This window comes from Lactiplantibacillus xiangfangensis, from assembly GCF_001438845.1.
Classification (GTDB): Bacteria; Bacillota; Bacilli; order Lactobacillales; family Lactobacillaceae; genus Lactiplantibacillus; species Lactiplantibacillus xiangfangensis.
Window position 1 is genome coordinate 298,253 of record NZ_JQCL01000057.1, and the last position, 57,671, is coordinate 355,923.

The window sequence follows — 57,671 nt, forward strand, 5'->3', positions numbered from 1 at the left end:
CGGTCATTGGTGAAAATGGTGTCGGGAAGACGACTTTGATCCGAGCTTTGCTAGGAATGGTGAAACCAGCGGCGGGCCAGATCAAGTATTATCCGAATAAAAAGGCCATTCGTGTGGGCTACGTGCCACAGTTTCGGAACCTTGACCAGGAATATCCGTTAACCATTGAAGACTTCGTTAGTTTAAACTTACGCGGTTGGCGCCCGTGGTTGTCCAAGGCGGAACGGCGCCAGGTCGAAACGGCCATGGCGGTGACGAACGTAAAAAAAATTCGCCAGCGGCCACTCGGCATGGCTTCGGGTGGCGAAAAGCAGCGTGCTTACTTGGCACAAGCCATCGTCGAACAGCCGCAACTTTTGATCTTAGATGAATCAACGGCCAGTCTGGATAACGAAATGAAGTATGAACTGCTCGATCTCGTGCAGAACCTCAACCAGACGAGTGACATCACGGTTTTCTTTGTGACTCATGACTTACCGTTGGCTAAGCAGTACGCCAAACATTACTTAGCTTTGAAGCCGGGCCAACAACAATTCGGCAACATTGCGGATATGTCGGTCGAAGCGCTGAAGGAGGTTACCAATGTTAGCGATGTTTAGTTTAGCGTTTATGCGTAACGCCTACTTGGCCGGAACGTTTATTGCCATTATCTGTGGCACGATTGGCGTCTTCGTCATTGCCCGGAACCTGTCATTTTTGACCCATACCTTGTCCGAAATCGGCTTTGCCGGTGCGGCGTTTGGGATCTTTATGGGTTGGACCGCGCTGAGTGGGATGTTGATTTTTACCGTAGTGAGCTCGGTCATTGTCGGTCAAATGAGTGTGAAACAGTCACGGCGTGAGGCGTCGATCTCCGCCATTTCCGCCTTGTTTATTGGACTCGGAATCTTATTTCTATCCTTGTCTAATCAAACGTCCAGTTATGCCACCAGTATCTTATTCGGGAGTGTGATTGGGATTGCCAATACCGATGTGTTACGGGTCGCTTTACTCTCCGGGATTGTGTTACTAGCCATGCTAGGACTCTACCGGCCGTTGAAGTTTGATTCGTTTGACGCCATTGGGGCCCGGGTCAGCGGGCTATGGACCACGGCGATTTCCGTGGTATTTCTAGTCCTGGTGGCGATGAGTGTTAGTGTGGCCGCTCAGATCGTGGGATCACTGTTGATTTTTATCTTATTGACGTTACCCGCAGCGGCCGCACGGTACTTTGTCCACACGGTCAGCAAGATGATCTTCTTATCAATTGGTTTTGCCCTCGTTGGGGTGTGGGTCGGGTTGTATCTGAGTTATTTGACCAACCTACCCGTCAGTTTCTTTATCGCTTCAATTGAATGTGTCTTTTACTTCGCTGCGTTGGGGTATCAACGCATTCACGTCGGTAGTTAATCCTTAAAAATAAGCGTCGTTCAGTTTTAGGCTGAACGGCGTTTTTATGTGAGTAAAAGGAAAAACATCCGTTAATTAACAATCGGCTAGTACCTGAGTATCACTTTTTTTATTGTTCCTTTTTTAGGGGCGAAAAAAGTCGTTCGAGCCGAATTAAAACGTAAATCTTAAGAAATTCCGATGGTTCGCTAAAAAGATTGTAAAAAACTACCTTATTCCCGAACGTTTGTGTTATCATTTTGCATAGACTTTAAAAAAGATGATTTAGGTTGAGGTGGAAACATGAAAGTACGTAGAAGCGAACGTTTAATCGATATGACGCGCTATTTATTGGAACGTCCCCATACGTTAGTCTCACTGACGTATTTTGCGGAACGGTATGAATCGGCAAAGTCTTCTATTAGTGAAGATTTGACGATCTTGAAGAAGGTTTTTCAATCCCGCGGAACGGGTATTTTGGAGACCATTCCCGGTGCTGCCGGTGGGGCGCGCTTTATTCCTTACATTTTAAAGGACGAAGCACAAACATTTATCGACGAAATGGCGGATAAAGTTGCTGACAAGAGCCGGGTTTTACCTGGGGGCTACATCTACTTATCCGATATTTTGGGACAACCGAATATTTTACGCCAAGTTGGTCGGGTCATTGCCACGCAATACTTGAATCAAAAAATTGACGCCGTGATGACGGTTGCGACTAAGGGGATTCCGATTGCACAAAGCGTTGCAACGTACCTTAACGTGCCATTTGTCATCGTCCGTAACGATTCTAAGATTACGGAAGGGTCAACGGTCAGTGTGAACTACGTCTCTGGATCATCTGAACGGATTAAGAAAATGGAACTTTCAAAGCGGAGTTTAACGGAAGGGGCTAACGTCTTAATCGTGGATGATTTCATGAAGGGCGGCGGTACCATTAACGGGATGAAGACCTTGATTGAAGAATTCGACGCAAACTTAATCGGCATCACCGTATTTGCGGAAGCCGCCTTTACGGGCAACCGGTTGATTGATGACTATACCTCTTTACTCCAAGTCACTAATGTGAATGATAGTGATAAAGCCATTAAAGTCGAACCAGGTAACTATCTGGAAAAGGTTTTTGGTGCGGAAGCTTAAGCACATGTGTCACCCATACCAATTTTTTGGTATGATGGACTTATCTAAGGACTAAGGAGAAATTTCGAATGACAACCAAAAATGCAATCATCATGGCCGCTGGTAAAGGGACCCGGATGAAATCCAAGTTAGTCAAAGTACTGCATAAAGTTTGCGGTAAATCAATGGTCGACCACGTGCTGACCCAAGTTGAAGCCACCCACATGGACAATATTGTCACCATCGTGGGCCACGGCGCAACCGATGTTGAAGCGGCGCTGGGCGACCGAACCAAGTATGCGGCACAGACCGAACAACTCGGTACTGGCCACGCCGTTTTACAAGCGGAACCTTTATTGAAGAACGCCGATGGGATGACGCTAATCGTTAGCGGTGATACCCCATTGTTCCGCGCGGAAACGTTCCAAGAATTATTTGAATATCATCAAGCGAAGGGTGCCGCAGGGACTGTTTTGACCTCGGAAGCCCCAGACCCACAAGGCTACGGTCGCGTGGTTCGTAATCACTTGGGCATCGTCGAAAAGATCGTGGAACAAAAAGATGCTTCGAAAGAAGAACAAGAAATCCACGAAATCAACACTGGTGTTTATTGCTTTGATAACAAGAAGTTATTCGAAGCCTTGCACAAAGTGACGAACGATAACGCTCAAGGTGAGTACTACTTGACCGATGTGATTCAAATTATGAAGGATCAAGGCGACGTGGTTGCGGCTTACCGGATGTCTGACTTTGACGAATCCATGGGTGTCAATACGCGTTCCGCATTAGCACAAGCAACCAAAGTGATGCAAAAGCGGATCAACGAAGCTCACATGGAAAACGGAGTCTCCATTATCAATCCGGAAGACACGTACATCGATGCTGGTGTTAAAATTGGCGCGGATACGATTATCGAACCCGGTGTTTTAATCAAGGGTCACACGACAATCGGTGAAGATTGCTTTATTGGTGCTCATTCTGAAATCCATGATATGGTCATTGAAGACCGTGTCCGGGTAACGGCTTCCTTCTTAGAAGACTCAATCATGCACGCGGACAGCAACATTGGCCCTTACAGCCACTTACGTCCTCAAGCTGAAATTGGTGAACACGTTCACTTAGGTAACTTTGTGGAAGTGAAGAAAGCCCAAATTGGCGCGCGGACTAAGGTCGGTCATTTAACTTACGTTGGTGACGCAACGCTTGGTAAGGACATTAACGTTGGTTGTGGGGTTGTGTTCATCAATTACGATGGCGTCAACAAACACCATACCAATGTTGGTGACTCTGCCTTTATCGGTAGCAATTCTAATATTATTGCCCCCGTTGAAGTTGCGGACCATTCCTTCATCGCTGCCGGCTCCACGATCACGGATGACGTTGATTTCCACGACATGGCCATTGCCCGTGCCCGTCAAACCAACAAACCTGATTACTGGAAGAAATTACCACACGAACCAGAAAATAAATAAGCTTTCATTTAGCTAAAAGCCTAGGGGTATCTTATCCTAGGCTTTTTTTTGCTTCCGGCGGTTAAACGAATCCGTTTATGATGGCTGGCCGGTCATTAAAGAATGAAAATCAGTGATGGAAAGAATTTAAGGGCGGTCAGTGATTAAAGCTATCTTTTGCATGAAAGTTCGGGTTCATTGCCGTCATTAATTTCATTTAAACCGTTAATTGCACGTCAGATCGGGATTTGCGTCGTGAACTGGCTGGTAGCGCTAACAGTCGGATAAGTCGGTCACGATGCTTAAACCCGAAGTTTTGATTGGTCGGACTCACGAAACTTTAATTTTTAGGCGGTAATGGCCGGCTTAAAGCCGAAAGACGCGCCTCCAGCCCAGTCTAGCGCAATTTATAACCGTCACAGGGCTTGATTTTCCTACCTAAAATGCCTATTATTTAGTAAGTAATAAATTTTCGAATGGAGGAAATTATGTCAGAACAGTATTTTGATCCAAAGTTAAAGATTTTTGCTTTGAATTCAAATAAACCATTGGCAGAAAAGATTGCGGACGCCGTTGGGGTTAAATTAGGTAAGACCTCGGTTGATCGCTTTAGCGACGGCGAAATTCGCATTAACATTGAGGAAAGTATTCGTGGTGACCAAGTGTACATCATTCAATCAACTTCCGCTCCCGTTAATGATAATTTGATGGAATTGTTGATTATGATCGACGCGTTACGGCGTGCCAGTGCCAAGACCATTAACGTGGTTATTCCTTACTATGGTTATGCACGGCAAGATCGTAAAGCCCGTTCTCGCGAACCAATTACCGCTAAGTTAGTTGCTAACATGCTGGAAACCGCTGGTGCAACTCGGATCTTAGCCCTTGATCTTCACGCGGCTCAAATCCAAGGTTTCTTCGATATCCCATTGGACCACTTAATGGGTGCGCCACTGTTGGCTGACTACTTCTTAACTCACCATTTGGCTGAAAACGCAGTTGTCGTTTCACCTGACCATGGTGGTGTGACCCGGGCCCGTAAATTGGCCGAATTCTTAAAGGCACCAATTGCCATCATTGATAAGCGTCGTCCACGGGCGAACGTTGCTGAAGTGATGAACATTATTGGGGACGTTAAGGGTAAACGGGCCATTATGATTGATGATATGATCGATACGGCCGGAACGATTACTTTAGGCGCACAAGCCTTAGTCGATGCCGGTGCAACCGATGTCTACGCTAGCTGTACCCACCCGGTACTTTCTGGTCCAGCCATCGAACGGATCGAAAAGTCACCAATCAAGAAGTTAATTGTAACTGACTCAATCGCTTTACCAGCTGAAAAACAGATCGATAAGATCGAACAAGTTTCCGTTGGTCAATTGATGGGTCAAGCAATTAAATTTATCCATGAAAATAAACCGGTTAGTCCGTTGTTCAAGAATCGTTTCCACAACGAAGAAAACTAACACTGCTTTTAAGGCGTCGGGTTGGATCGTCCAACCGGCGTCTTTTTGTGACCAGTCAAATAAACTGGTCTCATAGGTAAAAATGATTACAATGGAAATTGAAAGGGGGCTCAGCCGTGGATTCATTTTATTGGGGCAGTTTGGCATTGGTTGGTGCCGTGACGTTGCAATTAACAGATCGGCGGCACTGGCTAACGGGTCACTTATTTTTATTTGCCATCGGGGCGTTCATGTTGGCAGCCTATCACCGGTTTAGTGCGCAGGCCAGTCCGCTTTGGCAATTGATCATCGTCGGTCTAAAAATTTTGGCCTATGTTTTACTACCCATCATTATTTTCGTGGTTGCGGTTAGCTTTGTCCGCTACAGCTACCGCTTGATTCGAAAAGAAGGGTGGCATTTCCATTACAGCTTATTAGCGATTGTGGGCACGTTACTCATCTTAATGCTGGGACTATCCGTTGTTAATTATGAACAGTGGCAGAACAAGCCGTTATGGCAATTATTGGGATTAGCATTATTATTGACGGGATTTTTTGCCTTTAGTTTTTTGGCTTACTTGATAGCCTGCTTGACGACCCGACTAGGCCGGCCCCGCAAGATTGATCATATCATTGTCTTAGGAGCTGGTTTGATGCCGGATGGGCGGCCGACGCGAACCCTGAGTTACCGGTTGAAAACCGCTGCAAAGTTTTATCACGCTCAACGGACGAAGTATCATGAACCGGTGACAATCGTCGTTTCTGGTGGCCAGGGCAGTGATGAAGTTGTCGCTGAAAGTACGGCGATGCGGCGGTACTTAGTTGCCATCGGGGTGCCGCGTGACGCGATTCAAGAAGAGAACCAGTCGACGTCGACGCAGGAAAACTTGCGCTATTCCCACGCGCTAATGGTGCGGAAGAATCCGTTCTACCGTGCGGTGATGGTGACGAGTGACTACCACGTCTTGCGCGCCAATATTTTGGCCCGGCAATTATCATTAAACTTAACGGGTATCGGGGCGCGGACGCCGTGGTACTATTTACCATTTGCGATGTTTCGGGAGTACTTAGCGTTGATCTTAATGTATCGTTGGACGAACCTGGTCGCCGTGCTCGGAATCGCGGTCTGGTACGTCACGGTGTTAGTAAGGTTAGTTTAAATAGAAACGGCTACCGATAATTAAAATTAGTTTTTTTGCGGTTAATGTTATAATGGACGGAGTAAAAGGAGGGGTTTGCCGTGGATCATGCCTATCGAGCACCTTGGCGCCTGATTTTGATCGCCCTGATTGGACTAGTGACGTTATCGGGATGTGCAAAAACGACCGGTGGCGCAACTGCAAGTTCAGCGACGACCGCCGACAGTTCCGGCGCCGTTTTAACTAAAGCTGATCAGCAAATTTCACAACAAAAGATTTCCGCCGCACGCCAAACGTTGGAGCGGGCAACCGCCCCAACCAAAGCGGTTAAAAACTTAGCGACTGGACTAAAATATTACCAGGACGCAGAAGAAGCCTTGAAAGATAACCAACTTAGTTTGGCTAAGGGTTATTTTCAAACGTTAAACGATTATCAAGGGACAACGGATGAGACCTTCATTGCAGCCCGCCGCAAACTAGTCCGGCAGTATCAAGCTGTCAAGCTAGCTAATGGTTATTATAATGCAGCGCGTGACGACTTAAGTATGCACGATTTGTCGGAAGCTAAAGCAAATATTGATAAATTGGATCGGTTGGATGCAATTCATCCTATTATTAAGAAGTTACAAGAAAACGCGTTGGATATGAAGCAAGCCATCATGAACTATGAAGCTTCACAATCAACGAGTTCAGGCAGTGCCAGCTCGACCGTGACGAGCAGTAGTAGCAGTACGTCGTCAGCGACGAGTTCTGATAGTCAGTCGAGCGCGACTAGCAGCGATAGCAGTTCTGCTGCGAACGGCTCATCAACGGCGACGAGTTCCGCCGACAGTAGCAGTAGTAACGACAGTGACTTGACGACTGCGGACATTATTAAGCAGTTCCAAGATGCTGCGGGTGGCTCGTTTGCGAACGACACTGAGTTTGATATCACTAAAAAGACAAGTACGTATTACCAGATTGACGTGATTCCCGCTGCGAACGCGAAGGATTCCAGTACTGAAACGTATCGGTACTATCCAGACAGTGGTCAGGTCACGAAGTTAGACGCCTCAACTGGGGAATTTAATTAAGTTTTCAGGCATTAAAAATAGTGCGTTGCTAAATCAATACGATTTAGCAACGCACTATTTTTTTACGGACTAAAGAAGGCTCAGTTATTCAATCAATTTAGATTATCAATAACAGAAAGATCGTGTTTAGCGAAGGCGGTCAGAGTTAGTGTGCAGTGGTGCTGACTGTCGAAGCAAAAAACTTGAAAGGTTAGGCGAGTGCCCAAGTATGGATGGCGTGTGCCACCCCGTCTTCAACGTTAGTTTTAGTTTCGTACTTTGCGATTTGCTTGGCTTCTGGAATAGCATTGCCCATGGCGACACTGTTAGTGGCGTATTTGAGCATGCTGAGGTCGTTACCTTGGTCCCCAATGGCCATGACTTCGTCGGCAGAATAATGGAGGTATTCTGCCAGCATCTTCAACGCGTTGCCTTTACTTGCTTTATTGTTGAGAATTTCTAGGAAGTAAGGCGCGGAGCGAACGATGTGGTAACGGTCGTAAAAATCGGCTGGGATTTTTTTAATCGCGGCTTCTAGCAGAGTTGGATCGTCAACGACCATGGCTTTGACGATTGGCAAGTCTGGGCGCATTTCTTCCGGCGTCCGGTAGCGAATTTGCATGTTGACGAGGGAACTTTCGCCGACCGTGTAAGGACTGATGTCGCGGTTAGCCGTGTAAATGTGGTCTTCACTCTCAACGTGACAATGAACGTTGAGCTTGCGGCTTAAGGCTTCGATGTCGATGTAGTCTTCGTGCGACAGTGTCAGACTGGTAATGATCTTGCCGGTCACGGTTTGTGCCATCGAGCCGTTGAAGGTGATGACGTAATTGTCGTCACCGCTTAAGCCCAACTGTTCTAAGAAGGGGGTCACGCCGCTCAGCGGGCGACCGGTACAGATGACGACCTTTACGCCCTGCGCGTGGGCATCGTGAACCGCTTGGATGGTTGCGGGATTCAATTCGCTGTGTTCATTGAGCAACGTGCCATCCATATCGATGGCGATTAACTTAACTGACATAATAGTTTCCTCCAGGTTAGTTGGGTAAAATTAGGCGATCATTTAAAATATATTTCTGAAACTCTTGATAGATTGGCTTGAACAGGTCGCTTTCGGCGTCCTTACTGAGCATTTCTTTCGGGAAGAAGAAGCGTTGGTCCCCGGATACTTTACCCGTAATGGCCCGCACGAGGTCGCTGACGGTCGACAATTCGAGTAAGGAACCATCTTTTTGCATCAGCTCAATTTGGGTCCGCGGTTTTTTCATCTTGGGATCGTAGGCATCGTACGGCAAGTCGTAACTATCATTAGTATCAGTATAGTAGTGACTGTCGAAACCGGCCTGTTCAATTAATTGCTGTAAATCAGGAATTAACGGCTGTGTCAGGTGGTCAACGCGGGCGGACTTTAACGGACGCCGGTCTAAGAAACGGGTAGCTAGGTCTGCTAGGATGCTGTCCCGGCTGTCACGCCAATGGTTGAAGTACGTGTTGAGGACGCCATCATCCAGCCGCAAATAATCATGTAACGTAAAGTTGTTATTGAAAAACGGCAACAACATGTGCGGCGTTGCTTCGGCATCGCTTGCGTGACTTTGATAAAGGTCGTTAGCGCGTTCTAGGAGGTGATCCAAGATGACTTCCATGGATCGGGAGACTGGATGAAAGTAGACCTGCATGTACATCTGAAACCGGCTGACAATGTAATCTTCCACGGCGTGCATACCTTCCATCATGAAGGTGATGCCACCTTGGTAGGGCCGCATGACCCGCAAGATCCGCGTCAAATCAAAGTTCCCGTAGTTCGTCCCCGTAAAATAGGAGTCCCGTAAGAGGTAGTCCATCCGATCGGCGTCGATTTGACTGGAAATCATCTGCACAACCTGGGGATTGGGATACGTTTTTTGAATCACGGCCGCGACTTGTTCGGGAAAGTCGGGTGCGACTCTGCGTAGTACTTGGTTGACTTCGGTTTCGGGCGACGTAATGATTTGTGCGGTGATGGCCTCGTGGTCGGTGTGGAAAATATGTTCAAACGTGTGCGAATACGGGCCGTGTCCGATGTCATGCAGTAGTGCGGCGCACAAAGCCACTAACCGCTCGTTGTCGTCCCAACCGCCGTCACCGGGGGTCTTCGTGGGATAGTTACGGGCAAAGTTGTCACAGATGCGCCGGGTCACTTCGTAAACGCCCAGGCAGTGCCCGAAGCGGGAATGTTCTGCGCCGTGAAAAGTCAGCGACGTGGTCCCAAGTTGTTTGATCCGGCGGAGCCGTTGAAATTCGGACGTGTTGATCAAGTCTAGGATGACTTGATGTTGAACGTAAACGTAATCGTGGACGGGGTCGCGAAAGACCTTCTCCATGGGTAATAATTGTTGGCGGTAAGTCAAAAAAATTCCTCCGTTCGTTAACGCAAGCGTTGCTGACGGCGTTGCATTTGTTGGTAAGCCTGAGCTAAGTGGGCTTGAAATTCTGGTTCCTCGGTGAGTAACGGTAGGGTCGTCGTGTCAACCGTTCCAAATTGTGCCAGAACGTGGCTGAATTGGTGCTGAGCAGCGGTCACGCTCAACGGTGTGTTAAGCTTTGCACTCACGGTTGTCATGACCGTGGGATCAATATCTGGAAACCGGTCGTCCGTTTTCCCAGCGAGACCGGTCTGATAAAATTGCTGAATCAGTTGGCTACGACTCGTCTGGTCGCCGTTGATACTGACGTACAGCATGATGACCAGTGCGTCGGCGGTGCGCCGTTGTGACATGCCCGCAATTTTTTGACCATCAATGCTCAGGTCATAATCACCGGGACAGTACGAGCGGGTGATCTCACCGGTGGTAATCACGAGGGTGGGCCACACCGCTTGGACGTACTTGGTCATCAGTTGGTAGGCGTCCGTAATGGAATAGTCACTACGGTTAGCGGGCAAGAAGAGCGAGACGTTGAGCACGCCGTCATCCGCGACCACGGCGAGACCACCTGAATTGCGTAGCAAGGTCTGATAACCGGCCTGCTGAAGTCCCGTTAAACTGGTCGCTAGTTGTGGTAACTGCTGATCTAACAGCCCTAAAATAACGGTCTGCGAGAGCTGCCAAAAGTGAACGATTGGTTGTTGGCGTTCCGCAGTCAGCCAGAGTAGCGCGTTCGTATACGCAAAGCTATCAAGCATCGCGGCTGATTCATAATGTTGACTTAAAGTTGCAATGGTTGGTTGCGTCAATGGATTCACCCCGTTTAGACATCAGTTTCACCCTTAATTATACTCGAATTGCCACTACGGCGCAGGTCGAGCTAGACGATAGGTTGATTTTTAGTTATTTTAAGATGAATGGCTTATAATTAAGATGACGTTTGAAGGCGCAAGCGCAGTCGCGTGCAACGCACAACAAACTTGGAGATAATGGACGTATCGAGTCGTGCGGATACGTCCAGTAATTAGGAGGAAAAAGTTATGGATGATTTAACAACCGGAGTACCCGTAGCCATTCATTTAGAGACGCAGGCTCTTCAAGACGGCGATACGGCCAACTATGCGTTAGATGTTGATGGTCAGCTGGTTCAAATGGGCGGGGCATTTTACTTACGCTACAAGGAAGTCAATGATGATGCACCTGAACCCATTCCGGTGACGATCAAACTCGCCAATAATGGTGACGTGGTCTTGACGCGCAGTGCAACGAACCGGTTGCGATTACACTTTGCGAACGGAAAACGGGTGCGCGCACACTACCAAACACCGATGGGGATGCTCCCCGTTGAGACGGTGACGCCGATGTTACAAGTGCGGCTTCGTGAGCGGCCATTTTCCGGTGAAGTCAACGTTAATTACGACTTATATGCGGGTGAACAGCTGGTTGGTAACTACAAGTTGAGATTGCAATTCACGGCCTGATTTGGTATGATGAACTGTAAACTGTGGAAAGGACGTGCACCAGTTTGGAACTTAAACAATTTGATGGACAAAAAAAGTCCGAATTATCTTTAATCGAGGTTGCGCATGCGATCTTATCACAACATGGTGATGCGATGGCGTTTGCCGATTTAACCAATGCTGTGCAATCATATTTAGGTAAAAGCGACGAAGAAATTCGGGAGCGTTTATCACAATTTTATACCGATCTGAACATCGACGGTAGTTTCATTTCCCTCGGTGACAATATGTGGGGCTTGCGTGCATGGTACCCATTTGAATCCATTGACGAAGCCGTTATCCATACCGATGACGACGAAGATGATGATCGGCCAAAGCGTAAGAAGCGTAAGAAAGTTAACGCATTCTTAGCTGACGCTGGGGATGATGACGACGTGATCGATTACGATGACGACGATCCCGAAGACGATGACAATTATGATGATGACGATTCTGAGAGTGACGATGACGACGATTCAGAAGGCAAAGGCAAGTACGATGAATTAGCCGGCGTTGATGATAGTGACGATGACGCTGCTGACGAAACGTTACCCGACGGCATTGAAGGCCAATTATCCGAGTTAAATGACGACGATGATGATGACTTTGATGACGACGATGAAGACGAAAATAAATAAGCTTCTCGAGATTCAACCTTGACGAAAAGGCAATCTCCTTGTATTATCTTAATTGGGCTCTCTGGTAGAAATACCCGAGACAAACGAACGTAATTAGCTCCCTATTTCTTTTGGAATAGGGAGTTTTCTTTATTTAGCCAAACCCCACGAAATAAATCTTTAAGGAGTTATCACATGACCAAATATATTTTTGTAACTGGTGGCGTTGTTTCATCAATTGGTAAAGGGATTGTCGCAGCCTCATTGGGTCGATTATTGAAGAACCGGGGCTTAAAAGTCACCATTCAAAAGTTTGATCCATACATCAACGTTGATCCTGGTACGATGAGTCCTTATCAACACGGTGAAGTTTTTGTGACGGATGATGGTACGGAAACCGACTTGGACTTAGGACACTACGAACGGTTTATCGACATTAACTTAAACAAGTATTCCAACGTTACGACGGGTAAGATTTATTCAGAAGTTCTGCAAAAAGAACGTCGGGGAGATTATTTAGGCGCGACGGTTCAAGTTATTCCACATATTACGAATGCGATCAAAGAAAAAATCATGCGGGCCGGGACCACTACTGATTCCGACATCGTAATCACTGAAATTGGTGGGACCGTTGGGGATATTGAATCCTTACCATTCATTGAAGCCTTACGTCAGATGAAGAGTGATCTGGGTTCTGACAACGTCTTCTACATTCACACGACCTTGATTCCTTACTTGAAGGCCGCTGGTGAAATGAAGACGAAGCCAACCCAACATTCTGTTAAAGAATTGCGGAGTTATGGGATTCAACCGAACATGCTAGTTGTTCGGACTGAAAAGCCAATCACGCGGGAAATGCGGAATAAGATTGCGTCCTTCTGTGACGTTGAACCCGAAGCCGTTATTGAATCCTTAGACGTTAAGACAATTTATTCAATTCCATTGAACGTTAAAAAGCAAAATATGGATTCAATCGTCTTGGACCACTTTGGTATCAAGGCACCAGAAGCTGATATGAGCGAGTGGGAAGACCTTGAACATCACGTGCAACACTTATCACGGACGATCAAGATCGCCTTGGTCGGGAAGTACGTGGCGTTACAAGACGCTTATATTTCTGTGACCGAAGCTTTGAAGCATGCTGGCTACACGGATGATGCTGAAATCGAATTGAACAAGATTTCCGCTGAAGACGTGACACCAGATAACGTTCAGGACTTACTGGGCGATGCTGATGGTATCTTGGTTCCCGGTGGCTTCGGTGACCGTGGGATCGAAGGTAAGATTACGGCCATTCAATACGCGCGTGAAAACGACGTGCCATTCTTAGGGATTTGTTTAGGGATGCAAATGGCCAGTGTTGAATTTGCCCGCAACGTCTTAGGATTAAAGGATGCCAACTCGGCAGAAATCGATCCAAATACGCCAGATAACATTATTGATTTGATGGCGGATCAAGAAGACGTTGAAGACATGGGTGGAACGCAACGTTTAGGTGCTTACCCTTGCAAGTTGAAGCCAGGAACGGTTGCAGCGAAGGCTTACCATAATGAAGAAGTTGTTATGGAACGTCACCGTCACCGTTATGAATTCAACAACGCCTACCGTGAAGCAATGAAAGCAAAGGGCTTAGTCTTCTCTGGGACTTCGCCTGACAATCGTTTGGTGGAAGTGATCGAATTACCTAAGAAACGCTTCTTCGTCGGTTGCCAATATCATCCAGAATTCTTGTCACGGCCAAACCGCCCAGAAGGCTTATTCAAAGCCTTCATCGACGCTGCCAATACGACCGGCAAAGCAAAATAAGTTAGCTTAGTTAGATGAAGCACTCAAGTATATGACTTGGGTGCTTTTTTAGCGATAGCACAAATTTTGTGACTTAAAGTAATCAAGCGTGTCGCTAATTTAGTTGGCAGGCAACAGTAATATAGAAACAATTGATATGCTATCAGGCTATTACCAATTTTGATTAAATAGTAGTGATATTTATTTAAACAAAAAATTTTTCCGAGTGTTACCGCTTGCAAATTGATGATATATGTAGATTCTTGTCCTCTTAGACGCCCCTCAAATAATTAACGGCTTGAATGTTTGCCGTGTCACTCTTATAATATATTTATTAATTCACTTATATAAATAAGTCTGTCCGATAGATGATAAAGATGGTGAAACTTTTTACTTTGATAGAGGTTAAAAGTGTGTAATGGTTTAAAAGGAAACATAGCAAAGATACGGGGAAGAATCCGTTGAAAGCACAACTGGTTTTTAAGGGTGTTGTACCAGCTAATGGCAATACCGATAAGCAAAGCAATCATTGAAAATTAATTGTCCGAACTGGTCTTTTGAAGATTGTCAGCTTGACAATTAAATTGAGCGCGGGGGATTCATCGTCGTTGAAAAAGGAGCGGGAAAATTTGAAACAAAAAATAGCAAATCAATCAATCAAGAAGAATTTCATTTTATACAAGGGCCATACGGGTTGGAAAATCAAGACCCGTTTATTTGGGACGTTATTAGTTGGTCTTTCCGCGATGACTATCGCAGAAAGTGTAGGAACGGTTAACGCCCATGCCGCAACGGAAGCATCACCATCTGAGGATGCTTCTCCGGCACCAGCACCGAAAACGACTGGGACTGCGACACTTAAAGGTAGTAATACTGATGAAACGCCATCAAGCCAAGAATCAAGTAGCCAAGAATCCGGTAGCCAAGCACCAGCAAGCCAAGAATCCGGTAGCCAGGCATCAGGCAGTCAAGTACCCGCAAGTAGCCAGGAATCCGGTAGCCAAGCACCAGCAAGTCAGGAACCGGTAAGTCAAGCACCGACAAACAAAGAATCAGGCAGCCAAGCACCTGCGAACAAGAAATCAGGTAGCCAGGCATCTGCAAGTGAAGAGTTAACGATCCAAGCACCAGCAAGCCGAAGATTAGCAACACGAGCGCTTGCAGCTAACCTATCAATTGCCCCAGCGTCTATGCGGATTGCACCAGAGAGCTTTTCGCTTGATAGTGTGGCAACTGATACAACTAATGATGCTGCGACTTATCAAACGTTAACGCCGGGTCAAACAGTTGAAGTTGGCAAGACGGATGGCTCTGGAGTGACGTTATCTGGTAGTCAAGTGCTGGATCACTTTACGAATACGGTCCAAAACTACAGTAGCGCAACAATCACACCTGAAGTTACTGCAGCGAATACAGTGACGTCCCCGGCTGATGCTAATGGCGTTTGGCAGTTGACGACTAATGGTAAGCATCCTTACATCGATCCAGATCACCCACAGTATCCCACGACGGCTACTGGTCCCCAAGTTGCCCATGTTTCTTTTGAAAACGACATTGATTTTGAACATAATTTTACCATGACTGGTGCGTTAGGTATTGGGACAAAAGCTTTAGGCGGAGCTGATGGTGTTGGTATTGTTTTCGCACCCGGTGACCCGAAACATGCAACGGAAGGCAAGAAAGGTGGCAATTTAGGCTTAGGTGGCTTGGATAACGCATTTGCCTTCGTTTATGATGATCATCATAACGATGGTACAGATGACACCAAAGTTGTTGACCCTGGTTCAGGTGCTTACTTTGGTTGGCGGTCGACTGATGCCAATGGTGCCATTCAAAATGTTACTAACTCAAATGATTGGAAAGCTGCTAACGCACTTAGCTTAAATGATCGGGTAGTCAATCCACTTAATAATTTCACGATGACCTATGACGCAGGGACAAAACTGTTATCAATAACTATTGGTGGTCAAGAATTTACACGAACAATTTCTGACACCTCAACTGGATATTCAATTTCAATTGCTGCTTCAACTGGACAAGATAAGAATGATTACTCCGCCAAAATTGACAGCTTTACCTACACGCCAAAGACAGCTTCAGTGAATGTCACCGTGGCTGATACTACGGTCGGAGATACACAAGTAAGTACTACTACGCCAGTCACTGCAAACATTGGGGATACAATTTATGTATTTTCAACGAAGGCCGCAGCGGAACGAGCAGTAGCCGCAGACTCAAACCTGGATCCTAAATTGGTTACGGTAATTCCTGCAAGTACGACTAACAATGTTTATGTTATCGATGGTGACAAGGCCGCTACCGGCAATGGGGCGGTCCACTATATCAATGACGACTCAAGCATTGCCGATGGGGCGTACTACAGTTACACCGTGACCGGGGATGCTAGCCAAGCCTTGACTGTTCCTATTAGTCAAGCCTTTACAGCCAACGTTACGCCAGTTGATTCAGTGACTGGAGATCCCATTCCTGGCATGGACCCTATTCAAGTGAATTCGGTTGCCGGTAAATCAGTTGTTATTCAAGTGCCTGGTTATACCCCTGTGACCGTTAAGCTGGATGCCCCCGCTGCTGGTGAAACAGTGGTCAATGAGAAAGTGAAGATTAACACGGGTACGACACCATCGACAGCAACTGATGTCGCAAATCCGATTGAACATTATTACACGGCTGCTGGTGAGACAATTGATGGGACACCAGTTACTGCTAATGTGACGGTAGGGACGAATCAATCCGTTACGGATGCCCTCAATGCAACACCAATCGGTGAAGATGGTAAACCTGTCACGGACGGTAGCACGCCAGCCTACACTTGGTCGACGGTTTCTAATGCCAGTGCCACGGACTCTACAGATTCTACGGCACCTCAGGATAGTAAGAGTATCTTGGTCCCAACGAAGGTAACGCTTGATAAATGGTTGCAGAAGGCTAAAGATAACCAAGCCAAGGCGGACGACTACCAAAAGAAAACGCAAGCTGTTTATGATAAATTTGTTGGCTTAACGGGGATTACACAGGAGCAGAAGGCCGCCGCACAGCAACTCTTGGATTCTGTTAATGACATGTATGCTCAACTTTCGACAGATAATGCCACGGCTAAGGATGCCTTGCAGGCCGCCGAAGATGCTACGGACCCAGAGACAATCTTTGAAAAGGGTCAAGCCGGGTATGGTGCTTTAGCTAACATGGATGACACCATGACGACGTTCCAAAATGATCTGGATAACCTGACTGCAACTAATGATGCCACGGTGGCAAGCTTAGCGACCTTTATTTCCTGGTCACGGGATTACGGCCAAACTTTAGGCTTCCCAGATGTGACCGTTGGTGATGGATTTGGCGCAACGTTGACTCAAGCTCAAAAGGATGGTTTTAACAATCCGGATTACTACTACTATGTTAATGCTACAGATTCGGATACCCACGTCACGCCTAAAGATGCCGGGACCTATTACTTCAAGTTGACGGACGATGGACGTACTTATCTTAAGAGCTTGACCACTAATACTAATGCTGGTCTTTACACGTCGGCAGCGCTCACGATTAATCCGGTTGATGTGACGCCAACCCTTACTGATTCTAGTCTGCAATATGGCGGTGTTGCCGGCATATTACCATTAGCCAATATCAACTATCATCTGGGTACGGTGGCTGGTGATGATGATCCGGCGCTTAAAATTACTCAGGACGATTTTGAAATTGACGATGCCAATAACAATAAGGTCGAAATCAACCAGTTGCAAGTCGGTGGCAAGTATACGATTCGTTATACCAATGATGCTCAGGCTACCTTGAAGGCCGATAAGAATTACAATTTCACGTTTGACAAGACCAGCACGGCCACATTGACTGTGACACCACGGGAAGTTTTGATTGTTGCTGCAAATGTCAAGAAGACTTATGGCGACACTGATCCAGCAGCTCTGAGCTTGGACAATGATTCTGCCAAAGCTGCTTTAGTCAACGGTGATGACGTCTCTAGTCTTGGCGCCAATCTGACGCGGGAAACTGGCGAAAATGCTGGTAGCTATAAGATCTCCGGTACCGCCACGGCAAACAAGAACTATGCCGTAACGGTTAGGGATGGGAAATTTACTATTGCTCAAAAGGCAATCACGGTAAAGGCAAATAACGTCAGTGTCGATTATGACGGCACGGCCCATCAAGTTGACCAATTAGGTTTCACGATTCCAGATGGTGCGTTAGTTGGCACCGATACGGCGGCCGATTTGGATGTGACGTTGACACCAAGCGCTGAAACCAACGCTGGCACGTATACCATTTCGGGTACCTCAACAGCAGCGAACTATGCCGTTACTGTCGAAGATGGAACTTTAACCATTGCTCAAAAAGCTGCCACGGTTACTGCCAATGCTGCTACCGTGGGGTATGGTGATGCTTTACCAACGCTTACGGTAACTAACAGCGATACGGGCTTAAAGACCACACTCGATAATACTGATTTTGAAATTTTTGATAACAAGGCAAAAGCAGTTGCTACAGGTCAGTTGCAAGCCGGTGGCGACTACACGATTCGATTGACTCAGGCGGCCCAAGACAGTTTGAATACTGCCAATCCTAACTACAAGCTTAGCTTTGGTACAGATGTATTGACTGTTAACAAGAAGCCAATTACGGTACAAATTAATAATGTCGATGCCACTTACGATGGTGCAGCACATGGTGCAAATGGCTTTAGCATTTCAAAGGACGATAAGTTAGTTGATGGCGACAGCGATGATGCACTCGGTGTAACTCTTGATCCAATTTCTGAGACTGATGCTGGGACGTATACGATTACTGGGAAGACCGATTCAGCGAACTATGACGTTACTGTCAATGATGGAACTTTAACCATTGCTCAAAAAGCTGCCACGATTACTGCCGATGCTGCTACCGTGGGCTATGGTAATGCTTTACCAACGCTTACGGTAACTAACAGCGATACGGGCTTAAAGACCACACTCGATAATACTGATTTTGAAATTTTTGATAACAAGGCAAACGCGGTTGCTACGGGTCAGTTGCAAGCCGGTGGCGACTACACGATTCGATTGACTCAGGCGGCCCAAGGCAGTTTGACCAAAGACAATCCTAACTACAAGCTTAGCTTTGGTGAGAACAAGCTGACCGTTACGCAACGGGCAATTACGGTTCACATTGAAGATGGTGGCAAGGATTATGGTGTTACGACCGATCCAGCCTTGACGTTTACTATTCCAGCAACCACTGCCGCAGGTCAAACTAACGGTACGTTGGTTGATCCAGATACTCAGGATGCACTAGGAGTGACGTTAACTCGGGAAAATGGGAACGACGCCGGTTCTTACAATATTACTGGGACAGCCTCCAATGATGGTAATTACAAGGTCTCCATTGAAAACGATGGGACCTTCACGATTGCACCGATTGCTGGAACTGCCACGGTTGCCGATACTAGTGTGGTTTACGGTGATGCCTTGTCAGATGATAAGGTAACGGTCAACGGAACAGACACTAGTGAACTTAGTGCGGACAATTTTGAGATTGTTGATACAAAGACAAAATCTGTTGTAACTGCTGACAAACTGCAAGTTAACGGAAGCTACACGGTGCAGTTGACACAAAAGGCTCAGGATGCTTTGAGCAAGGCTAACCCTAACTATACTCTCAGCTTTGCTGCGGGTGGATTGACCGTAACAAAGCGGCCAATTACTGTACAGGTTAATAATGTTACTACCACTTATGATGGCAAGGCGCATGGTGCGAATGGTTTCGTCGTTGCAACGGATGTGTCGAATAACGCGTTAGTCGATGGTGACAGTGATAATGCGCTTGGCGTTACTCTGAATCCAATTTCTGAGACTGATGCTGGGACATATACGATTACTGGAAAAGCTGATTCAGCGAACTATGATGTAACGCTTAAAGATGGGGCGCTGAATATTACCCAAGCGGACGGAAACGTGGTCGTAACGGGGACTAGTGTCGTTTATGGTGATTCATTGCCAAGCCTGTTGGTCTCGGTTCATGGGGCGGCTGCTATTGAGATGAGCGCGGACAATTTCGAGATTGTCGATACAAAGACAAAATCTATTGTGACCGCTGATAAACTACAAGTTAACGGAACCTATACGGTGCAGTTGACGAAAGTAGCTCAAAATAAGTTAAGCAAGGATAACAGCAACTACAAACTTAGTTTTGGTACGGATGCTGCTTTGACTGTGACTAAGCGGCCAATTACGGTACAAATTAATAATGTTACTACCACTTACGATGGTGCAGTGCATGGCTCAAATGGCTTCATCGTTGCAACGGATGTGCCGAATAACGCGTTAGTCGATGGCGACAGCAATGGTGCACTTAGTGTTACTCTGAATCCAATTTCTGAGACTAATGTTGGATCATATACGATTTCTGGGAAGGCTGATTCAGCAAACTATGATGTAACGCTTAAAGATGGCGCACTGAATATTACCCAAGCGGACGGAAACGTGGCCGTAACGGGGACTAGTGTCGTTTATGGTGATTCATTGCCAAGCTTGTCAGTCTCAGTTAATGGGGCAGCTGATAGTGAGTTGAGTGCGGACAATTTCGAGATTGTTGATACAAAGACAAACGCTGTTGTGACTGCTGATAAACTACAAGTTAACGGAAGTTACAAGGTGCGGTTGACACAAAAGGCTCAGGATACTTTGAGCGATGCTAATAGCAACTACAAACTCAGCTTTGGTACAGATGCTGCTTTGACCGTAACCAAGCGGCCAATTACGGTGCAAATTAATAATGTCGAGACCACTTACGATGGTACAGCGCATGGCTCAAATGGCTTCAGCATTGCCAAGGACGATAAGCTAGTCGATGGCGACAACGATGATGCGCTCAGTATTACTCTGAATCCAATTTCTGAAACTAATGTTGGGTCGTATACGATTACTGGGAAGAATGATTCAGCAAACTACGATGTAACCCTTAAAGATGGAACGCTGAAGATTGATCAAAAGGCTGGTAACGTAGCCGTAACGGGGACTAGCGTAGTTTATGGTGATTCGTTGCCAAGCTTGTTGGTTTCGGTTAATGGTGCGACGGCTAATAAACTTAGTGCGGACAGTTTCGAGATTGTCGATACCAAGACCAAATCTGTGGTAACTGCCAGTCAATTACAAGCTGGTGGTAGCTACACGGTACAGTTGACACAAAAAGCTCAGGATACTTTGAGCGATGCTAATGGCAACTACAACCTTAGTTTTGGCACAGATGTATTAACCGTAACTAAGCGGCCTGTCACAGTTCAAGTTTCCGACCAACAATCTTATGCAGGTGAAGCTAACCCGCAAAACGATGCGAAATTAACAAGTGGTGCGTTTAAGGATGGCGAAGGGGTAACTGACCTGAACTTAACTTACAGCGAACCAACCAATCCTGCTGTCGGAAGTTACACGATTGATGCAACTAACGGAAATGCTAATTATGATGTGAAGGTTCTTTCTGGTCAGTTAACAGTTTTAGGCAAGGAAAAAGATGCGGCTGGCACTACGACAATCACTGAAAAAGATTCAGCTGGCAACGTGGTCAAGATTGATAAGCAGTGGCCAGATGGTAGCCACACGACGTACACTTATGATCCAGCGACAGATAAGCGGACTGTAAGTGAGCAAAAGGATGGCAAACCAGTTGGCGAACAGGAACTTAACCCTGCGCCAGCTAAGGTAACGCTGTCTGATGATACCAATACAAGCACGACCGTTACGCTTGATCCTGAAACCAAACAGCCAGTGTTTGAACACGACACGACGCAGACGGCTGGCGACACGACCACGACGAAAGACGCCGATGGTAATGTCGTTAAAGTAGTCAAGCAATGGCCAGACGGTAACCAAACGACTTACACTTACGATCCAATTAGTGGGAACCGGGCAGTGACGGAACAAAAGGATGGCAAGCCAGTCGATCAGCAGAAGATTACGTCTGATGATGCAAAGACAACCTTGTCAAGTGGTGATGACGTTAAAACTATCGTTGATACTGGGAAACCAGGGTCGCAACCAACGTTTGAACATGACACAACGCAGACGACGACCGATGATGCTGGCAACGTTACTGCCACGACGAAAGACGATGCTGGCAACGTTATTGATGTCACCAAGCAGTGGACCGATGGAAGTACGACGAAGTACACTTACGATCCAGCTACTGGTAAACAGAATGTGACGGAACAAAAGGATGGTAAGACAGTCGATCAAAAGACCATCATTCCCGATGCGCCGAAAGCAACCTTGTCGACCGGTAACGGTGTTGAAACCATTGTTAATGCGCCGAAACCAGGTGCGGAACCAACGTTTGATCATGAGACGACGCAGACAACGGGTGATACGACCACGACGAAAGACGCCAACGGAAACGTTATCAAAGTAGTTAAGCAGTGGCCCGATGATAGTCAAACGACTTACACCTACGATCCAGCTAGTGGGGATCGGACAGTGACGGAACAAAAGGATGGTAAGACAAACGCTCAGCCAATTGCAAAAGATACTAACAAAGCAACCGTATCTGCTGTAGATGGTGCTAAAACGATTGTTAATGCCGGACAACCAGGGTCACAGCCAACGTTTGAACATGACACAACGCAGACAACGAAAGATGATGCGGGTAACGTTACTGCTACAACGAAAGACGATGCTGGCAACGTCATTGATGTCACGAAGCAGTGGAACGATGGGAGTACAACTAAGTACACTTACGATCCAGCTACTAAGACGCAGACGGTAACGGAACAAAAGGATGGTAAGACGGTCGATAATAAGACCATTACCCCTGATGATCCGACGGCAACGTTGAAGAGTGGTGATGGTGTTAAAACTATCGTTGACGCTACGGAACCAGGTGCAGAACCAACGTTTGATCATGAGACGACGAAGACTGATGGTGATACGACCACGACGAAAGACGCCGATGGCAATGTCATTAAAGTAGTCAAGCAATGGCCAGACGATAGTCAAACGACTTACACTTACGATCCAACCACTGGTAACCGGACTGTGACGGAACAAAGAGACGGTAAGACCGTTGACCAGAAGACATTTGGGACCGACCCTGCGAAGGAAACGTTGGCAAGTGGCGATGGCGTTAAAACTATCGTTAATGCTGGGCAACCAGGGTCACAGCCAACGTTTGAACATGACACAACGCAGACAACGACCGACGATGCTGGTAACGTTACTGCTACAACGAAAGACGATGCTGGTAACGTTATTGATGTCACCAAGCAGTGGACCGATGGGAGTGCAACGACGTACACCTATGATCCAGCTACTAAGACGCAGACGGTAACAGAACAAAAGGATGGTAAGACGGTCGATCAAAAGACCATTACCCCTGATGCACCGAAAGCAACTTTGTCGACTGGTAACGGTGTTGAAACCATCGTTAATGCGCCGAAACCGGGTGCAGAACCAACGTTTGATCATGAGACGACAAAGACAACTGGTGATACGACCACGACGAAAGACGCCGATGGTAATGTCATCAAAGTAGTCAAGCAATGGCCAGACGATAGTCAAACGACCTACACTTACGATCCAACGACTGGTAACCGAACAGTAACGGAGCAAAAAGACGGTAAGACCGTTGATCAGAAGACATTCGGGACCAATCCTGCGACGGAAACGTTAGCAAGTGGTGATGGCGTTAAAACCATCGTTAATGCTGGAAAACCGGGAGCAGAACCAACGTTTGAGCATGATACAACCAAGACCACGACTGATAAGGCTGGTAACATTACGACCACGACGAAGGACGCTGGCGGCAATGTCATCGAGGTTACGAAGCAGTGGACCGATGGGAGTAAGACAATTTACACCTCTGATCCAACGACTGGTAAACAGACGGTGACTGAGCAAAAAGATGGTAAGACGGTCGATGAGAAGACCATTACACCTAATGCGAAAGCCACATTGGCAAGTGGTAATGGTGCTGAAACCATCGTGACTGCTGGGGAACCAGGCACAGAACCAACGTTTGAACATGATGCAACCAAGACCACGACAGATAAGTCCGGTAACGTTACGACCACGACCAAAGACGCCAATGGGAATGTTATCAAGGTTACTGAGCAGTGGACTGATGGGAGTGTGACGACTTACACTTACGATCCAGTCACCGGTAAACGAGTGGTTACGGAACAAAGAGATGGTAAGGTAGTTGATCAACAAACCATTGATCCTGATGCGACGAAAGCCACATTATCGAGCGGTGTTGGTGTTGAAACGATTGTGAACGCTGGGCAACCAGGGTCACAACCAACGTTTGAACATGAGACCATCAAGACCACAACTGATAAGTCTGGTAACGTTACTGCAACGACAACGGATGCCAATGGCAATGCTGTTAAAGTAGCAAAGCAGTGGACCGATGGGAGTAAGACGATTTACACTTACGATCCAGCTACTGGTAAGCGAACTGTTACGGAACAAAGAGACGGTAAGACGGTTGATCAACAAACGATCGATCCTAATGCCTCGCAAGCAACGTTAGTAGATGGTGCTGGTGGTAAAGTCATCGTCAACTTTGGTAAAGCTGGGGCAGAACCTTCCTTTACACGTCAACTTGCTGCTCAAACGGGTCGTCGCCAGGTAACGGTACAAAAAGCTGGTATCAACCAAGGCAAGCGTGCAAATAAGCAAGCGAAACCAGCGGATCAAGGTAAAAAGAATGTGCAGTCAGCAACTGCCAATGAAGTAGCGGGTGACGTTGCTGTAACTGGACGTGTGCGGTCGCAACAAAAGGCGAAGTCCAATCAGAAGCAAACAGAATTACCACAAACGGGTCAAAAGAATGAGAATGTATTGGCCGAAATAGGGGTAGTCTTGTTAGCACTGTTGGCAGTACCATTTATTCGTCGGCGCTCACATTAATTCGATTCATTAAAGGTTTTAGATAGATCCAAAAACCGTCCTGAGATTAAGGGCGGCTTTTGGGGTTCTACGATAAAGCGCATCTTGTTAATCAGGATGCGCTTTTCTTATACTGAATTTTAAGGAAGTTGTTTTTAATAATAAATATTTAAAACGATAATAAAAAACTATTGACTTTGATTGGCGAGTAGTTTAGATTAGAAGGCGTAATGAAAGCGCAACCATAATGGCTAGTAAACGAACGGCTTATTTAGAGAGCTAACGGTTAGTGGAAGTTAGTTAAGCTGGTTGGTTGAATCCACCATTTAGCGCTTGGTTTCGAAATAAGAAACCACGGTGAGGCGTTATACTCATTAGAGAATGCCGATGCATTAAATTGGGTGGTACCACGTTGATAATCAACGTCCCATAGTCTTAGTAACTAATTAAGACTATGGGACGTTTTACTTTTTTTAGGAGGTTTTATTATGTTAAATCCCAAATATATTCGTAACAATCCAGAACTGGTCAAGACTAAGTTACAAACGCGGAAGGTTGATCCCGCTGAAGTTGAAGAATACTTACAGTTAGATCGTCAAAACCGCGATGCGATTACCAAGGTCGAGGGGCTTAAACGTGAAAAGAATCAATTGACTCAGCAAGTTAGCCAAAGTGATCCTAAAACGGAAGCAGGACAAGCCCTGATTCAACAAATTAAAACCATTAACGGGGACATTAAGAGTACCGAAGCGGCCCAAACGGAAGTTAGTGAGCGCTTGAATTATTTGGCGATTCGCTTCCCGAACTTACCAGCCGATGACGTTCCCGTTGGCCCTGATGAAGATAGCAACGTTGAACAACGCAAGCATGGCGACATTCCCACTTTTGACTTCCAACCTAAAGCCCACTGGGAATTAGGTGAAAGCTTGGGCATTCTCGATTTTGATCGGGCGGCTAAAGTTTCTGGGGCACGCTTTGTTTATTATAAGGATGCCGGGGCGTTGCTAGAACGGGCCGTTTACAGCTTCATGCTTGACCTGCATACCCAGAAGCAGGGCTACCACGAAATTATTCCGCCATACTTGGTCAACGCGCAGACGATGTACGGAACGGGACAATTTCCTAAGTTCAAGGAAGACGTCTACACGGTTGAATCTTCGGGGATGACGTTGATTCCAACGGCGGAAGTTCCATTGACGAACTACTACGCCAATGAAATTTTAAGTGAGAATCAATTACCAACTTACTTCACCGCGATGACGCCGTGCTACCGCTCAGAAGCGGGGAGTGCTGGTCGGGATACGCGGGGCTTGATCCGGATGCACCAGTTCCACAAAGTTGAAATGGTGAAGTACTGTAAGCCGGAAGACTCATACGCAGAATTGGAAAAATTGACGGATAATGCGGAAGAAGTCTTACGTGAACTGGGCTTGGCCTACCACGTGATTGAGCTATCAACGGGTGATACGGGTTTCTCATCAGCTAAAACGTATGACGTTGAAGTGTGGATGCCAGAACAGGGTGTTTACCGTGAGATCAGCTCGTGTTCAAATTGCTTGGACTTCCAAGCACGACGGGCCATGATTCGTTACCGTAAAGCGGATGGCACGGTTGACTATGTCCACACCTTGAATGGCTCAGGCTTAGCCGTTGGTCGGACGGTTGCTGCGATATTGGAAAATTTCCAACAAGCGGATGGCTCGGTTAAAATCCCGGCAGTACTCCAACCTTACATGCATGGCATGACTGAAATAAAATAAAATTATTATGAGAATAAATTATTATTCTCATAATTAACATAACTAATAAATCCATTTATATCAATAGATTGACGTTTAGATAAATTATCATTTTAATCTAAATGCCAATCTATTTTAATTTGTGCAATTAATTTATTAGGGCTTGCAATTGAATTCACACGCGAAAATTCTCTATTGATGATAATCTTTTATCGTAAATGAAAGGGCTTCCAAAGATGAGAAAGTGATGCAGCTCACAATCCGGATATTGCGAATTTCATCTTTGAGACGACCCTTACGGAAAAAGTTAGGAGGAAATTAATCATGCAGATAATTTTGGGCGTACTAGTATTACTTAGTGTGATTGCGGTGATGACACTGTTCACCTTTAAAGCACCGCAAGGCCAAAAAGCAGTTAGTGCACTTTCGGGGGCTGCTTGCGCAACATTTTTACCACAAGCATTTTTAAGTTATGCCATTGGGGGCGTATTCCATATTGATTTTATTAAACAAATTGGGGACACCATGGGATCGTTAGGCGGATTGGCTGCAGGGGCGTTAGTCCCATTAGCCTTTGGGATCAATCCAGTATTTGCAGTTTTATTGGGGGTTTCCTTACTTAAAGTTAAATTGTTACCAGCATTTATTGCCGCTTACATTGTGTCATTCTTAATTAAAGAAATTCAGAAGCGGGTTACGGATGGTTTAGACCTTATTATTATCGTGTTAGTCGGCCCCGTCTTAGTTAATTTCATCGCAGGGTTAATTTCACCCGTAGTTTTAATGATTTTGAACACGATTGGTGGGACAATTGTGACAGCTACTAAGGGGAACCCATACGTTATGGGCGCGGTCTTAGGTGCAATTATTCCATTAGTCGGGATGACGCCATTATCATCAATGGTTTTGACCAGTTTGATTGGGTTGACCGGCGTGCCAATGGCAATCGGAGCGCTCGGTTGTACTGGAAACTCCTTCCTGAACTTTAGCTTCTTCCGGAAGTTGAAATTCGGTGACAACTCCACGACTTTAGCGGTGGCAATTGAACCGTTAACACAAATAGATATTATTGCAGCTAATCCAGTCCCAATCTTTGCTACCAACGCGGTGGCCGGGGCCATCAACGGAATCATCGTAACGGCCTTTGGATTGGTTATTAATGTGACCGGGATGGCGACCCCTTGGGCAGGCTTAATTGTCACCTTTGGGATGAATCCAGTTATGAAAGTTTTACTTGCGGTAGTCTTAATCTTTATTAACAGTACGATTTGGGCTTACGTTGGTGCCTGGGTATTTAAGAACTTCAAGATTCACACGGTTTCTGAAATTCGGGCTGACGATCAAACGGATGACTATCAAGCTGGTGTCGAAGCGAAAGCTTAAGCATCACGGTGATGATTTAGTAGGAGGATGACGACGATGACGGTTAACTATAAAAGTGTATTTGATATCATTGGTCCGATTATGATTGGACCATCTAGCTCACATACGGCTGGCGCCTGTGCGATTGGCCGCGCTGCCAACAGTATTTTTAAGGATAAGCCAATGGATATTGTTATTCATTATTACGAATCCTTTGCTCAGACGCATAAGGGGCACGGAACGGATTACGCCATTATCAGCGGTATCTTAGGTTTCGACCCGGATGACAGTCGGGTGCCATACGCGATTGGGTTGGCACGGGACCAAGGCATTAACATCACGTTCATCGAAGAACCTGGTGATAGTCCAATCAATCATCCTAACACCGCAATTATCGATTTGAAGAATGAGCATAAACAAGTGTCAGTCTCCGGTTGCTCCATCGGTGGTGGGACAATTGAAATTCGCGAGATTCATATGGATGGGTTTGACATTAAACCAAAGGGGCCACTTCCAATCCTGTTAGTTCAGGGGGGCGAAGATGACCATCAAAACGTCACTAAGCAATTAGCAGATTTAACTAAAGTGAATGCGCATCAACGTTATCAAACGACCAAGGGGAATATGTACGAATACGATTTGGATCGGCGTTTGAAACATGATGAGATTGAAAAGATGGCCAAAGATTATTCCAAGTTAGTTTACTTATAGGGGGTACGAAAGCATGTATATGAGTGTAGCGGATTTAGTCGCAGATTCAGTTGCGAAAAGTAAACCAGTCTATGAATTAATGATCGAACAAGAAATGGCCACTTCGAATTGTACGCGTGAAGAAGTTTGGCATACAATGAGCCGAAACTTGGACGTCATGGAAGCCGCCGTTAAAAAGGGCGCAACGGGTGATGGGGTTTACTCGACGACCGGTTTGACCGGGGGCGAAGCCGTCCTGCTTAAAAAGTACCGTCAAAAGGGAAAAACCTTATCTGGCGATACGATGATGCAAGCCGTTCAAAATGCCATTTCAACTAACGAAGTTAACGCTGCAATGGGGGTTGTCTGTGCGACACCGACGGCCGGATCAACGGGGACCTTGCCAGGTGTGATTTTCACCTTGAAAGACCGTTTGGATTTGAGCCGGGACCAAATGATTCAATTCCTATTTACAGCGGGCGCATATGGCATGGTCATCGCTAATAATGCCAGCATCGCTGGAGCCACTGGCGGCTGTCAGGCCGAAGTTGGGAGTGCCTCCGCAATGGGAGCCGCTGCCGCGGTTGAAATCGCTGGTGGGACTGCTGAACAGAGCTCTGAAGCCTTAGCCATGGCAATCAGTAACTTATTAGGGTTAGTTTGTGACCCCGTTGCGGGCTTGGTTGAATTACCTTGTGTTAAGCGGAACGCCATTGGGGTCGGTAACGCATTGATTGCAGCCGACATGGCTTTGGCTGGCTGTACGAATAAGATCCCCGCTGACGAGGTTATCGGCGCGATGGACCGGGTTGGTAAGGGACTACCGAAGGCGTTACGGGAAACTGGTTTGGGTGGCTTAGCGGCTACGCCAACTGGGATTCGGATGAAGATGAAGATCTTCGGTAAGACCCAAACGAAAGCTTAAAAAGTTTCTCAGGCAAGATGACGGCCACTAAAGCGGCCGTCATCTTTTTTATCAGGAAGCAGTGGAATTAATGCGAGCGGTTTTATTATTGTGATAAAATAGTATTAAATATCGTGATAATAAAATTTTAGCGTAGCAATAGTGAAAGACCTAGTGAGGTGACGGTCCATGGAAAAGACATTATCAATGAAACAGGCCTATGTCCGAGAGTTCATTCCCTTTGTTGATTTCTTAGCGGATATTTTAGGCCCCAATAGTGAAGTTGTATTAAATGATTTATTAGACTTGAACCATTCCGTAGTGGCCATTCGGAATTCACATATTTCGCATCGCAAAGTTGGCGATCCAGCTACCGACTTAGCCTTACGAACGATGAAGGCTGGTAAAACTGAAAAGCGCGATTACTTAGCAAACTACAAGGGTGTGACCCATGGAAAATATCCGATGCGGTCGTCAACTTACTTCTTGCGCTTAGATGGTGAAATCGTTGGGATGATTTGTATTAACACCGACGAGAGTGATCTGGATGAACTCCAACAGCAGGTCATTAAGATTATGCGCGATTACAAGCATTTAAACGCGCCAAATATTCATACGCCCAAAGCTGCCCCGGTCCAAGAAGAAGTCCACGACTCACCGGTCGCACCAGAACATTTGACCACGTCGATTACCGACTTAGCGCGTGAAGTCACCCAGACGGTCTGTGCGGAATACGGTGTGTCAGTTGAATACTTAAAACAAAACGAAAAGTTAGAAATTGTGCGGAACTTGTACCACCAAGGTTATTTCCTGTTGAAGGATTCGGTGAATGAAGTCGCGAAAGTGATCAAGGTTTCTGACCCGAGTGTTTACCGTTACTTACAGACGGTTAAGGATGAGGATAAAAACATTAATACTGACTAATGAAAAGACACCCTGCAGAATGGCTGCAGGGTGTCTTTTACGTTAGTGTTATTGTTTGAAGAACTACGACCGCTTTTTGAGGCTTAAGGTCATTGATGATGTTTCTGATTTTTTGGAGGGACGCACCTGTTGCGGATGTTTGGTACCCCATTCGTAGAGCCAGAAAAGCCAATAGGCAACGATCAATTGACCAACGATTAGAAGCGCACTGTTGGCCGTGATACCAGCGACGGCTACGATTAGTAACGGCATGACGATGGCATAACTAATAGGTAGGATACGTGCTGTGCGGACTGAAGCTTTCATCACTCCCAAGGCATACTGCAAATAGACGTTTAAAATAATGACCGCAACTAAGCAAAAGACAACGATATAATTACTTATCAGCATAATTCCCACCTCCGATATCTAAATTAGTTGCAGTATATCATAGATTTAAATGGGAAACAGGTATGAAAGAAAGCAGTGTTTATGAAAATATGATTAGACCGGCCTTTGGCGCTGGTTGCTGCAAAAACTTTCTATCAATTATTAAATATTATCATGTCAGCGTTAGGCGCACCCGTTTGAATTTCAGTTATCGATTGATTATTACCGTGATAAATCTCATTCATTTTTAACTTGCTCAAAGTAGTTGAAAGCCTTTACAGTCAACCGTTTAGCACGTGAATTCATGATTATTAGAAATTATCAAATTGGTTGCACGGTCTAAACGGAGCATTTTATATGATATGATATTGAGTAATCAATGGAGGTGAGGAATATGTTAACTGCCAAGCAAGTCAGACGCCGATTGCAATGTGAGTTAGTCACGATTGCCGACGATTACCAAGTTGATATTGAGGATCGGATGTATACCGAAGCCGAATATCAGGGATTGATGCACCTACTGTTAAATCTCCGCGAGTTGAATATGGACCCGGACAACGTGGGCCAGCTACTAGCGATTAATTAAAGAACTACCACAACAATATAATAAGGAAGTGATTATGATGACAGCCGATAGTCCGTCAGGCTCAATTCAGTCCAGAGAGTGCTAATGCCCAAATAACCTTTGCGCATTAGCACTTTTTGAATACATAAAATTCGGTTAGCTAGTCCGGTTGTCGCTGATAACATGCGGTCGTGGGACCGGGTCAAGCCTGAGAAACGTCTTGCCCCTCGCCCGGAGCGATTGCAAAATGCGCAATTGTCCCGGACCGTCCGTAGCCTAAGACCGAAAAATCATCGGTCAAAGGCTACCTTCACGACCGATGCTATCAGTGACAACCTCCGAGTAACCGACAGTGATAGCAATAGTAAGACTGTTTTGAGCGGGGTCGGTAATTTCAAATTAATTAACTTTTACTTCTTCACCTGAAAGTTAATTAATGCGCACAAATGTTAGGGGAGGAAGCATTTTATTGTGGGTTAACGGGGCCAAAAAAATGTGGAATCTTAATGAAAACGGTTAAATGGGAACAGTACAAGAATTTCTTGTTTAAAAAGATTACAGTTTCCTGATATTGGTTGTTTTTTCGGGCGACATTCTTTATTATGGTTAATGATTGTATGATACAGTGTGACACTTATTTAGCGAGGAAAGTTATGTTATGAAAAAAATGATTATCCATGGCGGAAAACGACTTTCTGGGGAATTAACGATCGGTGGCGCAAAAAATAGTACCGTCGCACTGATTCCTGCTGCGATTCTCGCAGATACTCCGGTCCGATTTGACACGGTTCCGCACATCCTTGACGTTCACAACTTAAAGATTATTCTAGAATCGATGAACGTCCATTCCACATTTGAAAATGATGTTTTAACCATTGATCCAACCCACATTGAAGAATCCGAATTACCAAGCCACGCAATTAAAAGTTTGCGGGCTTCATATTACTTTATGGGTGCCTTACTTGGGCGTTTTAACCGTGCTACGGTGACGTTCCCAGGTGGGGACAACATTGGGCCACGGCCCATTGACCAACACATTAAGGGCTTCAAAGCACTTGGTGCCAATGTCGTTGAAGAAAACGACTCTGTGTTTATCTCAACTGGTACGGAAGGCCTGCACGGTGCCCGCATCTTTTTAGACGTGGTTTCCGTTGGTGCCACGATTAATATTATCTTAGCGGCTGTTAAAGCCCATGGGACAACCACAATTGAAAACGCTGCAAAAGAACCCGAAATTATCGATTTAGCGACCTTTTTAAACAACATGGGTGCTAAGGTTCGGGGCGCTGGTACGGATGTTATCCGGATCGAAGGCGTTGATTCCTTGCGTTCACGGGCGACCCATACGATTATCCCTGATCGAATTGAAACGGGGACTTATTTATCGCTAGCGGCTGCGTTAGGTGACGGTATTTTGCTGAAGAATGTCATTCCAGAACATATGGAGTCCTTTACGGCTAAGATGATCGAGATGGGCGTTGACCTGCAGATCAATGAAGATAGCATTTACGTTCCACGCACGACTAATCTCGGACCAGTCCGGATTAAGACGGCGACCTATCCAGGTTTTGCAACCGACTTACAGCAACCCATTACGCCGCTATTATTACGGGCGACGGGCAACAGTGTTGTGATCGATACGATTTACCCACAACGAACCCAGCACATTGCGCAGTTGCGTAAAATGGGTGCGGACATTCACGTCCAGGACAACTTGATCGTGGTGGGACATTCTTCCCACTTACAAGGTGCTCACGTTGAGGCGGGCGAAATCCGCTCGGGAGCTGCATTAATGATTGCTGGCTTAGCGGCCAGTGGCACGACTGAAATCTCACGTGCTGACAATATTTTACGGGGTTACGATCGGGTAATCGAAAAGCTGCACACTTTAGGTGCGGACGTAGAAATTGCGGCGGATGAACAAATTTCTGAAGGCTAGACCGCGGTTACAAGCTAAAGAGAGCTGTGCTTATGGAAAAAATTTTAACGATGCACGACCTTGAGCAGAAAACGCTGAAGGAAATTTATACCTATGCACGCGACTATAAAATTCAGTATTATTCACAGATGAATAAGAAGGAATTATCGTTAGCCGTATTGCGAGAACAGGATAAAAAGCGTGGGTTTGTGCAAATGGAAGGCGTCTTGGAAATTATTGGCCAAGAGGGCTATGGTTTTTTGCGGCCAATTAACTACGGGCCGTCGCAAGAAGACATCTACATTTCACAATCTCAGATTCACCGGTTTGGATTACGGAACGGTGATTACGTTGCTGGCCAAGCACGTCCACCCAAGCCGAACGAGCGTTATTACGGGTTGATGCGTGTTGGAACGGTCAATGGTAAAAATCCCAATGACGCTAAGCAGCGGCCGCATTTTCCGGCGTTAACGCCGTTATATCCAGATCGACAGATTAAATTAACAACAACTAAGTCAATATTAGCCACCCGGTTAATTGATACGTTTGTTCCGATTGGGTTCGGACAACGGGGCTTGATTGTGGCGCCCCCTAAGGCCGGGAAAACGACGCTATTAAAAAATATCGCCAACGGAATTATGACTAATTATCCGGACGCTAAGTTAATTATGTTATTGATTGATGAACGTCCAGAAGAAGTGACCGACCTTGAACGCTCAATTAAGGGTGAAGTGGTCAGTTCAACTTTTGACCAGCAACCACAAAATCACGTGCGAGTTGCTGAGTTAGTCTTAGAACGGGCACGCCGGTTAGTTGAAGATAAGCAGGATGTGATTATTTTGTTGGATTCAATTACCCGTTTGACCCGGGCCTATAACTTAGTGATCCCATCAAGTGGTCGGACGCTTTCTGGTGGGTTAGATCCCACGGCCTTTTATAAGCCGAAGCGGTTCTTTGGTTCCGCACGGAATATCGAAGAGGGCGGAAGCCTGACGATTCTAGGGACGGCCTTAGTGGATACGGGCAGTCGTATGGACGATATGATTTATGAAGAGTTTAAGGGAACCGGGAATTCGGAATTGCAACTTTCACGAGAACTGGCAGAACGCCGGGTCTTCCCCGCGTTGGATTTGAAACAATCCAGCACGCGGAAGGAAGAGTTGTTGATTACGAAGCAGAAACTCGAACCGATTTGGCAGATTCGCCGGTCGATGAACGGGAATGCGTTAGAGTATACGGAGCAGTTACTACAATTCCTCCGGCATACGAAAACCAACGCCGAGTTTTTGCGTGATCTGGCGAGTTTAAAGTTTAGTGGTCAGTCATCGCGGCGACCGCGCCGCTCGTAAATCAACTTGACGATTATAGCGGGTTCATGATAAGATGTTACCCGTTGATTAAAACAATGATAATCTCTGTTTCAGCAAATGATTCAGGGCAAAGGAGCGTAATATTATGCAAAAAGGAATCCATCCAGATTACCACGCCGTTGTCTTCCAAGATTCAACGACTGGTTTCAAATTCATCTCTGGTTCAACAGCAACGTCAAGCGAAACTGTTGAATGGGAAGATGGTAACACTTACCCATTGATCCGTGTTGAAATTACTTCAGATTCACACCCATTCTACACTGGGAAACAAAAGTTCAACAAGGCCGATGGTGCTGTCGATCGTTTCAACAAGAAATACGGTCTCAAATAAGCATTCAATTAATGGACGTTCTAGCTTTGGCTGGGCGTCTTTTTTTGTGGTGTCACGCATTAACTTGGATAAGATTGAAATGATTATTGACGTAGAAAAATGATGACCGTTCAGAAATGTTTAATGCTGCTGAACGGTCATTTGAGTTTTCCACTAGCCCTTTTTGAATCAAATATTACCCGTTCATAATAACCGAAGATTAAAACTTTTCCATTTTCTGAAAAGTCGCGTGATGGAATCTTTTCCATTCTTAACCACGAATCCTATAATGAATTTGAAACGTTAGGTTAACTTACAAATCACACAGCTATTTTAGGGGGATTATGAATGTTAATGGGTAACGATCAAAAGGTTCATTTTAAAATGTACAAAAGTGGTAAGACTTGGTTAGTGGCAGGAGTCATTGCATTGGCGTGGCCAGTTGTGGGGCTAACGGGCCATGCCGCGACAGCCGCTTCTAAGCCGGATACCACGCAGGCAGCGAAGGTCGCTAGTAGACAGGTGACGGCTGAAAAGGTAGTCACTTTGCAGGGGGTGGGTAGTCAGGCACCAGCAAAGGCAGCCAGTCCGAAGGTGACAGTGCCATCTGATGTTAAACCGGAAGCAACAACTGCTGATAAGCCAGTGGTTAAAGTCGCGTCTAAGGAAAGTGAACAGCCGACAGCGCCACTGGCAACGCCCAAAGCGCAACCCCAAGATCAACTAAGCGACAGTCAGCCAATCGCTTCTAAGTCGGACGATTCGGTATCAAAGACTAGCGAGTCGAAACCAGTGCTACCAGCTGCGCCGATTAAATCAACGGTACCAGCAGAGTTGGACACGAGTAAGGTAACGGTCACCCCAAAACCAGATACTCCGGCGCCCACCGCTCCCGTAGTCAAGACGCCAGAAACGCAACCGGATGCAGTCGTTACGCCTGAGAAGGTAGCACCTAAAACACCCGTAAGTACGAGTGAAGTACCTGCCACCAAGCCAGCACCACGGGCGGTGACCACCAAATCGGAACAACCTGATGTTGATCCGAACCAGGCAGATCAGCAAGTGCGCACCGCAGTGGATTACCTTGCTTATCATCAAACTGATAATGTAGATAATGGGCAGTTTGGGACTAGTGAATATTGGATTGACGCTAATAATGTATTACATATTGGGGCTGGTCAACTCGATAACACTGGGGTTTATGCAGTTGATGACCCAGATTATCCGAATCAAGCTAATCAGTGGGGTTACCAAATTCGCGATGTGACAAAGATCAAGTTTGAGGGCAAAGTAGTGGCTAATGCGGATGCGTCAGGACTGTTTATGGATATGGGTTCGTTGGAATCAATCGATGGCCTTGATCAGCTGGATACTAGTCAAGTAACAAATATGGCGTATATGTTTGCTAACGATACTAGTTTGCAAATGTTAGATTTAGCGGGTAAAGACACGAGCAAAGTGACGAATATGGCATCTATGTTTGCCGGTGATAGCAGCTTGAAAACTTTGAATCTGACGGGGATGAATACAAGCAAAGTCACTGACATGCGAAATACCTTTTATGGACTGGACACGCTAAAAAGTTTAGATTTAAGTTCATTTGATACGGGGCAGGTTACTTCGATGGCGGGAATGTTAGGCTCTGATTCGGATTTGATTAACCTTAATATATCAAGTTTAAATACCAGTAAAGTTACAGATATGTCTGGAATGTTTGCATTGGATCATAATATTGTGACACTTGACTTATCAAACTTTAATACGAGTAAAGTAACAACGATGGCATCCATGTTTCAGGAAATGTCGGCTCTGAAAGACTTAAATATATCAAGATTTGATACAAGTCAAGTCCAAGATATGTCATACATGTTCAGTAAAATGCCGGCCCTAAGAGATTTAAACTTGGTAAACTTTGATACGAGTCGAGTTCAAGATATGTCATCTATGTTTGATGGAGCTGGTTCTAACACAATGATTACAATTAATCTTGCAAGCTTTGACATGAAGAACGTAGACCAATTACCTTATATGTTAAATGCGACGCCATTGAGAATTACGCTAGGGGCTAATACGGTGTTATCGTTGGACGGATATTATCCTGTAAATGGATATCATTCTGCATATGAGAAGTATCTTGCAAATGAATATTATGATCTGGATGATAGCAATTCAAAGCGTCCTCAGCCATCTGGATTGCAATCATTCTCGCCGAAGGTTCCCCACGACGGAGACTGGTACACAGGCAAGTGGTTCGATGTAAAAGACCATAAAATTTATACTACTGATCAGCTGATTGCACTGTACGCTACTATTGGGCATAATCCAACTGCAACTTATCAACAACAAACTAATTTAGAAGTTCAGGATAGCGTTATCCATTTAGGGGAAAACTGGCAAGCAGGTGATAACTTTGTTAGTGCTACTGACAAAGATGGCAGTGATGTGAAAGTCGATAATCCAATGATTACGATCAAGAGGCAGCCTGATACGCAACAATTAGGAAAACAGATTGTTGTTTATACTTTTGTAAATACGGATGGAAATGTCGCTACCCGGCAAGCGCAAGTGTTGGTTACGGGAATTGCTCTCCATGACTCAAGTAAACGGATTAGTACGACCACAGCCTGGTCCCCTCGTGATAACGTCAAATTAGCAGTTGATGCGCAAGGAAATCTAGTCGATGCCAGTGCAATTGTTATGACCATTGTTAATAGCCAAGGCCAAACGGTGACTAATTTTCAAACACCCGGATCTTATCTAATTCATTACCAGATTGGTGACGATTTGGCTAGTCGGGTCACGATTCCGTTAACGGTCTATAGCCTTGCAGCCCTCACTGGTAAGAATAGTGCAATTAACTTAGGGGCAACGTGGCATCCTAGCGATAATTTCAGTGCTGTTGATGAAAACGGTCACCCACTAACGGTCACTTCACCTGGTGTTAGCGTTAAGGGTCAACCTAACATTAACGTTCCTGGCAATTACCAAGTCACGTACAACTATGTTGATGCGTCTGGCTATGCCGTTAGCCAAGTTCTCACCGTAACGGTGGCAGGTATCCAATTAAAGCAGCAAAATGTAGAAGCCACAACAACTGACCATTGGCAACCGGCAACCAACTTGCAGCGCGCCGTTAACGCTGAGGGTAAAAGCTTAAGTGCAGCGGACTTACAAATCGTGACGACCGCGCTAGCTCAGGGACGTACGGCTGGCAATGCGTTGTTAACGGTGCCGGGCACCTACTTGGTCACTTATCGGTTTGATGATCGGTTAGGCACCCATCAAGTGCAAACCCAAGTAAAAATCATTAGTAAAGCAAGCGTGGTTGCACACGATCAAAAGATTCAAGTTGGCGCAACTTGGCAACCACAGGCTGGGTTCGTCAGTGCGACTGATGAGCATGGGCGGACGTTGTCGTGGGATAAAATCAAGGTCACGGGTGATGTCGATACGCACCGTGCTGGTCGTTATTTAGTCCAGTATTTGTATACGGACGCCGCCGGTAATCAAACGAGTCAAACCACGGTTGTGACGGTATTCGATCCGAATACTGGCGGCGATTTAGGTGGTGGTGACCATAACATCGATGGTGGCAACGGTAATCAAGGTGGTAATAATTCAGGCGGTGACCATAATTTAGGTAGTGGTAATAGCAACCAGGGTGAGCCTGATGGCAACCAGGATTGGAATGGTGGTTACCGGCCACAACAACCAGACTTGAATCAGAATGATAATCAACTGACAACCCCTGTTTTGACCCGACCGAAACCAAGTCAGCCTACTTTGGCATCTAAACCAGCTAGTCTGCCCCAAACCAGCGAGACTGATAGCCATGAGGTGGGTGCGCTCATTGGCTTAACTGGATTAGTTGTTAGTGGTTACTTAGCGCTAGTTGGTCGTTTAAAGCGATACTAATCATACTAGCTATTTAGTTAATCGTTAATCAAATAGCACGCCATAAGTAGTCCTACAAGTAGTAGGTGACTTATGACGTGCTATTAATTAGTTGTAATAAGATGGTTTCAGACGGCCGTTTAGTAGCGCAGTAACGCTAAGGCACCAGTGTCAGTTGGCATCTTGTCAGCGGGGATGATCCGGACCTGCCCGTTTTTAGCCATCACAACGTCGACTAAATCGTCGATGAGGTTATCGGGTTGTGCAATGGGGTCGTCTAGTAGAACTTCGGTTGACGGCAAGGTCCCGGCAACGTTGGCGGAACTCGCCACGATCAACATTTCAATACGACCGCTTAAGGCGGGCTTGATCATACCAAACGGATCGCTGAGTGCTAGTTGCTTAGATTGGGCCTTGTCGTAACGGTCTAGCATGATATCCGCTAGCTGCGTATGCCACTTAGTTTGGATGGCTTCGGTGGCTGTCTGGATTGCACCTAATGATAAGTTCTTAGGCGACTTTGGAATGCTGAGGTATTCAGACAAGTACGGATTTTTATTAATTTGACGGAAGAGTGACTGGTTATGCGGTAAGCCCATCAAAATTAACGGTCGTTGCGTTGTCTGAGAATAATCTTGCATGTACTGCGCAACTTGTTGGTAGTAGTTTTTTTGATCGATTTCACGTTCTTCGGCCTTAGCGTTGTGGCCGTGGTAGTTTACACCATGAACGGGACTGGAGTTAAAGTTTAAGTCACCACCGCGTTTTTCGGTACCCAGCGTAGCTTGTAACGTTGTGGGTGCTTCTGATGGTAAGTCTACGATGGTAAAGTTGCCCTGACGCTGTTGATACATCATCAGTGAATCTTCATTTAAGGCTAATAAGTCAAAGTCAAATTCGTGTTGCCGGTCGGCTAAGATGGGCCGAATGGCGGGCATGCTGTTGACAATGACTTGGTTATCAGTCGGGTATTGCAGGTCGAAAATCATAACTTGTTGCTCGTTAGCAATTAAGCTTGTTTGCGGCCCGGTATGTTGTAGCCAAAAGTCATTATCACCGATGAGACGCTCAAATTGTTCGCGGAACGGCTGAAAACTGACACTAGGAAAGCGTTGGGCCAACTGGGTGCGTGCGTCGTTAACCAGCTGCTTAAATTCCAAGCGCTGCCGGTTTAAATCATTCAGTACTGCCGCGGTATTCAGATAGATGGCGATGAATGGGCCAGCATCACGCTGTGCCATTAATTGTGTGAGATCGTTTTTTACCATGGTATCCATAGGTCCAACCTACTTTCTTTATTTGATAAATCTAGCATAACAAAAATTATATCGATTACGCAAGTGTTATGACTACGATAAGATAAAAATAATTAATCTAGCTTTTTAGAATTCGGTGCTTTCTTCTAGCGACTAATTAAGGTATATTTACGGTAGACGTCTTAAATAGTTGACGTTAAACATATGGGAGGCACGGTTATGCAATCAAAAAAGCATCCCGCTTTAAAGTGGTTAGGTCGGGGATTGTTCGTTGTATTAATTGCAATATCATTAGCACTGATTTTTAATGAACAGATTAAAAGCTGGTTAGTTAGTTCCTATTCACCAACGGTTACGGCTAAGACAGTTAAACAAAACGCTAAGAAGAAGAGTAACTTTGATTTCTCAAAAGTGAAGTCGCTAGATTTTCAGACGGTCGCTAAGGCTCGGATGAATAAGAATGCGATTCACGTGATTGGCTCGATTGCGATTCCATCAGTTGATCTGTACTTGCCAATTGGAAACGGCGTCAGTAACGAAACTTTGGCACTGGCAGCCGGAACGATGAAGGCTGATCAGGAGATGGGGAAGGGCAACTACGCACTAGCGGGTCACCACATGATCAAGCACGGCGCGCTCTTTAGCCCACTCTATTACAAGAGTAAGGTGGGTCAGATGATCTATCTGTCCGATGCCAAAAACATTTATGCTTATAAGACGAGTAAGCGGACCTTTATTAAGGCAACCGACGTGCAGGTTATTGATGACGTGCCGGGCAAAAATTTAGTCACGTTGATTACTTGTGATAAGACGGGTGCGGGGCGCTTAATGATTCAAGGGACCTATGTTCAGAAATGGGCCTTTAAGCAGGCGCCGGATAGTGTTCAAAAATCGTTTGCAAGTCATTTCAATAACAAATATTAACAATATTACATTTAATCTGAATGGTGTTCTCGGCTTAGGTTTCAAGGTACAATGTAAGTAATTGATGTACTGTGTTAGTAGAATTTTTTAGAGGAGGCCTCACTTGATGGTAGGTTTAATTATTATTGCTGTTATCCTAGTCCTGATTGCGATCTATGTCGTTATCTATAACGGTTTGGTCAAGTCCCGGATGTATACCCAGGAAGCATGGAGTCAGATCGATGTCCAACTTAAACGGCGGACGGATTTAATTCCTAACTTGGTTAATACCGTAAAGGGCTATGCGAAGCACGAAAAAAGCACGTTAGAACAAGTGGTGGCCTTACGGAACCAGTTAACGCAAGTTCCTAGTGGTGACCATGAACAAGCAATGAAGGTTTCAGACCAATTAACGAATTCATTGAAGAGCATCTTTGCGTTAGCTGAAAGCTATCCTGATTTAAAAGCTAACCAAGAATTTGGTAAGTTGATGGAAGAATTAACCAATACGGAAAATAAGATTGCTTATTCCCGTCAGTTATTCAACTCCAGTGCGGCTAGTTACAACATGAAGTTGCAACAATTTCCGTCTAACTTGGTCGCGGGAATTCACCATTTCCAGAAGGTCGACTTCTTAAGCGTTCCGGAAGTGGAAAAGGAAGCACCTAAAGTTTCTTTTGAAGATTAGAGGTTATGCCCATGTTATTTGAGCAAATTGCCCGCAATAAGCGGCACACGGTTTACGTGATGGCCGCTTTTGTCGTGTTAGTGGCCATAATTGGGATGGCTGTCGGGTATGTCTTTTTTGACAGCACGGTCGCCGGTCTAATTATGGCAATCGTTGTCGCGGCTATCTACATGATGATCATGATTGGTCAATCGACCGATGTCGTGATGGGGATGAACCACGCCCGGGAACTGCACGGCGAAGATGATGATCCGGAGTTGTGGCACATGGTTGAAGATATGGCCATGGTGGCTAAGGTACCGATGCCGCGGGTTTTTATTATTGATGATGACAGTCCCAACGCATTTGCGACCGGGAATAATCCTGAACACGCCGCCGTTGCGGTAACGACTGGAATTCAAGCCCGCTTGAACCGTGAAGAAATGGAAGGCGTCATCGGACATGAGATGACCCACGTGCGCAATTACGATATTCGTCTACAGACAATTGCGTTAGCGCTAACCGCAGCAATCAGTTTGCTGGTCAACTGGGGGATGAACGCTTTTTGGTGGGGCGGTGGTCGCCGTCGCCGAGATGATGACCGGGATGGCAACGGTGCGCAACTGTTGATCATGCTTTTGGCGGTCGTGGTGATTATTTTGGCACCGTTGGCTGCGAGCCTTGTGCAAATGGCACTCTCTCGTAATCGGGAATACTTAGCTGACGCCGGAAGTGTTGAATTGACCAGAAATCCGTTAGGCCTAATTAACGCCTTAGAAAAAATTGACGATAGCCAGCCCATGCAACAGGCGGATCCAAGCAGCGCTGCTTTATATATTTCGGACCCGTTTAAGGCTAAAAAGTCGTGGGCGCACTTGTTTGATACCCACCCACCGATGGCTGATCGGATTGCCCGGTTAAAAAATATGTAATAAAAGACTGTGATTACTGTAATAACGGATTATAATAAAACTAAATAGACAGTTGAAAGAGTGAGACGGTTGCAACGCAGATATATTTACGCCAATTTAGAAAAACTTGATAATTTAGTCTTTGCCTATGGAATTGACCAAAGCGATTTTGTGCATGGTATTAAACGTTTACCCGCGAATATAGTCTCGCTAGTCGGGCTTGACGATGACGAGCACGCCGTTAATGCCCATACTGGATTAAACGTGATCAATGATGAAAACGAAATTCGGCGGTATCTGTTACAAAGCCATTCGTTGCCAGTTAAGTGGTTGGATTACGATGAAGTGGGAGACCTAGACTTTTTGACCGCAACTGAAATTGCGGAATTATTATACCTGGGTCACATGGATCGTCCGATTCGTTCACCTTTTAATTATAAGTTACGTAACCACTACGTCTTTTTGGAACAGCGTAATGGTGGCATTAAGGTCTATTTCTACTACATTTCGTCCTTTAGTCACATCTTGAGTGCGGCCATCGTGCGCCATACGTTGGCTGCCTACCGCGGTCGGCGGATGTTTATGCGCTCACTCAGTATTCCTAGGGTACCGGAAGTCATTTTAAAGCAATTAGTGAAGTTGATGCCAGATGGCTTGTTCCTGTACTTTGATCAAGCGATGGTTCGGCAGCGCCAATTACTAGTGCCGGTGCATACGGAGATGGCTAATAACGATATTGAAGTGTTTGATCCAGCGCGCAGTGAAGATAAGTTGCACACGCATAACGTGGCAACGTTAGCTTTCAACTTGGTCTCAGGTGAGTGGGAGCTACAAGTCCATGATCAGACAGCTTTTGAAGATCATTTATAGTGAAACGGATTAGCGGATGTGACAATCGTCACGTCCGCTATTTATATGGTTAGCTGATGGAAATGGCGCATCTACGGGAACCTCACATTCTTTGGCGCTAAAGTGGTATAATTTTTATGCGCGTAGCTAATTTCAATTTAACTGCGATTCGAGAAAGTGGAGCCTTAGTCAAAATTGGGTTACCCATTATGGGAACCACGAATGGAGAGTTTAATCTATATGAAGATGCAAGTTACCGAAATTGCCAAGGCCGTTCAAGCGGTCAATGCCGAACAGGCTTGGCCCGACGTCAACGTGACGGGGGTGGCCTTTGATAGTCGACGGTTACAAGCGGGTGACCTGTTTATTCCGCTAGTCGGTGAGAATGATGGGCATCAATTTATCCAAAGCGCAGTCGATAATGGCGCAGTTGCCACACTCTGGGCTAGTGATCACGCGGACAGCGCACCAAAAAACTTGCCCGTCATTATGGTGGCAGATACCTTGAGTGCGTTACAACAACTTGGCCAATATTATTTGCAAAAAATCAACCCGAAAGTTGTTGCGGTTACTGGTAGTAACGGTAAAACGACCACGAAGGATATGATTGCAAGTTTGCTTGGGACGCAGTACAACGTGACTAAAACACACGCAAACTTCAATAACCAGATTGGGGTTCCAATTACGCTACTGAGCATGGAACCTAACACTGAAGTGGTCGTTGTCGAAATGGGCATGGATCATTTTGGCGAATTAGATTTCTTGAGTCGATTAGTTCAACCAGACGTGGCAGTGATAACCATGATTGGTGAAGCACACATTGAATTCTTTGGGACCCGTGATAAAATTGCGGACGCTAAGATGGAAATTGTTCACGGCTTAAAGGCGGACGGGACGTTCATCTTCAATGGTGATGAACCACTGTTACGGGAACGTGCAAAAGAAGTTACCCAGCACCAACGGACGTTTGGGTTAGATGAAACCAACACGTTAGCGGGAAGCGACGTCGCAACGAGTCGGGCGCAAACCCAGTTCAAAGCCAGTTTGTGGCCAGATGAAACGTACACGATCCCGATGATGGGGGCGTATAACGTCAATAACGCGTTAGCGGCACTGTTAGTTGCCGATACGTTCCACGTTCGGTCCAATGCGGCCCAACAAGCGCTTGCTAGTTTCGTTCCAACGGAAAACCGGACGGAATGGTTAACGGGGAGTAAGGGCGAAGCAATTTTAAGTGATGTCTACAATTCTAATCCGACTGCGGCACGGCGGGTATTAGCAGCGTTTGCTGCTGTACCAGCCAAGGGCAAGCGGATTGCAGTCTTGGGTGACATGCTGGAATTGGGTGAACAATCCGATACGCTCCATGTCAGCTTGGCAAGTGAGCTGAATCCTGAAACGATTCCAAGCGTTTACCTGAATGGTCAACACATGCAGGCGCTGGCGGCCACGTTAACTAACAAGTATCCAGAAGGTGCGGTGCACTATTATCCAACTGAGGATCAGGATCAGTTAATTACCGCTCTTGAAAACGAAGTACAGGCGGATGACCAAGTCCTACTGAAAGGTAGTCACGGCATTCACTTGGAAAACGTTTTAACGGCGCTTGAAACGGCGGATCAGGCGTAATTATAAAAATAATATCAAAGTAAGAGGGCTTAAGATTGTCAATCGCAATCTGAGCCCTTTTTTAGTCCGGTTGCCACTGATGACATGCGGTCGTGGGACCGAAACGGTTGTCCAGAAAAATAAAAGTTGACCACAACGATGCAATGATTGCATCATTGTGGCCAACTTGGGTAACGAATTTGGGGGCGGTTATTAATTCGCTACGATTTGAAAACTTTAATCTTTACGACGTTTCAAAGCGACTTTGCCTAAGCCGAAGAGTAATCCGCCTAGTGCTAAGAGAACGACACCCGACGTAACCGCTGCTTTGCGCGCAGTGGTTTCACCAGTTTGTGGTAAGTTGTTTTGGTTACTTGCGGCCTGCTTAGTAGCTGACTTTAAGCTGACTTGAGCAGCAGCTGGTGTGACTGTCTTGGATTTAGCAGTCGTTGCATCATCGTGACTCGTCGTGGTATTGCTGTGATTCTTATCTTTAGCAACGCCGTTACCATTATTGACGGTATCGCCATCACTAGTTTCGTCAGTCGTGTTACCACTGCCGTTACTGTTGCCGGTATTGTGATCACCGCTACCGTTGTTATTGTTCCCGGTGCCATTGTTGTTGTCGCCGGTATCAGTGTCACCGCCACCGTTGTTGTTATCGCCGGTATCGGTATCACCACCACCGTTATTATTATCGCCAGTGTCAGTGTCACCGCCACCATTGTTGTTATCGCCGTCACCATTGTCACCATCACCATCGCCCGTATCCTTAGCCGTAACCGTTACGGTAATGTTCTTGGTCAATTCATGGCCACTAGCATCTTTGTAGCTGTAAGTGACTTGATACGTTCCAGGAGTCTTTGTATCAACGGTGCCGTCAACGGTCACGTGGCTAAAGTCTAGCGCGTCTCCGTTTTCATCCGTTCCACTGACAAAGTTGTCTTTAGGATTCCAATTGTCGCCAACGGTGAGGTTAGAATCATTAACGTCAAGACTAGCTTTGCTGGAAACGACTACCGTTGCCGTAGTCGTATAGCTTTCACCCGTACGAGTGAGGAAACTGTAAGTGACGGTGTAGGTTCCGGGCTGTTTCAGTGATGTAACAGCGTTGCCGTTTTGATCCGTGATGGTAATTGAGAGGTCGCCACCGGTCAATTCCGTCCCGTTACCGTCCGTTGCCTTTTGAACGTTGGTTGCTGGATCCCAATCACTGGTGGTTGAAATCTCTTTGTTAGTTTCATTCAAGACGATTCCGTAAACCACCACTTTAACCGTTTGGGTGACAACTTTGCCGGTACTGTCAGTAAAACTGTAAGTGACGTTGTAAATTCCAGGAACCTTCGTATTTACGGTATCTCCGGAAACGGTCACGTCCTTGAAGTTAACGGCCGTGCCGTCAGCATCGGTGGCGCCGTTAAAGTTTGCTTCCGGATCCCAATTATCGCCAAGTTGAATCGTGCCATCGTTGACGTCAAGGTTGGCTTGGTTAGCAGCCACCGTCACGGTCAACGTCTTGGAGACTTCATTCCCGGCGCCATCACGATAAGTGTAAATAACGTTGTAAGTGCCTGGCTTGCTAGTGTCTACCTTATCGCCACTGATGGTGATTTGATCGTAATTGAGTGCCTCACCATTTTCGTCGGTCCCGCTCTTGAAATAGTCCTTAGCATCAAAGCTTCCGCCGTCAATGACGTTGACTTGGTTCGTGGTTAGGTCAAGGTTAGCTTTGCTAGTCACCGTAATCGTTGCGGTGACGGTGTAAGTTTCAGCGGAACGTGACCGGCTGATAAACGTATAAGTGACGGTGTAAGTGCCTGGTTTGTTCAGATTTGCGACCGTATTGCCATTGGCGTCTTTAATGGTGATGATCAAGTCATTTCCAGTTAAGGAGTCACCGGCTTGGTTGATTGCGGTATTAACGTTTGCGGCTGGGTTCCAAGTGCTGGTCGTTGAGATTTCCTTGTTAGTTTCTTTTAAGATAATCCCGTAAACAACAATTTGAACGTTCTTGGTAATCACGTTACCGGCACTGTCAGTAAAGCTATAGGTAACAGTGTAAGTGCCCGGTGTCTTGGTATCCACCTTGTCACCGCTGACGGTCACGCGACTAAAGTCAACGGCTGAGCCATCTGTATCGACCCCGTCAAAGTGATCCGCTGCGTTCCAAGTATCGCCCAGCTCAACGGTTTGGTCAGGCGTTTCAACGGCGGCCGTTGTCTTAGTGACCGTGATGGTGGCCGTCTTAGTGAACGTTTGACCAGCAGCGTCCTTGTAAGTGTAGGTGACTTTGTAGACGCCAGCTTTAGTCAGGTCAACGGTATCGCCACTGACTGTAACGTCATCGAGTGTTAATTGGTTGCCGTCGTAATCGGTCCCACTGAAACCGTCACTGACGTCCCAAGTCGTATTTGGTCCGATGACTAAGTTACTGTCATTAGTTTCTAAGGAACTCTGACTGTTAACTTTTTCGTGGATGTAAATGCCCGCGACATTATTAGTCAACAGGTCGCTAGAAGAAGCGGTATTCCCATTGTTGCTGACCCAGTTTCCGGTATAGGTGTCATCCGCGGTAAGGTCTGGCAAACCAGTATCGGCAGTCCATTTATTTTTAGCGCCTAAGATAATCTTAGATAAGTTGGTATTAACGAGCATACTTTCCGTCGTAGTGACGTTACTCATGTCCCAGTTAGAAAAATCAAGGGTGTCTAAGCTCTTGTTTCCCCAGAACATGAATCCCATGTTGGTGACTTTGCCAGTGTCCCATTTGGAAACGTCGAGCTTAGTTAATGCGGAGGCGCCGTCGAACATATTGTACATGGTTGTCACGTTGGCGGTGTTCCAGTTAGAAACGTCCAGGGTCTTTAGGTTAAAGTCGCCGAGGAACATGGCACTCATATTGGTGACGTTGCTGGTGTCCCATTTGCTAGTATCTAAGGTGGTCAGCGCTTCATTATAAGCGAACATGTTTTGCATGTTGGTGACTTTACTGGTATTCCAGTTGGCAACGTCCAGGCCATTTAAGAGCCAGGAACTGTTGAACATGAAACTCATATCAGTAACGTTGCTCGTGTCCCAGTTAGAAACGTTTAAGGACGTTAAAGCGTTTGTCACGTAGAACATGTAGCTCATGTTAGTGACCTTACTAGTATCCCACTTGGAGACATCCACGGTAGTTAACGCGGCGTCGCCATTGAACATCGAGAGCATGGTCGTCACGTTGGAAGTATCCCAGTTAGAAACGTCTAGGGTCTTTAGGTTAAAGTCGCCGATAAACATGCCGCTCATATTAGTGACTTTGCTGGTGTCCCATTTGCTAGTATCTAAGGTGGTCAGTGCTTCGTTGTAAGCAAACATGTTTTGCATGTTGGTGACGTTACCAGTGTTCCAGTTAGAAACGTTTAGGCCGGATAACGCCCACGCACTGTTGAACATGTAGCTCATATCGGTAACCTGACTGGTGTCCCAGTTAGAAACGTCTAGGGTTTTCAAAACGTTGGTGCCGTAAAACATGTAGCTCATATTAGTGACTTTGCTGGTGTCCCATTTGCTGGTATCTAAGTTAGTCAGCGCTTCATCACAGTTAAACATCGTTTGCATGGTGGTGACGTTAGAAGTGTCCCAGTTGGAAACATCTAGTCCGTTTAATACCCATGCGTTGTTGAACATATAGCTCATGTCAGTGACCTTACTGGTATCCCAGTTGGCAACGTTTAACGTTTTCAAAGCGTTTGCATTGTTGAACATAGCGCGCATGGTGGTGACGTTGCCGGTCTTCCACTTGGATACGTCTAAAGTGGCCAGCTTAGTTGCACCGTAAAACATGAAACTCATGTTAGTGACTTTACTGGTATCCCAGTTGGCAACGGCTAACGATGTTAACTTGGAATTGCCGTAGAACATGTCTACCATCGTCGTCACTTTGCTGGTATCCCATTTGGAGACGTCTAACTGGGTGAACTGGGTATTGTAAAAGGCGAATCCCATGTTAGTCACGTTACCAGTGTTCCAACCACTGACATCGATGTTGGCGAGTGCTTTATCACCGGCAAAGAGGTTATTCATGTTGGTGACTTTACCAGTATTCCAACCACTGACGTTGAGGTTGACCAGACTAGTTGTGTTTGCAAACATAAAGGCAATGTCGGTGACGTTGCTCATGTTCCAGTTGCTGACGTCAATGGTCTTGAGGGCCGTATTACCAGAAAAGACGCTACGCATACTAGTGACGTTGCCCGTGTTCCAATTTGCAAAGCTAATCGAGACTAATCCAGTGTCATGGTAAAACAGGCTGTCCATGTTGGTGACCTTGCTGGTGTCCCATTTGCTTAGATCGAGAGTCGTCAGTGAAGACGTCGAATCAAACAGCGATCCCATGTTAGTGACGTTTCCGGTTTGCCAATTGCTGACATCAAGGGTTTTAAGCGATGAAGCGTTCCAGAACAGGGCCCCCATGTTGGTGACGTTGCTCGTGTCCCATTGAGAGACGTCAAGCGTGGTCAACGCGGAATCATTGGCAAACATTGACAGCATGTTTTTGACTTGGGTCGTCTTAAAGTTATTGGCATTAGTGACGGTTGTTAAACTACCTAAATCACGGAATAGTCCGGATGAATCGGAGGCACCGTTGACCGTGTCTTCAAAAACAATCTCCTTGATATCCTTGGCGTAAGCAGCCCATGGATTTTTACCAGCGGTGTTAGCGAACGTTCCGCCACTGATGTGCAAGACGCCGTTACTATCGATTCGCCAGGCACTGTTACCGTAATTTCCAGTAGCAATATCCGCCTTTACGGCAGCTCTAGCAAGGGTTGCGGCCTTTTTCTTTGCAGTTGGTGCGGGAGTCGTTGTTTTGCTGGTTAACGCATCAGTTGTCGCATCGGCGACTGGTGACTCCTCAATCAGATCCGGTGCAACTGGATCGTCAACGGTCGTTGAGTCCGTTACGGTCTGATTGGCGTCAGTGGTTGTGTCAGTTTCCGTGGAACCGGTAACATTATTATCGGTTCCAAATTGATTATCAGAGACTGTATTTTCAGATTGGCCTTGATTGGTCGTGTCAGTAGTAGTGTTGGTAGTTGTGTCGTCAACGGGTTGGTCGGTTTCTGTTGAGGTGTTGTTTTCACCATTAGAAGCAGGTGTTTCCGTAGTAGTAGAAACATCCGTAGTAGTAGGAGCCTCCGTTGTGGTCTGCTTGACGTCACCAGTCGTACCTTGATCGTCTTTTTTCACGGCTGGATCAGTGGGTTGTTCAGTCTTAGTATCGGTGCTTGGTGTAGTGATTTTGTCGTCAGTTTTAGTTGTGACTTGATCACCGCTGACGCCATCGTCAGTCTTGACCGTCACCGGTTCAGTCTTAGTATCCTCAGACTTAGTAGCTGCCTGGTCAGTCTTTGTTTCAGCGGTTTTCTCAGTCGTGGTTGCGGATGAAATCGTAGCTTCACTACTAATAGCTGCGGGAGTCACCTGATTAGTGGTTACCGTGGCAGGCGTAACGGTATCTGCGTGAACGTTGATCGCATTTAGTTGCCAAGTAAAGGCGGTAATACCGGCAAAGACCCAGAAACGGCCTTTCTTGTACATCTTGTAATGCGTTTTTTGATCTGTAGAATGAGCCATGATTATAAACATTCCTTTCGCACGCCACTCACAGCGGTTTTAGATGGGGTGAGTAGTATTAGTCGATTGTGTTTTTAGCTAAGCACGGTCGGTTAAGCGATACGGTAAGTGTGTTAATAAACTGATTAAGACAGTTTGTTGCAATAGATCGACTTTGTCAGTTTACTAAGCGTGTGAGCCGTAACGCTAAACGTCATGTTATATTTTGGTGCTTAACTATCGATAAGTTGTATTCTATATCAATAAATTTATTTGTAAATAGTTAATCTAGTCCGTGTAATCACTGATACATCAATGAATTGAAGGCAATATAAAAAATTATTATTAACGATTTTGATAACACCTGATTGTTATATTTTTCGGACAATTAATTAATTATACTGATTTTAATTAATTAAAATGATTGTATCGGTGGCTTGTAGACAAACTGATTGCATCAGAATATAGCGTGGCGGAGTTCCTAAAAGTCAATAGAAAACGCTTTCATAAACTTCTAATTTTCTAAACATTTAGTTATCATATAAAACCGAGTTAGTCGGATGAACAAATTGGGGATATTTTGGCTGACTAACTAATGTTTTGCTTATGCCAATTATTTTGAACGCAAGCAAATTTTTTTTATTTTTTAGCCTTGTTAATAAAGGTCACTAACGTTAAACGATGATTTATTCAGATTAGAGCCAAATCGACAATCGAAATTTTAGTGATAGTGGTGATAAATTTAAGATTTTAAAGGGGAGGTCATTATAATAGGTAGTTTTGGATCGGCCCAACTAGTTAGTCGTAAAATTAGTGCATGACTAACTAGTTGGTTATGTGTCGGAATGCAATGGCGATATTCAGGGATGACAGCCTGTAAATGAATTTGCTCGCAATTCAAAATGAAAGAATAGCATCAATTTTCAATATTTATTTTCATTTAGAATCCTAGTAGTGGCGGGGAAGTTGATGACTGTGCGGGATTTGTGCCAAGTGTCTTTCTTGCTTATTCATAGTAACCGGTGTATGATAATTCAGTTGTACCATTTGAAAGTCAGACCGTTGGCTTGCATGATAGCGCCTTACGGGGAACGGATTTTTTCCTAGCTGTCAGTAATCCCATGGTGTCATCCTTAGGAGGAAACATATTTGAAGTTTAAAGAACTAGGCTTATCCGATAGCCTACTTAAAGCAGTTACTCGAGCAGGCTACGAAGAAGCCACCCCAATCCAAGCAGAAACCATTCCAATGGTGCTTGATGGGAAAGACGTGATTGGCCAAGCACAAACCGGTACTGGTAAAACCGCCGCGTTTGCATTGCCAATCTTACAACGTTTGGATTTTGACAATCCTAACATTCAAGCCTTAGTTATTTCACCAACGCGTGAATTAGCGATTCAAACCCAAGAAGAAGTCTTTCGTTTGGGTAAAGACGAACGGGCAAAAGTTCAAGTCGTCTACGGCGGTTCTGACATCCGTCGTCAAATCAGAAACCTGAAGCAACACCCACAAGTTATTGTTGGGACGCCAGGTCGTTTATTAGATCACATTCGTCGCGGCACGGTCAAGTTGGACCATGTTAAGATGTTGGTCTTAGATGAAGCCGATGAAATGTTAGACATGGGATTCTTGGATGATATTGAATCAATTATCAAACAAGTCCCTTCAGAACGGCAAACAATGCTCTTCTCAGCAACGATGCCGCCTGAAATCAAACGCATCGGTGTTCAGTTCATGCACGAACCACACCATGTAAAAATTAAAGCAAAAGAATTGACCGCTGATACAGTTGATCAATACTACGTTAAAGCAAAAGAATTTGAAAAGTTCGATATCATGACACGGCTATTCGATGTTCAGGCACCTGAATTAACCATTGTCTTTGGTCGGACGAAGCGCCGGGTTGACGAATTGTCAAAAGGCCTTGAAGCTCGTGGCTACAACGCCGCTGGGATTCATGGTGACTTGAGCCAACAACGACGGACGCAAATCATGCGTCAATTCAAAGCTGGTAAATTGGATATCTTAGTTGCAACCGATGTGGCTGCCCGGGGACTTGATGTTTCTGGTGTGACCCACGTTTACAACTATGATATTCCACAGGATCCAGACAGTTATGTTCATCGTGTTGGCCGTACTGGCCGTGCCGGACATAAAGGGGTTTCCTTAACCTTTGTAACGCCAAACGAAATGGAATACCTCCGGGTCATCGAAAAGTTGACCAAGAAGCGGATGTTACCATTGAAGCCACCAACAGAAGAAGAGGCTTTCTCTGGCCAATTAGCAGCTGCTGAAGCTAGTGTTGGGGCGTTGGTTGCAAAGACTTCTACTGATAAGTATGCGGAACAAGCCGCAGAACTATTAAAGAAGTACGATGCAACTGACTTGGTTGCGGCATTATTAAATGACTTAACCAAGGATGACTCCACTGCAGTACCAGTTAAGATTACGCCAGAACGGCCATTACCTCGTCATAAGGGTGGTGGCAACAACCGTCGTGGTGGCGGTGGTTACCGTGGTAACCGTAATCGTAACAGCAACCGTGGTGGTGGCCGTGGCGGCTACTCACATAATGGTCGGAACAGTGATCGTGATCGTGGCGGTCATGGTCGTGGTGATCATAAGAGTGGCGGCTACAAGGGTCGTTCACGCGATGATAACCGAAGCAACAACCGTAATCATGATGACGGTCGTAGGCAAAGCAGCAAGCGGAGCTACACGATTCGAACGAACGATTAGGTTTAAGCATTCAAATAACAAATTAACGTCGTTACTGACGGATGATTTAAAAAAAGTCGAGCGTTTGCTCGGCTTTTTTGTTTGGCTATGATGATAGAATCAAGTTGTATCAGTCTAAGCAGAAGAACCTTCATGACAACGTGAAAAGATTGCGTGCGGTTTAACCTTTTATCGTTCCCGTAGCTGTGGTAAATTGGAAACATCAAGCGTAATTGTTGGTTTTGAAAGGCGGCAGCGGAGATGATTTACGGAACCGGAATTGATCTGACGGAGATTGGACGTATTCAAAAAATCGTGGATGCGGGACTTAAACTTCCTGAAAAAGTCCTGACTCCAGCGGAATTGGTGGTTTATAACCGCTATGGGTCAAAACGACGAATTGAATTTTTAGCGGGCCGTTTTTCCGCCAAGGAATCTTATAGTAAAGCTTTTGGAACTGGAATTGGTGCCGCGGTCGGTTTTCAAGATATTGAAATTTTGGATAATGAAGCGGGCAAACCGGAAATTACGCGTCATCCCTTTACCGGTCCGGCGTGGGTATCGATTTCCCATACGGACCAGCTCGTGATGACACAAGTTATATTGGAAAGAGGCAAAATGTGATGGTTGTAATTGGGGAACACCGCCACACACAAGTTAAAGTTGACTTGCAGGCAATCAAAAATAATATTAAAGCGGAGATGGATCGTAAAGATCCGTTGACTGAACTTTGGGCCGTTGTAAAGGCTAACGGGTATGGTCACGGCATTATCCAGGTCGCACAAGCAGCAAAACAAGCGGGTGCAACTGGGTTTTGCGTGGCAATTTTAGATGAAGCGTTAGCTTTACGGGCAGCTGGCATAACGGAACCAATTTTAGTACTTGGCATAACGGAACCAGAATACGCGCCTTTAATTGCCGAAAAAGATATTTCGGTAGCGGTTGGGACGCAAGACTGGCTGGACACCGCTACAACAATTTTGGCAGCCAATGACGTTACCACACCACTGCATGTCCACTTGGCGCTTGATACGGGTATGGGCCGAATCGGGTTCCAGACACCTACTGAATTAGCTGCGGCAGTGACGACGTTAAACCAAACTAACACACCGTTTGATTTTGAAGGCATCTTTACGCACTTTGCGACTGCGGATCAAGCCGACGACACCTACTTTACGCACCAGTTGAACAACTGGAAGACGTTAATTGCAGCGGTCGATGAGCTTCCCCGGTACGTCCACGTGTCAAACTCGGCGACTAGCTTGTGGCACCAAGCCTGCAACGGAAACGTGGTGCGGTTTGGCGTCGCGCTGTACGGCTTAAATCCGTCGGGGCAGGAACTTAGTGCGCCGTACGACTTACAGCCAGCACTATCTTTGACGGCGCAACTTTCTTTCGTTAAGAAACTAGCTAAGGGCAAGTCGATTAGCTACGGTGCCACTTATACTGCGGCGGAAGATGAGTGGATTGGAACTGTCCCAATTGGTTATGCGGACGGCTATGAACGACGCTTACAAGGCTTTCACGTGTTAGTTGACGGTCAGGTTTGTGAGATCGTCGGCCGGGTCTGCATGGATCAAATGATGGTGCGCTTGCCGCACGAAGTTCCGGTTGGGACGCAAGTAACGTTGGTCGGCACGGATGGTGACCAGACCATTACGTTACAAGATATTGCGGATTATTGTGGTACGATCCACTATGAAATTGCGTGTGGATTAGCACCGCGGTTGCCACGAGTATACGTAGATTAATTTTGATGAAAAGTAACGTTGAGGTATTATGATGATTAAATGGTCCCGCAAATCACATCATGTGATGAGCGGGACTATTTTATGCAGATGGCGCTAAACTGAACTGGGTTAATAATCAACTGATTAGCCAAAGTTAGTAAACGGTTGCTAAAAGTGAAGAATTCATGCTATCATGAGTAGCAAGAATAGTCATAATCAAAGTTACAATGGGGTACTGTGAGTAACTATGGGTGTCAGTATAAAGGGAGATGAGGCGATGGCCGCAGCTGATATTAAGCGGGGTGATATTTTCTATGCAGATTTGTCACCCGTTGTGGGGTCCGAACAGGGCGGCATGCGTCCGGTGTTAATCGTGCAAAACAACGTGGGGAACCATTATAGCCCGACCGTCATTGTTGCCGCGATTACTGCCAAGGTCCAAAAGGCTAAGATGCCGACACATGTGAACATCAACGCTGCTCATACAGGAATTGAAAAGAATTCAGTGGTGCTGTTAGAACAAGTTCGTACCATTGATAAACAGCGGTTGAAGGATCGCGTGACGCACTTAGATGATCAGACGATGCGGCGGGTTGATAACGCGCTACAGATTAGTATTGGACTTGCTGATCGGACAAAACGTCATTCACAACGCACCTTACAACCATAGTTGATTGACGGGAATTAGTCAGTTTACATAATTGACCCAGCGCGGTGTGAACCGTGATGGGTAAGCAATGCAAAAGAACGTGTGCCTTTATAATAAGGGCGCACGTTCTTTTTTAGCGGCTAAGTAATCTGAAATCAAGCTTGCGGTCCCGTGACTCCCGTGCTACGATGAAACCCGTTTTGCATTTTTAATACGTGGTTCGTAACCATCCCACGTAAAAAAACTAGGAGGAATTATTAACATGACTCAATCGAAGATTCGACCGTGGATCATTAACGCCCTGGTGGCTGCGATGTACGTTGTTTTATGTCTCGGCCCGGCGGCGTTCAGTTTAGCTTCGGGTGCGATTCAGTTTCGGGTATCTGAAGGCTTGAACCACTTGGCCGTCTTTAATCGCAAATATATCTGGGGTATTGTCGCTGGTGTAATTTTATTCGACGCGTTTGGCCCGGGTGCCAGTTTACTTAACGTCTTGTTTGGTGGGGGTCAGTCCTTACTTGCTTTGCTCGTTTTGACTTGGCTTGCGCCTAAGCTGAAAACCGTCTGGCAACGGATGGTCTTAAACGTGCTTCTGTTCACAGTCTCCATGTTCATGATTGCGCTCATGATTACAATGATGAGTAGCGGCGTGGCATTCTGGCCGACCTACTTGACCACGGCAATTTCAGAACTGATCATTATGACGGTGACCGCACCGATTATGTACGGTCTTGACCGGGTACTCCACTTTAGTGATCGCATTAGTTAATAGTAAATTTTAGAAATTAAGTTTAAAAAAGGCAGTCCCTTGATGGAAAAATCCATTTCAGGGACTGCCTTTTTAACTGTTATTCAGCTTGGAGATCTTCAACTTCGATGACTTTAAACTGTTTACGGTTTAAGTTATCCGTGATGCGCTTGAGTTTCTCGGTGTCCACGTTTTCTGGTAAGGTGAACAGCGTCCGGTGGCCCAGCGTGCCGTTTTGAACGTCAAGAGTCAAACAACCGGCAATTGACGTGTACTTCGTGATGATCTTAGCCATGGCGGCCAAGTCACCACGTTCGCCGATTGAAACGACGGTCAAAACGTAACTGCCGACGTTCACGTTCCAAGATTGTGACAACATGTCCAGTAAGCGGGTATGTGTCAAAATACCATAGAAGTAGCCATGTTCGTCTAAAACAGCGATGTAAGGTAAATCCTTGATCGAGAAGAAGACGTTATAAAAAGCAGAGTCGACTTGAATCGTTTTAGTCGCGTTCTTTAACAGTGAAGTTACTGGTAAAGACATGTCGCCACCACGCGACTTGTGACGGTAGATGTGCATTTTATAGATGTTACCGCGGAAAATATGGCCGGTTTCATCGAGGATCGGTACACAGCGGAAACCGGAATCTTCGAGAACTTGTAAGGCTTCTTCCAAGGTCGAATCGGCAGTGACCGTAGTTAAACGTTCTTTAGGTTTAACGAGAGTTTTTAATAACATAACGGATGATCCCCCAGATTTATTAGTTTGTTTTAATAAATGATACCATAAAACCCGTTCTAAGTTGTATCAATCCACGCTGATTTGACGTCGATTATCAGCAAAAAAGCCAGCCCAATGGACTTGGGCTGACTTTTGTTAAATTAAATTTAAATTAGAAAACGACGACGGGGGTACCGGTTGGCACTGCCGCGAAGACTTTGGCCATGACGGTCGGTGGGGTATTCACACAACCGTGAGAACCGTGCGTCTTGTACCAGGTGCCACCGTAACGGGGTTGCCATGGTGAGTCATGAATCCCTTCGCCAGTGTCGTCAAATGGCATCCAGTAAGAAACTGGTTGGGTGTAGCTGGAACCATTGTCATTGTCGCCTCGCAGCGTGGCGTTGTGTTGTTTGCTCCAGACGTCCCAGACCCCGGTAGTGGTTTCGTGCTTGCCGGGTTTCCCAGTAACGACGTCGGTTGAAACTTTCACTTT

39 protein-coding genes, 1 riboswitch and 1 other annotated feature (2 of these 41 running past the window's edge) are annotated in these 57,671 nt (G+C 45.9%); of the genes, 31 read left to right on the forward strand and 8 right to left on the reverse strand.

From position 1 onward, the window contains the following. The 7 genes from IV64_RS06965 to IV64_RS06995 all read left to right on the forward strand — a co-directional run. Positions 1-599 carry the 3' portion of a metal ABC transporter ATP-binding protein gene (locus tag IV64_RS06965; RefSeq protein WP_057706539.1) on the forward strand. 103 nt of this gene lie to the left of the window's left edge, so only the last 599 of its 702 coding nucleotides appear in the window; its start codon lies off the left edge, out of view; it ends in the stop codon at positions 597-599. Beyond that, positions 592-1,389, forward strand: coding sequence for a metal ABC transporter permease (locus IV64_RS06970; protein ID WP_057706604.1), 798 nt, complete (start codon positions 592-594; stop codon positions 1,387-1,389). The genes IV64_RS06965 and IV64_RS06970 overlap by 8 nt, the downstream gene beginning before the upstream one ends. A gap of 282 nt (positions 1,390-1,671) precedes the next feature. Further along, positions 1,672-2,508 (forward strand): pur operon repressor, encoded by an 837-nt coding sequence (gene purR, locus IV64_RS06975; protein ID WP_057706540.1) that lies wholly within the window; start codon positions 1,672-1,674, stop codon positions 2,506-2,508. Positions 2,509-2,576: 68 nt separating this feature from the next. Beyond that, entirely contained in the window at positions 2,577-3,959 is a 1,383-nt protein-coding gene (gene glmU / locus IV64_RS06980) for a bifunctional UDP-N-acetylglucosamine diphosphorylase/glucosamine-1-phosphate N-acetyltransferase GlmU (RefSeq protein ID WP_057706541.1), read from the forward strand. Between the two features lie 467 nt (positions 3,960-4,426). Then, a complete protein-coding gene (locus tag IV64_RS06985) occupies positions 4,427-5,407 on the forward strand; it encodes a ribose-phosphate diphosphokinase (RefSeq protein ID WP_057706542.1) in 981 nt (326 codons plus the stop codon). A 116-nt stretch (positions 5,408-5,523) separates the two neighbouring features. Next, the gene (locus IV64_RS06990) at positions 5,524-6,546 is read left to right on the forward strand and encodes a YdcF family protein (protein WP_057706543.1); all 1,023 of its coding nucleotides are present in this window, start codon (positions 5,524-5,526) and stop codon (positions 6,544-6,546) included. Between the two features lie 80 nt (positions 6,547-6,626). Continuing rightward, positions 6,627-7,598 (forward strand): hypothetical protein, encoded by a 972-nt coding sequence (locus tag IV64_RS06995; RefSeq protein ID WP_057706544.1) that lies wholly within the window; start codon positions 6,627-6,629, stop codon positions 7,596-7,598. A 190-nt stretch (positions 7,599-7,788) separates the two neighbouring features. Here IV64_RS06995 and yidA read toward each other — a convergent pair whose 3' ends face one another. Genes yidA through IV64_RS07010 form a run of 3 tightly spaced genes read right to left on the reverse strand, consistent with a single transcriptional unit; the run spans position 7,789 to position 10,791 of the window. Continuing rightward, a complete protein-coding gene (gene yidA, locus IV64_RS07000) occupies positions 7,789-8,598 on the reverse strand; it encodes a sugar-phosphatase (RefSeq protein WP_057706545.1) in 810 nt (269 codons plus the stop codon). 16 nt (positions 8,599-8,614) lie between these two features. Further along, entirely contained in the window at positions 8,615-9,967 is a 1,353-nt protein-coding gene (locus IV64_RS07005) for an HD domain-containing protein (RefSeq protein ID WP_057706546.1), read from the reverse strand. Positions 9,968-9,984: 17 nt separating this feature from the next. Continuing rightward, positions 9,985-10,791 carry a lipoate--protein ligase family protein gene (locus IV64_RS07010; protein ID WP_057706547.1) on the reverse strand — a complete coding sequence of 269 codons (807 nt, stop codon included), beginning with the start codon at positions 10,789-10,791 and terminating at the stop codon, positions 9,985-9,987. Between the two features lie 231 nt (positions 10,792-11,022). Here IV64_RS07010 and IV64_RS07015 point away from each other — a divergent pair, with 231 nt between their 5' ends. From IV64_RS07015 to IV64_RS07055, 9 genes are all read left to right on the forward strand, one after another. Further along, positions 11,023-11,463: a YwiB family protein gene (locus IV64_RS07015; protein ID WP_057706548.1), complete on the forward strand. Its 441-nt coding sequence runs from the start codon at positions 11,023-11,025 to the stop codon at positions 11,461-11,463. A gap of 44 nt (positions 11,464-11,507) precedes the next feature. Further along, positions 11,508-12,119, forward strand: a complete 612-nt coding sequence (gene rpoE / locus IV64_RS07020) for a DNA-directed RNA polymerase subunit delta (RefSeq protein WP_057706549.1) — start codon at positions 11,508-11,510, stop codon at positions 12,117-12,119. Positions 12,120-12,293: 174 nt separating this feature from the next. Beyond that, positions 12,294-13,904, forward strand: a complete 1,611-nt coding sequence (locus tag IV64_RS07025; protein ID WP_057706550.1) for a CTP synthase — start codon at positions 12,294-12,296, stop codon at positions 13,902-13,904. Between the two features lie 608 nt (positions 13,905-14,512). Continuing rightward, complete coding sequence (locus tag IV64_RS07030; RefSeq protein ID WP_057706551.1) at positions 14,513-24,793, forward strand: MBG domain-containing protein; 10,281 nt, start codon at positions 14,513-14,515, stop codon at positions 24,791-24,793. Between the two features lie 211 nt (positions 24,794-25,004). Further along, positions 25,005-25,205: a binding site (T-box leader), on the forward strand. A 55-nt stretch (positions 25,206-25,260) separates the two neighbouring features. Further along, positions 25,261-26,532, forward strand: a complete 1,272-nt coding sequence (gene serS, locus IV64_RS07035) for a serine--tRNA ligase (protein WP_057706552.1) — start codon at positions 25,261-25,263, stop codon at positions 26,530-26,532. Positions 26,533-26,835: 303 nt separating this feature from the next. After that, a complete protein-coding gene (locus IV64_RS07040; RefSeq protein ID WP_057706553.1) occupies positions 26,836-27,894 on the forward strand; it encodes a PTS sugar transporter subunit IIC in 1,059 nt (352 codons plus the stop codon). Positions 27,895-27,930: 36 nt separating this feature from the next. Then, positions 27,931-28,584, forward strand: coding sequence for an L-serine ammonia-lyase, iron-sulfur-dependent subunit beta (gene sdaAB, locus IV64_RS07045; protein ID WP_057706554.1), 654 nt, complete (start codon positions 27,931-27,933; stop codon positions 28,582-28,584). Positions 28,585-28,597: 13 nt separating this feature from the next. Continuing rightward, positions 28,598-29,488, forward strand: coding sequence for an L-serine ammonia-lyase, iron-sulfur-dependent, subunit alpha (gene sdaAA, locus IV64_RS07050; protein ID WP_057706555.1), 891 nt, complete (start codon positions 28,598-28,600; stop codon positions 29,486-29,488). 168 nt (positions 29,489-29,656) lie between these two features. Continuing rightward, on the forward strand, positions 29,657-30,391 hold the full coding sequence (locus tag IV64_RS07055) for a helix-turn-helix transcriptional regulator (protein ID WP_057706556.1): 735 nt from the start codon (positions 29,657-29,659) through the stop codon (positions 30,389-30,391). A 63-nt stretch (positions 30,392-30,454) separates the two neighbouring features. Here IV64_RS07055 and IV64_RS07060 read toward each other — a convergent pair whose 3' ends face one another. Further along, complete coding sequence (locus IV64_RS07060) at positions 30,455-30,781, reverse strand: hypothetical protein (RefSeq protein WP_057706557.1); 327 nt, start codon at positions 30,779-30,781, stop codon at positions 30,455-30,457. Positions 30,782-31,154: 373 nt separating this feature from the next. Here IV64_RS07060 and IV64_RS07065 point away from each other — a divergent pair, with 373 nt between their 5' ends. From IV64_RS07065 to IV64_RS07085, 5 genes are all read left to right on the forward strand, one after another. Then, a complete protein-coding gene (locus tag IV64_RS07065; RefSeq protein ID WP_057706558.1) occupies positions 31,155-31,346 on the forward strand; it encodes a hypothetical protein in 192 nt (63 codons plus the stop codon). Positions 31,347-31,983: 637 nt separating this feature from the next. Then, positions 31,984-33,264: a UDP-N-acetylglucosamine 1-carboxyvinyltransferase gene (locus tag IV64_RS07070; RefSeq protein ID WP_057706559.1), complete on the forward strand. Its 1,281-nt coding sequence runs from the start codon at positions 31,984-31,986 to the stop codon at positions 33,262-33,264. 32 nt (positions 33,265-33,296) lie between these two features. Next, entirely contained in the window at positions 33,297-34,592 is a 1,296-nt protein-coding gene (gene rho / locus IV64_RS07075) for a transcription termination factor Rho (protein ID WP_057706560.1), read from the forward strand. A gap of 106 nt (positions 34,593-34,698) precedes the next feature. After that, positions 34,699-34,944 carry a type B 50S ribosomal protein L31 gene (locus IV64_RS07080; RefSeq protein ID WP_057706561.1) on the forward strand — a complete coding sequence of 82 codons (246 nt, stop codon included), beginning with the start codon at positions 34,699-34,701 and terminating at the stop codon, positions 34,942-34,944. Positions 34,945-35,271: 327 nt separating this feature from the next. Then, positions 35,272-38,838: a BspA family leucine-rich repeat surface protein gene (locus tag IV64_RS07085; protein WP_057706562.1), complete on the forward strand. Its 3,567-nt coding sequence runs from the start codon at positions 35,272-35,274 to the stop codon at positions 38,836-38,838. A gap of 119 nt (positions 38,839-38,957) precedes the next feature. On the opposite strand, the gene IV64_RS07090 is transcribed toward IV64_RS07085, so the two are convergent. Beyond that, positions 38,958-40,094 (reverse strand): baeRF6 domain-containing protein, encoded by a 1,137-nt coding sequence (locus IV64_RS07090; protein WP_057706563.1) that lies wholly within the window; start codon positions 40,092-40,094, stop codon positions 38,958-38,960. A gap of 198 nt (positions 40,095-40,292) precedes the next feature. Between IV64_RS07090 and IV64_RS07095 the strand changes: the two genes are divergently transcribed. The 5 genes from IV64_RS07095 (at position 40,293) to IV64_RS07115 (ending at position 45,032) form a co-directional block, all read left to right on the forward strand. Beyond that, positions 40,293-40,997, forward strand: coding sequence for a class A sortase (locus tag IV64_RS07095; protein ID WP_057706564.1), 705 nt, complete (start codon positions 40,293-40,295; stop codon positions 40,995-40,997). A gap of 106 nt (positions 40,998-41,103) precedes the next feature. Continuing rightward, a complete protein-coding gene (locus tag IV64_RS07100; protein WP_057706565.1) occupies positions 41,104-41,664 on the forward strand; it encodes a LemA family protein in 561 nt (186 codons plus the stop codon). A gap of 11 nt (positions 41,665-41,675) precedes the next feature. After that, on the forward strand, positions 41,676-42,575 hold the full coding sequence (gene htpX / locus IV64_RS07105; protein ID WP_057706566.1) for a zinc metalloprotease HtpX: 900 nt from the start codon (positions 41,676-41,678) through the stop codon (positions 42,573-42,575). A gap of 60 nt (positions 42,576-42,635) precedes the next feature. Next, complete coding sequence (locus IV64_RS07110; protein ID WP_057706567.1) at positions 42,636-43,424, forward strand: hypothetical protein; 789 nt, start codon at positions 42,636-42,638, stop codon at positions 43,422-43,424. A gap of 219 nt (positions 43,425-43,643) precedes the next feature. Next, positions 43,644-45,032 (forward strand): UDP-N-acetylmuramoyl-tripeptide--D-alanyl-D-alanine ligase, encoded by a 1,389-nt coding sequence (locus IV64_RS07115; protein WP_057706568.1) that lies wholly within the window; start codon positions 43,644-43,646, stop codon positions 45,030-45,032. A 216-nt stretch (positions 45,033-45,248) separates the two neighbouring features. Here IV64_RS07115 and IV64_RS07120 read toward each other — a convergent pair whose 3' ends face one another. Next, a complete protein-coding gene (locus tag IV64_RS07120) occupies positions 45,249-50,630 on the reverse strand; it encodes a BspA family leucine-rich repeat surface protein (RefSeq protein ID WP_057706569.1) in 5,382 nt (1,793 codons plus the stop codon). Between the two features lie 1,128 nt (positions 50,631-51,758). On the opposite strand from IV64_RS07120, the gene cshA reads away from it, so the two are divergent. The 5 genes from cshA (at position 51,759) to IV64_RS07145 (ending at position 56,475) form a co-directional block, all read left to right on the forward strand. Further along, on the forward strand, positions 51,759-53,348 hold the full coding sequence (cshA, locus tag IV64_RS07125; RefSeq protein WP_057706570.1) for a degradosome RNA helicase CshA: 1,590 nt from the start codon (positions 51,759-51,761) through the stop codon (positions 53,346-53,348). A 240-nt stretch (positions 53,349-53,588) separates the two neighbouring features. After that, positions 53,589-53,951, forward strand: a complete 363-nt coding sequence (acpS, locus tag IV64_RS07130; RefSeq protein WP_057706571.1) for a holo-ACP synthase — start codon at positions 53,589-53,591, stop codon at positions 53,949-53,951. Next, positions 53,951-55,078, forward strand: a complete 1,128-nt coding sequence (gene alr / locus IV64_RS07135; protein ID WP_057706572.1) for an alanine racemase — start codon at positions 53,951-53,953, stop codon at positions 55,076-55,078. The genes acpS and alr overlap by 1 nt, the downstream gene beginning before the upstream one ends. A 256-nt stretch (positions 55,079-55,334) precedes the next feature. Beyond that, complete coding sequence (locus tag IV64_RS07140; RefSeq protein ID WP_057706573.1) at positions 55,335-55,727, forward strand: type II toxin-antitoxin system PemK/MazF family toxin; 393 nt, start codon at positions 55,335-55,337, stop codon at positions 55,725-55,727. A gap of 188 nt (positions 55,728-55,915) precedes the next feature. Beyond that, positions 55,916-55,960, forward strand: a riboswitch (PreQ1 riboswitch). A gap of 8 nt (positions 55,961-55,968) precedes the next feature. Continuing rightward, positions 55,969-56,475: a QueT transporter family protein gene (locus IV64_RS07145; RefSeq protein ID WP_057706574.1), complete on the forward strand. Its 507-nt coding sequence runs from the start codon at positions 55,969-55,971 to the stop codon at positions 56,473-56,475. Positions 56,476-56,554: 79 nt separating this feature from the next. On the opposite strand, the gene cbpA is transcribed toward IV64_RS07145, so the two are convergent. Both cbpA and IV64_RS07155 read right to left on the reverse strand, forming a co-directional pair. After that, entirely contained in the window at positions 56,555-57,193 is a 639-nt protein-coding gene (cbpA, locus tag IV64_RS07150) for a cyclic di-AMP binding protein CbpA (RefSeq protein ID WP_057706575.1), read from the reverse strand. Between the two features lie 154 nt (positions 57,194-57,347). Then, positions 57,348-57,671, reverse strand: partial view of a L,D-transpeptidase family protein gene (locus IV64_RS07155; RefSeq protein ID WP_057706576.1) — the end only. The gene runs 1,071 nt beyond the window's last position; the window shows 324 of its 1,395 coding nt (coding positions 1,072-1,395); the start codon falls outside the window, past its right edge; its stop codon occupies positions 57,348-57,350.

Coding starts and splice junctions, on each gene's coding strand:
- IV64_RS06970 (WP_057706604.1), top strand. CDS start 592: ATGTTTAGTTTAGCGTTTATGCGTAACGCCTACTTGGCCGGAACGTTT.
- purR (WP_057706540.1), top strand. CDS start 1,672: ATGAAAGTACGTAGAAGCGAACGTTTAATCGATATGACGCGCTATTTA.
- glmU (WP_057706541.1), top strand. CDS start 2,577: ATGACAACCAAAAATGCAATCATCATGGCCGCTGGTAAAGGGACCCGG.
- IV64_RS06985 (WP_057706542.1), top strand. CDS start 4,427: ATGTCAGAACAGTATTTTGATCCAAAGTTAAAGATTTTTGCTTTGAAT.
- yidA (WP_057706545.1), bottom strand. CDS start 8,598: ATGTCAGTTAAGTTAATCGCCATCGATATGGATGGCACGTTGCTCAAT.
- IV64_RS07015 (WP_057706548.1), top strand. CDS start 11,023: ATGGATGATTTAACAACCGGAGTACCCGTAGCCATTCATTTAGAGACG.
- IV64_RS07025 (WP_057706550.1), top strand. CDS start 12,294: ATGACCAAATATATTTTTGTAACTGGTGGCGTTGTTTCATCAATTGGT.
- serS (WP_057706552.1), top strand. CDS start 25,261: ATGTTAAATCCCAAATATATTCGTAACAATCCAGAACTGGTCAAGACT.
- IV64_RS07040 (WP_057706553.1), top strand. CDS start 26,836: ATGCAGATAATTTTGGGCGTACTAGTATTACTTAGTGTGATTGCGGTG.
- sdaAB (WP_057706554.1), top strand. CDS start 27,931: ATGACGGTTAACTATAAAAGTGTATTTGATATCATTGGTCCGATTATG.
- sdaAA (WP_057706555.1), top strand. CDS start 28,598: ATGTATATGAGTGTAGCGGATTTAGTCGCAGATTCAGTTGCGAAAAGT.
- IV64_RS07055 (WP_057706556.1), top strand. CDS start 29,657: ATGGAAAAGACATTATCAATGAAACAGGCCTATGTCCGAGAGTTCATT.
- IV64_RS07060 (WP_057706557.1), bottom strand. CDS start 30,781: ATGCTGATAAGTAATTATATCGTTGTCTTTTGCTTAGTTGCGGTCATT.
- IV64_RS07065 (WP_057706558.1), top strand. CDS start 31,155: ATGTTAACTGCCAAGCAAGTCAGACGCCGATTGCAATGTGAGTTAGTC.
- IV64_RS07070 (WP_057706559.1), top strand. CDS start 31,984: ATGAAAAAAATGATTATCCATGGCGGAAAACGACTTTCTGGGGAATTA.
- rho (WP_057706560.1), top strand. CDS start 33,297: ATGGAAAAAATTTTAACGATGCACGACCTTGAGCAGAAAACGCTGAAG.
- IV64_RS07080 (WP_057706561.1), top strand. CDS start 34,699: ATGCAAAAAGGAATCCATCCAGATTACCACGCCGTTGTCTTCCAAGAT.
- IV64_RS07085 (WP_057706562.1), top strand. CDS start 35,272: ATGTTAATGGGTAACGATCAAAAGGTTCATTTTAAAATGTACAAAAGT.
- IV64_RS07090 (WP_057706563.1), bottom strand. CDS start 40,094: ATGGATACCATGGTAAAAAACGATCTCACACAATTAATGGCACAGCGT.
- IV64_RS07095 (WP_057706564.1), top strand. CDS start 40,293: ATGCAATCAAAAAAGCATCCCGCTTTAAAGTGGTTAGGTCGGGGATTG.
- IV64_RS07100 (WP_057706565.1), top strand. CDS start 41,104: ATGGTAGGTTTAATTATTATTGCTGTTATCCTAGTCCTGATTGCGATC.
- htpX (WP_057706566.1), top strand. CDS start 41,676: ATGTTATTTGAGCAAATTGCCCGCAATAAGCGGCACACGGTTTACGTG.
- IV64_RS07115 (WP_057706568.1), top strand. CDS start 43,644: ATGAAGATGCAAGTTACCGAAATTGCCAAGGCCGTTCAAGCGGTCAAT.
- IV64_RS07120 (WP_057706569.1), bottom strand. CDS start 50,630: ATGGCTCATTCTACAGATCAAAAAACGCATTACAAGATGTACAAGAAA.
- acpS (WP_057706571.1), top strand. CDS start 53,589: ATGATTTACGGAACCGGAATTGATCTGACGGAGATTGGACGTATTCAA.
- alr (WP_057706572.1), top strand. CDS start 53,951: ATGGTTGTAATTGGGGAACACCGCCACACACAAGTTAAAGTTGACTTG.
- IV64_RS07140 (WP_057706573.1), top strand. CDS start 55,335: ATGGCCGCAGCTGATATTAAGCGGGGTGATATTTTCTATGCAGATTTG.
- IV64_RS07145 (WP_057706574.1), top strand. CDS start 55,969: ATGACTCAATCGAAGATTCGACCGTGGATCATTAACGCCCTGGTGGCT.
- cbpA (WP_057706575.1), bottom strand. CDS start 57,193: ATGTTATTAAAAACTCTCGTTAAACCTAAAGAACGTTTAACTACGGTC.